The following is a 49,289-nucleotide window of genomic DNA, read 5'->3' as shown; positions in this document are numbered from 1 at the left end:
ATGATTTAATACTAATTTTATATTTGCACTTTTTGGTTCTTTGACGCTGTCCGCCTGTGGCGTGCGGCGGGAAAAAGTTGAATAAAAAAATTGACAAACTTAAAAATTGTTTAGTATATATTTTAAATTGATGTAATGTAATAAATTTAATTATATAAAAATAAAGTGTATCAAAATATAATACAATAAAAAAGCCTGCATCTGCTTCAAGCAAACACAGGCTTAAAATTTAATTATATTAAATTAAAATATATTTTTTAATATTATAGTTTGATCTCTTCCGGCACCTACTGATACTATAGATATTTCTGTATCAACTAATTCGCTTAATCTTTTCAAATACTTTTTAGCATTTTCTGGAAGTTTATCATATTCTCTTATACTGCTTGTATCAGTTTTCCAGCCTTCAAATTCTTCATAAACAGGTTCTACTTTTGAAAGTATATTCAAATTAGCAGGATACCAAGTTAATATTTCATTATTATATTTATATCCCGCACATATTTTTATTTTATCCAACTCATCTAATATATCTAGTCTTGTTATAGCAATAGAGTCAAGACCATTAATATATGAAGCATATCTTAAAACGCATGCATCAAGCCAGCCGCATCTTCTAGGTCTTCCAGTAACTGTACCGTATTCGCCGCCTTTATCTCTTATGAATTGTCCTATATCATCGAATAATTCTGAAGGGAAAGGGCCTTCTCCAACTCTTGTAGAATAAGCTTTTACAACACCTATAACATGATCAATCTTTCTAGGGCCTACACCAGAACCGCTGCAAGCTCCTGCTGCTGAAGGGTAGGAAGAAGTAACGAATGGATAAGTACCATGATCCAAGTCAAGCATAGTAGCCTGAGCACCTTCAAACAATATATTCTTCTTGCTTTTTATTGCATCATTAAGTATTTGTGCTGTATCTGCAACATAAGGTTTTAATCTCTCAGCATATCCTAAATATTCTTCCAACAATTCTTCATAATTAATTTCTTCATGATTATAAAGTTTTTTAAGAAGTTTATTTTTTAATTCTACATTGAATTTTAATTTTCTTGCAAACTCATCTTTATCCATTAAATCGCATATTCTAATACCTAAACGGCTAGCTTTATCCATATAGCAAGGGCCTATTCCGTTTTTAGTAGTTCCGATTTTGTTTTCTCCTAAATCTTCTTCTTGAAGTGCATCGAGTATTTTATGATAAGGCATTAAAACATGTGCTCTGTTAGAGATTTTTAAATTTGATATATTAACTTTTTTAGCAATAAGTTCATCTATCTCACTTAAAAATACTTTAGGTTCTATTACAACTCCGTTTCCTATTACACAAACTTTATCCTTATGCAATATTCCTGAAGGTAGAAGTCTTAATTTATACTTAACATTATCAACTACAACCGTATGTCCTGCGTTACTTCCGCCTTGAGAACGTACTACATATTCGCATTTATCAGCAAGATAGTCTACTATTTTGCCTTTACCTTCATCACCCCATTGTGTACCAACAATAATTACTGAAGCCATTTTTAAACTCCTTATTCTATTATTATAAAAAAGAGATGTTTTTATTTTAAATTTATCAAACACACAATGGCTATTATATTAATTTTTTTCAATAATTTCAATATATTTTGATAATAAATTTCTATGAATAATAATATTATTTATGATGACGGAGGTATTATTTTTCTTACTATGTAAAGATATTTGATAAATCTGTTAATTTTTATGTTTTTTGGGCTTATACTTAAAGCTTGTTTATAATATGATAATGATGTATTAAAATAATCTTGTATTTGTTTATTCATTTTATATTTGAAATAATAACAAATTCCTAAATTAAAATATACTTCATAACCATTCTTTCCATAAAATTTACTTTCTATAGATAAATTATAATTTTCTACAGCTCTATCTAAATATTTCTCTTCCTTTTCATATTTTTTATAAAGAAGAAGGTATATATCTCCAATTAAAGAATAGGCTTCTATATTGCCTAATTTTATTGACTGAATTAAATTTTCAAAAGCATTTTCTATATATTCTATTTTTAGAGTTTTTTCAAATAAATGTTTTAATATTAAAGCTCTATTATAATTGCATTTAGGATAGTTTGGATTAATGTCTAAAACTCTGCTGTAGCAATGAAAAGAATTTATAATATATTCATAATTTCCTGTTTTTAAATAAACTTGGTAATAAAGCATTCCAATATCAAAATAATAATCTATATTGTTTCTGTCTATATTGGATATATATTCCAAATAAAATAATGTGAATAAAGCATATTTTATTTTGTTAGTAATATCAAATAAATATTTGAAAAAGCTAATGCATAATCTAATAGAGAATATATCCATATTTAAACTGCTTAAACATTTTCCTGCTTTTATCAAGTATTTATTATTTTGATGAATTTTAAACATTACATTATTGAATATGAATAAATATTTATTAGCCAAATCTCTATTAATATGTAAAAGACTTATATACTTATCAAAATAATCATCTATAACAATCATATCTCCGTATTCATTGAATAAAATAAAATATATATTTATTAATCTTTCATAAATAGAATCTATTCCTACTCCTAAAGATAAAGCCTTCTCATAATATTCCAAGCATTTAAGAAGATAATCATATTTGCTTAGTTTATCGATATTATTGTTATTTTGTATTTTTAAATTATATAAATCTCCTATTCCTTCCAATGCTATTAATGAAGTTTCATCATTAGTAAGTATATTATTAAAACATGATAAAGAATTATTAAATATTCCATCAACATTATATACACTATAAATTATAGAATATAAAAATCCTAAATTTTCTATAGCTTTAAAATAAGAACTGTCTAAATCAATTGCAGCAAGATAATTTTTTTCTGCTATTTTATAATCTTCAAATTTACTTTCTGTTATTCTGAAATGATGAAGCAAAGCTAAATTATAATATAGAGTTTTATCATATTTATTTAAATTTAATGCATAATCAAAATATTCTAAAGAGCTTTCAAAATATTTCATATCTTTTGTTATTTTGTATCTTTCATAATATATTATTGCTTTTTGCGATAGGTTTCTTGTATCATATCTAAATACATCTATATTCTTATCAACATAGTATAAAGCCAAATCAAAATATTTATTTGTATTATGTTCGTCTATATATTTAAGTCTGTATAAATCACTTATGGCAATAAAAGAATTTGAAGCTTTAAAAAATAATAAGGCTTTATTGAATAGTTCATCTTTTGAATTAACATTTGAACATAATTCTTTTTCTGCTAAACTATTGCAGTATAAATTATAATAGAAGCAGCCTATATTATGATTAATATAATATTCTAAAACTTTATTATTATATAAATGTCCGTCATTAGATAATGTTTCATAATCATTGATAATAAATGTAAAATAATTAGGATCATCAAAATAATGAAAAGCTAATTTATATAATTCAAATCTATTTATATAAGTAAATAAGTAATCTCTGTCTATAGCTAATGCTCTATTATAATAGTATATAGCTTCATCAAAATAATCTTTGTTTTTTGTTATTCTAAATTTTGACTCATATAAATAGGCTATGGAATTTAATATATCAACATCATCTAAATCTAAATGATTGAAGTAAGAAAAAGAAGCATTAAAATATAAATCATCGTTTGTATTATTGTAGCATATCAAATATAAGTAGGCCATAAAGTAATACATATATTTATTATTTTCTAATGCCTTACTATAATAATTCATAGCAGTTTCAAAATCTTCTTTGCTTTTTGTTACATTATATTTTATAGTGTATAGAAGTGCTAAATGATTATGAATTGTATCATCATATATTTTGCTTTCTTCCAACTGACTATAAACTGAAATTGATTCATCATAAAAATGAAAGTCATTACTGAATTTAAACATCAAAGCATGCAAATAGCCTAGATTAAGAAACATATTAATTTCTAATGTTATGTAAGAAATTTCAATATAATAATTTACTGCTTTCAAATAATAATCAGAGTTTTTAGTAGATATAAATTTATCTCTGTATAATTTAGCCAAATCGCATAATGCAAATATATTATCACTATCAACCATATCACTATAAATATCTGAAGCCATATCAAAATAATTTTCAAGGTTTGGAAATTTGGCTTTATACAATAAATAAATATCATAATTCAAATTAATATCATTTCCATATCTTGATAATACTTCTTTATAATTTGATAGAGATTTTTTAAAATATTCATTATCTTTAGTATTAATATATTTGAATTGATATAATACTGCTAAAATAAAATAAGTAATCTCATTAGCATTATTTATGATTTTATTTATATGATCCATTGCTATATCATAATAAATATCATCGTAGTCATAAATATATCTTGTATAATATAGAAATGCTGCTTTATTTCTTGCATATAAATTATTAGTATCTCTTATTAGTACAGAGTTGATGCTTCCTATAACATTTTCAAAACTTTCATTATCTCCATTGTAGGCACATTCGTCTATATAGGAATCAATTATGCTTTGAATTATAGCAACTTTATATCTTAAATTGAGGTAATGATCTTTTTTTAATTTTTCTATATAATCATAAAAGAATAAGTCATTATTTTCAAAGGTTTCAAAATTGAGTTTTTTAAGGAATGAAAAACTGATATCGGCTTTCATGTTATGAATGAAATTATAGTAGTTCATAATATACCTAAATTTTTATAAGCTGTGTAATTATATTGAATAATTTATATACATTTACTACAGCTGAAATATTATTCATAACCTAACCTTTATAAAACATATATGTATATTATACATAAAAAAATATTTATTTGAATATATTACTTATTAAAAAAATAAAAAAAGAGAGGCTAAAAATAGCCTCTCCCATTTTATAAAAATAGAGCTTTAATAGATGTCAATTTTGATTTTTGATTTTTCTATATTCAGATAAAAATTCATTTGCTATAGTTTGTAGTTGTTTATTATATTCTCTGTTTAATTTTATAGAATTATTGATGATACTATTATTAGGATTTTGTTTAGCCATTTCTAAATTTATTTTAGTTTTTTCAAAATGCATTTTTTTCCTTAATTCTGATATTTTTGTTTGATATTTACTTTTTAACTGCATTATTTGTGATAATTGTTCTTGTGTTAATGAATCTTCATTATAAATAAAATAAGTATAAGGTTCTTCAGAGCAATAATATTTATTTTCTTCCGCAAACAATGATACTGATAAAATAACAGTGATAAATGCGGCTATAATAATACGTTTCATAGTTTTATCCTCAAACTAATCTTTCTTATTTTTATTATTAGACGTATAAATATTAATAAAAGTTCCAAACTATAATAATTTTTTTAATGAAATTTTGTTATAATTGAAATTAATTTAACGCACGGTTAATGAAATTTTATATATAATTGAATTTGAATATTGATTATTACATATTGAAAATTTTATTCTGCGTGCGGTGTATTAACTATAAATTTAAAAAAACTTGGGTGGGTGTTAAAATAAGAGTGTAAAATTAAAAAGAAAAATAAAGTAAAAATAAATGAAAGAATTTAAAATAAATAGGGTGGGATTTAGAATAAAGCTTTAAAACTTATTTACATACCCCGCCCTTTAAAATTTATTATTTTTATTTGAAATTATAACTTTTTTATTCTTTAAATCTGAAATAAAAAAAGCATGCCCGCCCAAGTGGTTTTTAAATTTAAAATTTATATTAACGCACGGTGAATGAAATTTAGTTATATGTTTAAATTATAATTTAAAATTTTTTTATATTGTTAATTTTATTCTGCGTGCGGAATTAGATTTATTATATTTATTTATCATGACTACCATGACATTTGAAGTCCAAATCCTATATAAAGATTATTTAAAGTAGGGTAGTTTCCTATTACGCTTTTATCTAAAGTTGTAGGAAGTGTTAAAGCAACTAATATATAAGGCTCTCCAGTAACAATATTTTGATATCCTGATACAGGAATGCTTGCATCAAATCCAACTTTTAAAGCAGCTGAATGCATATACTCCTTTGAATAATAAGTAAATCTGTATGATAGTGAAGCAAAGAAATTATCAAAATATATATGACTCAAATTGAAATGCGAACTTAAATATCCAAGAAGTTCAAAATCTCCAGCTAAAAAGTAATTATCTTTATATTTTTTACTCTGTACATAAGCATAGAATTCTTGAGGAGCACTTACTTCGCTTGATCCAAATACTGTAGATGCACCATCAAATGCAGTATTTGTACCAAAAGCATAAGAACCATAAAAACTAGCTCTGATAGGAACATATCTAGTTTGAAACTTCGTACTGAAATCTATTGCAAATTTATTATATTTAATGGAATATTTAGGTATAACAGTAAGATTTACTAAATCATCTCTATAGGGTTTATCCGTTTGTACTCTAAATATCATTGAAGCTTTTAAAGATACATTAAATGTCCAAGAAGAATATTTCCAAGTAAATGCTGATGATGTGTTAGTTTGAGGATTTACAAACTCAGAAAATAAAGCACCTGATATTGAAGGCTCAAGCATAAAATAAAGTTTATCACTTTCTGTGTTGAGTAAAAACTGCATAGCAAGATAGGTATTCAATCTCCAATAATTATAGGTGGAATAAACAATATCGCTTTTAAATCCGAAGTATAAAGGATAAAGCATTTTATAAGAAGTAACAGTTAATTCAGTTTGAAGAAAATTTGAAGGTATATCATATCCAAGCCAAATCAATGCTAGATTATCAGACGAAGGAGATGCTACTACAGATAATATTCCAAGACCATTCAGAATAAAAGGGAAGGTTTCATTTATTTGAGGCAAAGGTACCCACATGGCCCAAGGCTTAAAATATTTAAAACCATTATAATTTCCAAGTTCCATTTGAGGAGTAAATTCATATTTGTTTATTGTCTTATCAGTGTAGGTAAAATTTTTTGTTATAGATTCATTATCAGAGTATTTCATAAGCCTGTCATATTCTGAAAATCTTCCCTTATAATAAATATTTGCTCCGGCATATACTGGTGATAATACTCCGCCTGAATAGTCTTTTGTATAAAGCTTCATTTGATTATTATTTAAATCAATCTCACCAAGTTTATAGAATCTGTCATTATTATTGTAAGCAAATAATAGTTTTCCTTTTGAATATTTTAAAGTTCTTACATGGTCTAAAGTGTTATCTTTTGTATTAATATATCTTAATGATTTATTATTATAATTGAATATTGCTATATGTTTAATTGCGTTCTCTGTAACTATTAAAGCTATATTATTATCATCTATTACAGCAGGAGCACTATATCCGAAATTATCATTAGCTTGTAATAAAATTTCTTTTTCATTGTTTTCATTTATATAAACTAAAATAGAGTTATGCAAATCTTTTGATATTCCTATAATTCCATTTCTGAAATATCTAGCGTACTGCATATCAAACCATTTTCTTTTAGTTCTAGTTTTTTTATTTAAATCATATTCTTTAACAATATATTTATAAAGTCCTCCATTAAACATTACAGATACTATCAAAGCATTATTCCCATCTTTTGATATATCCAAACTTTCAGAATCTCTGTCTATTAAGAATTCTAATTTTAAATCTTTTTTATTATTTTCATTGTTCCTTTTTTCTTTGTATGAATATAAAGCTCCGATATCTCCATTTATATAATAAACTGTATCATCATAAGAATGAAGATCATTAATAAAAGTTTCTTTATTATTTGCTATTAATTCTTCACTAGGATTAACATTTTCTAAAGCTAATGAATTTTGAAAGTCAGCCCAAGCTTCAGTAAATTTAATTCCATATACCTTTTTGAAGGCTCCATAAACTCCTGAATTATAAACCAAAAATGAGAAATGAAGTTTAGTCTGCATTCTATTCCAAAAAGCATTATACTTTTCCATTCCAAATCTGTCTTGCAAGTATTTAGAAAATAATCCGCCATATTCATAATAAACATTTCCGTAAGGGCTTTTATTCCAAACATAAGAAGCCTGAATAGGAGTTCTGAAATTTCCTTCAAATATATCCTGTCTTAATCTTTGTTTTACTAAAGGGTCATTAGCACGTCCGAAACCAGTTAAACTTTCCATACTAACTGGAGCCCCTTCGATCATAAAAGGCATAGCATTAATATGCACAAATGAAGCCCAGTTTCCCATCACTTTTGTAGCAAGTCCTGTATTTTCTGAGGCCATAGAAAGTAAATGTGTAAGTTCATGTATAAAAACTGTTTCAAAATTATTACTGTAGCTTGTAAGATTTTCGTCCATATTGGTATCATATAATATTAAACTTGAATATGGTATTATCATTGCTGCTGAATTGAATAAATTGAAATCAGGTGTAATTGTTACAGGTATTTTTCCTCTTACAGTGCTATTTAATATTTTTGAATATTTTTCATATATATCATCAGCTACTTTTGCCAAATTTTCTGCTGTCCTTCTGGACTCTATAGGGAATATTATTTCAAATTTTTCTGTCTGTATAGTATGCAGTTTTCTAAACGGCTTAAATGTTTGCGAATAAAGATTTATGCAAGATATAAGTATAATTAACAATGATAAAAATAGTTTTTTCATAAATAATTGATAGTATATTATAGTTTAGCATTTTTGCAATAAATTGTTATATATATCTTAATTATAATTTAAAAAAATTGAAGAAATAAAAAATATCAGATCATATACTTAAGACTGTATAATTCTAAAAAATTATATAATAACAGCAATGTAGCTATCTATTTTTATTTACAATATAAAGTCCAAAACGAATTAATATTAATCCTAAAGCAGTACTGAATATAAAAGAAATACCATGAGAAAAAGGAAGTTTTATATTTTCTGGTTTATCGGGATCATACCATAAAGGCAATTCATCTCCTACTTTTCTAAATGGATAATAGCTTCTTAGAGTAGCGTATAATGTTCCATGATTATCAGCTTCATAGCTTATTACCATTGTCTTTTCATATCTAGTTTCTCCAGATTTATATACCCTTTTTCTTCTATCGCACTCTTCAACTACTCCTACAGTATGAATATAATTTTTTGTATCAATAAAAGAAAATAATCCTGCTACACCATTCAAAGTTAAAACTATTCCTGAAAAATATATTGCTATTATTTTTATAATTGAAAATTTCTTTCTATTCATTATTAAAACTCCAATATTATTTTTTTTAATAGCTTCTCTTATGTTTCATTTACTAATATTTGTTTTATAAATAAATATTAGAAAGTATATTATAATTAAACTTTTTTGCAAATACATACGCACGATAAATATAATATCTATATAATTTATATTAATATGTTTTTTATTATTTAATATATTAAATTTATTTTTACGTGCGGTGAATGCATTTTTGATTTAATAAATTTGGGTGGGTGATTATAAATTCTATTTTTGTAATATAGAAGTTAAAGTTTTAATGTCAAATTTAAATTATAAGGATAGAGGGTGGGCAAATGTAATTAAACTTTAAAGCTTTTATTACATATCCCGCCCTTTAAAATTATTTGTTTTAATTTGAGATTATAATTTCTTATTCTTTAAAGCTTAAATTGTAAAAGCATACCCGCCCAAGTTTTGATTAGATTTAAAATTTAATTAACGCACGGTAAACGAATTGTTATTTATAGATTGGATTGTAATTATAATTAATTTATATTTGTAGTGTTATTCTGCGTGCGGTTAAAATAAAAATGAGCAAGGCTAATTTTTTAAGCCTTACTCATCTTTAATTTAAAGGAATTCTATTTGTAATTTAACCAACTTTCTGATCTTTTTTGAAAATACCTTGAAGCATTAAAGCTAAAGCACCATCACCAGTAACATTACATGCAGTACCAAAACTGTCTTGTAAAGCAAATACGGCAAGTATTAAAGCAGTACCATCATTATTGAAACCTAAAACAGAAATTATTATACCCAAAGAAGCAACTACAGTACCGCCAGGAACACCAGGAGCACCTACAGCAAATATACCAAGTAAGATTATGAATAAAACCATAGTACCAACAGTAGGTAAATGACCGTATAATATTTTAGATATAGTCATAACAAAGAAAGTCTCTGTTAATACTGATCCGCATAAGTGTATAGTTGAACCCATAGGTATAGCAAAGTTAACAACGTCTTTATCTAAAGCATCAGATTTGCTTACACATTTTAAAGCAACAGGCAAAGTAGCAGCAGAAGACATAGTACCTACAGCAGTAAGATAAGCAGGACCATAATGTTTAAATACTCTGGCAGGATTTTTCTTTGATATAATACCAGCTATAGAGTATAACAAAGTAAGCCATATAAAATGTCCTACTATTGCTATGATGATTATTATTAAGAATACGGGTACACTTTTTATAATAGTGCCTTCATAAGATAAAGTAGCAAAAGTAGTGCCAATATAGAATGGCAATATAGGAACTACTACATTATTAACTAAAAATAATATTATATTATTAAGTTCATCTAATAAGTTTTCAAAGTATTTAGATTTAGTCTTAACAACTGCAACACCTCCGCATATAGCCAAGAATAAAGCAGTTATTACAGGGAATACTGGATTAATATCTAATTTAAATATTATTTCAGGGAGTTCCTTTCCGCCTGAAACATTAGAAGCTATATTTAAATTAGGTATTATTATATATCCTGCAATAGTTGCAAATAAAGCAGCCCCAACAGATGAGAAATAAGCAAGTGCAAGCATAACACCTAACATCTTATTAGCTCTGTTTCCCATTCTAGTAATAGCAGGAGCAATAAATCCTAATACTATTAATGGAACCATAAAAGATATTACTTGATTAAGTACATATTTGATAGATTGTATAACGTTAATCACAGCTGCATTAGAAACCATACCTAGTATAATTCCTACAACTATACCTATAAATAGTTTTATTAATAGGTAATCTTTTTTTGGTTTTTGTTCTAGTTCTTCCATAAAAATTCACCTTCAAATTTATTTTTTATTGATACATATAGTATATTCAATTTATATATGTTTGTAAATTGTATTATACTATTTTTTGCATTATGATTTGTAAAAAAATTAGTAAGTACTAAATATAATATTATTTTGTATATATTAAATTTGTTTTATATATTATATATTCATATTATAGAATATATTATTGAATATAATGAAACGATTTTGTTTTTTTATTTGTATGAGCTGCTGTCATATATAGAACCTGCATAATGTTTCCTAATTTATGATATACTGCTGTATGTGGGTGAAGAAATTACCGAGTATTAGTTTTTTTACTTTTCATGACACTAAGAAGAATAAATTAATAAGCAAGCAAATAATAAATCATATTATTAACCCTAAAAGTAAAACAAATATCAAAAGATATAAAATATAAAAATGTAAATCCAGAAAATAAAAAGTATTACATATTTTTACAAAAAAGTAGTTAGTATTTTTTTACGATCTTTTTTGAAAAAATCGAAGAAATATTTTCAAATATAAAAAATAAAGTTAGTACTAGATAGAAAAACAAATATAAATAAAAAGCACCAAAAAACTCATATTTTTAATTTTTTACTAAGCTTTCTACACTCCTCAGCTTCAGAGTATCTTTTTAATAAATCTAAAATTTGAGCCTTTCCTTCATAAAGATCTATACTAGGCTTTAAGTTTATAGCTTCATCATAACATTTTATAGCCGAATTATAATATTTTTCTTTTTCTTCATTCAATTTATTAACCAATTTATCAATTTCTTTTTCACATTTTTCTTTATTTGAACTGATATATTTTTTTACTATAATCAAATTATTATTTTGATCAGCTAATTGTTTTAAGAAGTTTATTTTTTCTTTGTAGCTTTCTATATTATTTGGATTAACTTCTATCATCTTATCATAACATTCTATAACTAAATCATTTTTGCCTGTACTTTTTAAGAAGTCTATTTTTTCTTTGTAGCTTTCTATATTATTTGGATTAACTTCTATCATCTTTCTGCAACTTTCTATAAATAAATTATTATATTTTTCTTTTTCTTCGTTCAATTTATTAACCAATTTATCAATTTCTTTTTTATATTTTCCTTTATTATAATTTTTTATATTCATTTTTTATTTCCATAATTTGATTATTATTTTGATCAGCTAATTTCTTTAATAACTCTATCTTTTCTTTATAGATTTCTACATTTTTATCATCTGATTTTACTATATTATCATAATCTTTTATAACTAAGTTATAATATTTTTTGTTTTCTTTATTTAATTTATTAATTTCTTTTTTATATTTTCTTTTATTATAATTTTTATATTCATTTTTTATTTCCATAATTTGATTATTATTTTGATCAGCTAATTTCTTTAATAACTCTATTTTTTCTTTATAGATTTCTATAATATTAGTATTATTTAATTTTATTAACTCATTATAATATTCTATAACTAAATCATTTTTACCTATACTTTTTAATAACTCTATTGTTTCTTTATAGATTTCTATATTTTTATCATTTGATTTTACTATATTATCATAATCTTCTATAACTAAGTTATAATATTTTTTGTTTTCTTTATTTAATTTATTAATTTCTTTTTTATATTTTCTTTTATTATAATTTTTATATTCATTTTTTATTTCCATAATTTGATTATTATTTTGATCAGCTAATTTCTTGGAGAATTTTATTTTAGCTTTATATATTTTTATATTTGTATCAGTGTATTTTATTATGTTATCATAATATTCTATAGTCAAATCATTTTTCTTATAGTTTTCTATATTCTTTGTATTTGACTTTATGGTTTTGTTATAACATTTTATAGCCAAATTATAATATTTTTTTCTGTCACCATTGTATTTAGAATCATAAGCTAATGTTTTGTATATATAAGCTTTTCCTTTATAAGAATCAGCATAATCAATTTTTAGTTTTATTAATTTATCATAACATTCTATAGCTAAATTATAATATTTTTTTCTGTCACCATTGTATTTAGAATCATAAGCTAATGTTTTGTATATATAAGCTTTTCCTTTATAAGAATCAGCATAATCAATTTTTAGTTTTATTAATTTATCATAACATTCTATAGCTAAATTACAGTATTTTTTTTTATCTATAGATTTATTAACTAATATTTTGTATATATAAGCTTTTCCGATATAAGAGTCTATATCATCAGTTTTTAGTTTTATTAATTCATCATAACATTCTATAGCTAAATTATAATATTTTTCTATGTCATCATTGTATTTAGAATTATAAGCTAATGCTTTGTATATATCAATTTTTCCTCTATAAGAATTTATGTCATTAGGATTTAATTTTATTAACTCATTATAACATTCTATAGCTAAATCATTTCGCCCTATACATTTTAATAAGTATATTTTTTCTTTATAGTTTACTATATCATTAGGTTTTAACTTTATAGTTTCATCATAACATTCTGTAGCTAAATCATTTTTATTTGTACTTTTTAAGAACTCTATTTTTTCTTTATAATATATATCTATATCATTAGGATTTAATTTCATTAACTCATTATAACATTCTATAACTAAGTCATTTTCTCCTATACTTTTTAAGAACTCTATTTTTTCTTTATATATATCTATATTATTAGGATTTAATTTTATTAACTCATTATAACATTCTATAACTAAGTCATTTTCTCCTATACTTTTTAAGAACTCTATTTTTTCTTTATATATATCTATATTATTAGGATTTAATTTTATTAACTCATTGTAACATTCTACAACTAAGTCATTTTTTCCTATACTTTTTAAGAACTCTATTTTTTCTTTATAGCTTTTTTCATTTTTAGGGTTTAATGATATAGCTTTGTCATAACCTTTTACAATATGTTCATCATTTATTTTATTTTTTTCTTTTAATATATTCAAAGCTTTTTTATAAATTTCTGCATCATATAAAACTTCATTATTTTTTTCTACATTGTTATATAGTGACAATGCTTCATCATATCTGTTCAACAAAATCAAGGCCATCATTTTATAGGCATAAAAAACTTTATTATTATTTTCCAGTTTTAAAATATTATTGCAGTAATTCAAAATATCTTCAGTATTGCTATATTTATCTTCAAATATAAATGATAATGCCTTATTGAAATTATCGATAGCATTATCAAAAAGAGATAATTTGTATAATGTCATACCTATTATATAATAGTCTCTTGCATTATTTTTTTCTTTATAATTTTTTAATGCTTTATCATAATATTTAATGGCTTCTTTATAGTTATTTTTTATATCATAAATCTCGCCCATAAAATAATACATGTCATATTTATTAAAATTGTTTGTGCTTTTTAAACTTTCTAATGCTTCCTCATATTTTTTTAATTCAAATAAAGAAAGCCCTTTATAATAATATGAATTATCGCACTGATCAGCAATTTTTAAATACTTATCAAATTCTTCTATAGTTTCCTCATATCTTTTTAAATAGTATAAACTTAATCCTTTATAATAATATGCCTTGCTATACTGGCTATCTATTTTTACAGTATTATCAAATTCTTCTATAGCCTCTTTATATTTTTTTAAATTATATAAACAAAGTCCTTTATAATAATATGCATTACTGTTTTCATCATCAATTTCTAAAGACAGATTAATTACATCTATTGCTTCCTCATATTTTTTTAGTTCAAATAAAATTAAAGCTTTATTATAATAGGAATCAAAATCTTTATTATTAAGTTTTATTGCTTTGTCAAAACATACTATAGCTTCATTGTATTTGTTTTTACCAATATTTTTTAATGAATTGCCTTTAAAATAATATGACTTATAAAATTTGTCATCTAATGAAATAGCTTTATCATTACAATTCAAAGCCTCCTGATGTCTTCCAAGTTCAAAAAACGAGTTTGCTTTATCATAGTAATATTGTATTTCTTTTTTTATGTCAGGCATTATATTTAAATCCTATGTAATATTCTATTATTATATGCTTTTTTAGTGTAAAATCTACTAAATAGTATTAATTAACATAAAGTTATCATAATATTTTTTAAAGTTTGTATATATAAATTTTTTACCATTTATGTTATAATTAACTTATATTATATATAATTTTTTCTGAAATACACTTACATATTGTAAATACATTTTTATTCATAAGGATTTAAAACATGATGAAAAACAAAGAAAGACTTTTATGGATATTTCTTTTAATTTTTGTAGTAGCAATATCTTTTTTCAATTTTAAAAGTCCTTCTCTTGCTATAGCTCAGCAGGGTAAGGCTCAATCTGATAATGATTTTTACTATTACAGCAGATTATTCCAAAAGGTATTTGCAACTTTACAGCAGAATTTCGTTGATACTAATAATGTAACAACAAAAAAACTTATGTACGGTGCAATCAAAGGTATGCTTGAAGCAACAGAAGACCCATTTACATTCCTTCTTGATGAGGAATTGAATCAGGCTTTAAATACAGAGATGTCTGGAAGATACGGCGGAGTAGGGCTTTCAATTTCAAAAAATGCTGATAAAGGTTTAATGGTTGTTTCTCCTATAGAAGACGGTCCGGGTGAAAAGGCTGGAATATTATCAGGCGACATCATTACAGAGATAGACGGAAAAAGCACAAAAGATATGTCAGTTGATAATGCAGCAAACATAATGAGAGGTAAAGAGGGAAGCAAAGTTACTTTAACTATAGTACGTGACGGTGTTGCTGAACCTATTAAATATCCTCTTACAAGAGCAATAATAGAAATAAAGAGTGTTAAATATAAAATGGTTGATAACACTATAGGATATATAAGAATAACTACTTTCGGTGATGATACTGCTAGAGATTTAGAAAATACTTTAATAGATCTTAAAAAACAAGGTATGAAGAAGCTTATTCTTGATTTAAGAAACAATCCTGGCGGAAGACTTGATACTGCTATAAATATAGTAGAAGAATTCTTAACTGAAGGTAAAATAGTTTATACAAGAGGAAGAACTAAAAACGAGAACCAAGATTATTATGCTTCTAAAAAAGGCGATGAATGGCTTGAAGGCGATATGCTTGTATTAGTTAATCAATACAGTGCTTCTGCTTCTGAAATACTTTCAGGTGCTTTACAGGACAGCGGCAGAGCTAAACTTTTAGGTGAGACAACATTCGGTAAATTTAGTGTTCAGTATGTACTTCCTTTAGATACTAGAGATAATACTTCTTTCAAATTTACAGTAGCACATTATTATACACCTAATGGAAGAAGACTTCATGGCAGAGGTTTAACACCAGATTATGTTGTTGTAGAACCTAAATTGAGCAGTACAGATATAACAGCTTTAACAGAGCTTAGAAAAGGCGGACAAATAAGTGCTTATGCTAAGAAGTACCCTAATGAAAGTTCTGATGCTGCTGCTTTGCCAGCATTTAAAGAAGAACTTAGAAATCAAAATATAATGGCTAGCGATTATTTGCTTGAGCGTTTAATATACAATGAACGTAATTTAGATAATTATAAAGAGATATATGATCTTCGTTATGATAAGCAATTAAAAGCAGCTATTGAATATTTACAAACAGGAAAAGAGCCTCCTCAAGATAAAGAAGAACCAAGAGAAAATTGGTCAAATGAAAAAGAGGATCAAGAGTAATTAAAAAATAATAAATTTTAATAATTTGTTTTTAGGTGATGATATGTTTTCATGTCGTCACCTTTTTTATTTTATTTAGAAATCCCACCCTTTAAACTTTTATACTTGTTCTGAAATATAATTTTATTTACCTTCACAGCTCGAAATATCACTTGAAGTCCCCACCCAAGCGATTATTAAATTTAAAATCTGCTTAAACTAAAATGCATTATCCCGAACGTACATTGTACTTTCTGTAAGAAAAAGCTTTACCGTTCGGCAAGCCCGTACGGCTAGTACACCGCCCAAGTTTTTATTAATTTTTGAGTCTGTTCAACGCACGGATAACCGAATTTAATTTATAGATAATTTCAGAATTTTAATGCACTTTATTCTATAGCTTTGTACAGCGTGCGTATAGAAAATACTATAAAACCTTGTTTTAATAAATTGTAAATATGCTATAATAATGATAAAACAACATAAAAGAGAGTATAAAAATATTATGAGAATTGAATTAAAATTAAATAAAGAATATAACGATGAAATAGTATATGAAACAATGCTTAAAATGGGATTTTACTATAATTATAATTATATGTATTATTCTAAGTATAATATAGGGAACGGTTATAATTCTTATTTAAGATATGCTGTAGATGAAAATAGAATAGCTAGATTTGATTCTAGCGTATCATGCTTAAAAATTTTATCAGAATGTTTAGTTGAAAACAATATAATGAAATTAAGCAATACAGAACCTTCAACTTTAATTGATATACACTATAACGATGGTATCAGCGGCAGCTTTTCAAAATTAAATAATATTGAACAGAAACTATGTATTACTTTTATAGAAGAATTTGATAGAATTTATACAAGCATTGAAAAAAATAGTTCAAGCAATTTAGTTCAGTCAGATACTAATACTACCGAAAAAACTATTGAAGAATCATCAGAAAATACTGACAATATTACTTATGAAAATTATTTGAAAATCGCTTTGAATATTAAAGAAATAAAAGAGATGTTTATTAACAAAATAAATATATCCAAAAATGAAGAATTAAAATCATTTGAAGAAGTTTCTAATACATTTAAAGAAGAATATATAAAATTAGAGGCTCAGAACCAAGTAAAACAAATAAATGCTTTCTTTGATAAAACTATTGATGATATAGAAAACACTAAAGATATAAAAGATTATATTAACAAATACAATAAAATCATTATAAAGATAAATGAGGACTTAAACAATATAGTAAAAAAGACAGTGAAAATATCTACTTTAGTTTATGTAATAGATAATATAACAGAAGATGATATGTATGAAAAGAGAGATTATATAAGCCAATTTGATATAAAGTTTTTAGATTAAATTATGTGAATTTAAAATAATGCAAAATAAAAGGCTTGACTAATAATTAATCAAGCCCTAAATAAAAACACGATTGATTATTGCTGTTTAGTTAAAGTGCCGTTGATATTTTGAGGATAAGTTCCGTATGAGTCAGTAATTATATTTTGACCTTTAACATTAGCAGAAGTATCAGTAGTAAATTCTATATTCATAGTACCTTTTACTGTAACTCCAGTGCTAGGATTAAGAGTATAATTTGCTGTATATGAAGTATCAGAATTTTTAGTTATACTTGAAGCAGGCATATCAACACCCTCAGTTTGATTTTTTGCTGAACCGTCTGCATTTATAACAATTGTTTGACCAGCTAAATCTCCGCCTCCTATCCAATTACCTGCATATTTGCTGTCTATACCTGTAGGCTTTGTTTCTCCTGAACCTGTTTTATCTGCATTTGAACAGCTTACAGATAAAATACCTGCTAAAAATAAAGTAAAAAGAATAGATAATAATTTTTTGTTCATATTAGAACTCCTTGTGTAAATGATAATTTTTATAAAGAACATTTTTTAAAATGTTTTTATCATAGTAAAAAAGCATTCTAAAAAAATTTAGAAAATATGTAATAATAAAATTTTGATATTTTTTTATTACTAATGATTGTTTTTTGATTGAATTATATAAATAAAGTTTTAAAATTATTTGCAATGCCAATATTGACTGAAAGGAGTATAAAGGAAAATATATTTTTTTAGAATTGTTATGATATTTATATGATATTGATTTTTTTGAAAGGTTTACATTATTAGTCGAGTGTCGAGTGTCGAGTGTCGAGTGTCGAGTGTCGAGTGTCGAGTGTCGAGTGTCGAGTGTCGAGTGTATTATTTAATAAAGTAAATATTCTTTTCATAAAAATATTATAAAATATTAAATTATAATGTCAATATTTAAAATAAAAAGTTTAACTAATAATCAATATATAATTGCATATCATTTTATATGATACAAATTATCCTTGTATTAGCTATATATTTTTGAATTTCCTATAAAATGATAGTTTTTTCATCTCGTAAAAAACACATTAAAATTAATATTTTATCATAACAAAATTACCATAGTCTTCATATTTACTATGCATTATACCGAAAATAAGCAGGACTAATAACATATAAAAACAAATAAATTTATAGTGTTTTTATATATTGTCTATTTAATAATTGATTATTTTTTAATAGGATTGTATAATTACAAACAGATACTAAGGTAAGACAGGAAAAGAGATGTATATAAAGAATCTTAATTTGCATGGATTCAAATCATTTGCCATAGAGACTAATATTGAGTTCAATGAAGGCGTTACTGTAGTGCTTGGCCCTAATGGAATAGGTAAAAGCAATATAGTAGAGGCTTTTCTATGGGTTATGGGCGAGCAGTCCGCAAGCAGATTAAGAATAGACAGCTCTAAAGGTCTTGAAAGTGTTATATTCCATGGTACAGATACCAGAAAACCATCTTCACTTGCTCAAGTGGCTCTCACTTTGGATAATAAATCAAGATGGATAAAAAAGTACGATATAGACGAAGTTATTGTTACACGTAAATATTATAGAAAAGGTTTATCCGAATATTATATCAATGATGAACAGGTTCGTTTAAAAGATATAGTTGATATGTTTTTGGATACTGGACTCGGAAAAAATGCTTATTCAGTTATTAAGCAGGGTACTGTTTCAGAAATAGCAAAGCAAAAGCCTGAAGAAAGAAGAAGCATTATTGAAAATGCGGCAGGAATCAGTAAATATCTTGAAAGAAGAAGGGAAGCTACTAAAAAGCTTGAAGAATCAGAAAGAAATTTAGATAATGTAAAAATAGAAATAAAAAATGCTGAAAAACATTATAAGTCTTTAAAAGATCAGGCAGCAAGAACAGAAAAATATTATAACCTTAAAGATGAACATAAAAAAATTACTATAAGTTTGAATGTCAATCAAGTAAAAAAATTAAAAATTACATTAGAAGATCAGAATAAAACTCTTGAAGAACATACAAATAAGAAACAAGAATTAGAAAAAGAATTGCAGGATTTAGATAAACAGAAACAGCAGGAACTTTTGAAATTTGAAGAAACTAGAAGTTTGTCTATAGAACTTGATAAGCAAGTATCATTAATTGTTACAGAGCTTACCCATATAGAGAAGATGGGCAATCAATTGAAAAATCAGCTTGATAATGCCAGCAAAGATAAAGAAGAAACTGTAAACAGAAAAAATACTCTTTTAAAAAGAATAGAAGAAGATAAAAAACAAATAGCAGAGCTTGAAGAAGATGTAAAAACTATTGCAGAAAATATAGAAAAGTCTTTAAAAGAACAGGAAGCAGAAGAAAACAATATAGCTAATGAACAAAATAAAATAGCAGCATTGAATGATCAAATATCAAGCATAACACAAGATAATCAAAATGCTACTATAAAAATAGCAGATGCCAGAGAGAGACAATTAGAAGTTATCAATAAAATTATAACTGAAATTGATGAAAAGAAAAAAGATATTATGGGAAACAGCTTTTATCAAAATATCGGAAAGCATGAAACTGACATTGATATAGGATTCAATAATTTGCTTAATGCTATTAACACCAAAATGAAAACTATAAAAGAGTTTGAAGATGAGGGTGTGCTTTCAAATTTAAATGATATTAATTTTACATCATTATCAAGTTTTATTAGAAATTTAGGTGATAGTTTAGATACAGAAAAGAAAGATGCATTATTTTTGCAAGGTATATTTAAAGAGTATACTAAAATAAAAGACCCTTTTGTTGATTTGCTTTTTGATAAAGAGGGTACATATATGCAAAAAGAAGCAATAGATAAAGAAATTGCCGATTTAGAAAATTTAATAAAAACTAATTTAGAAAAGATAGAAGAAATTAATAATGAAATAAAAACATCTACAGAAAATATTAATAAATCCAATTCTATACTTACAACTCTTACTATAGAAAGAGCTAAATACGAAACTAACAGAAAAGCATCTGAAGATAGAAAAGAGATGATAATAAAAAGTATGCAGATTATAGAAGATGAGTTCACCACTCTTAACGAAAAGATCAATAGACTTGAAGAAGATTATAAAAAGCTTAATGAAGAATATAAACAAAACTCTATAAGCTATAAAGAATTAGAAAAGAAGAAATCAAAAACAGAAAGCGAATCAAGACATAAAGCTAATGAAATTAAAAAAGCTGAATCTGCATTATCTAATTTTGAAGTAAATCATGCTAAGCGTGTAAAAAAATTAAATGAGATAAATGAAAACATTACAAGAGTTAGTGAAAGAATAAATCAAAGTAAAGATAAAATTAATGATATATATACTCATTTCTATGAAAACTATGCTCTTAATTTGAAAGAGTTTGAGGAAAATACTCAAAATTTAATAGATGAAGATTCATTTAGAAATAAATTAAATACTATTAATGATAGAATAAAGAATTTAGGTCATATTAATGAAATGGCTTTAGATGAATATCAGGAAGCTAAAACAAGATTCGAGTTTTTAACAAAACAAAGAGATGATTTAGAGAAGTCAAAAGAAGAAATATTAAAAATCATAGTAGATGCCAATAAGAAAGCAGGTGAGGATTTCTTAAAGACATTCAATGAAATAAATAAAAAATTCTCTGAAACTTTCAAAATCTTATTCGGCGGCGGTAATGCTGGTTTAAGAATACAAAATGAAGAAGATTTATTAAATAGTCCTATAGATATATTCGCTCAGCCGCCGGGCAAAAAGATGGAGAACATAGTATCTTATTCAGGCGGTGAGCTTACCATGACAGGGCTTGCTTTAGTGTTTGCTATATTCTTGTATCGTCCTAGTCCTTTCTGTATACTTGATGAGGTTGATGCGGCACTTGATGGAGCGAACATCATAAGATACAAAAACATGGTAAAAAATCTTTCCGATAAAACTCAATTCTTAATCATTACGCATGATGAGGTAGCTGCTACTATTGCTGATGCATATTATGGTATAACTGCAGAAGAAAAAGGTGTATCAAAAATATTTACTGTAAAAGTAGATAAAGACGGCAAGGTTAATGACAGCGAAGAAAAGCTAGTAACTCAGGAATAATTTTTCAATATAAAATTATTTAGAAAATTGTTTGTATAAAATTGGGTATTTTTTATTTATAATGGAAGTATATTTTTTTACGATAATATGGGTATTTAGGATAAATGTTCATGAAATTAAAGATATCTAATTTTGCCAAGATAGAAAAAGCAGATATAAATATAGACGGTATAACTGTAATATGCGGCGATAATGATACAGGTAAAAGTACAATAGGAAAGATTTTATTTTCTATATTTAATTATGATAATTTCAAAAAAGTTCGTATAAGAAATGATTTTAGAAGAAAATTGTATCAATCTTTAATTAGATATATTTTTAAAAATGAAATAGAGCATCATTATTTTGAAATAATGGATAATATATTTAATAATGTAGACTATCTATATAATGAGATAAATAGAGATAAGTTGTATAATATATTGAAAAAAAATATTCCTGATAGAATTATTAATGATATAAGTGATGAAACAATTTATAAAGCTGTAGATGATATATTGAAAGTTATGTCTATATCTGAAGATAAATTAAAATTTCAAATAATGAGTGATTATTTTGGTAATATTTTTGAATATCAAATTAATAATTTATTCAATAAAAATGGAAACGCTGAATTAGAGTTGGAAATAAAAAATCAAAAAATGAATATAGAATTTAAAAATGATGAGTGTGTAAAATTTGAATCTGATTTTAATATTATTCATAATGCATTTTATATTGATAATCCATTTATCATAAATTATATAAATGGTGATATTGATACTGATAATTTTATTTTAGAAAAAACTATACATGATTTTGTATCCGCTGATAATAAAAATGTATTTGATTCAGTAAAGAATAAAGAGATTTTAGAAAAAGTTTATGATGTACTTAACAGTGTTATGAATGCAAAAATAATAAATAAAGATGATGATTTATATTTGCATTACAATGAAAATGATATTGAAATAAAATTGGGAAATCTTTCAGCAGGCTTAAAATCTTTTGTCATCATAAAAAGGCTTTTAGAAAATGGTTCTTTAAATGAAAAAGATGTTCTTATATTAGATGAGCCTGAAATACATCTTCACCCAAAATGGCAGCTTATTTATGCAGAGTTAATAGTTTTATTACAGAAATATTTTAATTTAACAATCACTATAACAACTCATAGTCATTATTTTTTGGAAGCTATTAATAGATTTTCAAAAAGGCATAATATATATGAAAGAGTGAATTTCTATATTACAGAATTATCTGAAAATCAATCTAATGTAATATTCAAAAATGTTAATGATAATTTAAATATAATTTATAAAAAGATGTATGAGCCTTTGGAAATTTTAAAGAATATGAGATATGAAGAAGAGATGAATAAATGACAGAAAATTCTTTAAAATATATAAAATCAGTAATATACGAAAAATTAAATGATATTGATATTGAAGATACATTAAAAAGAACTTCAAGAAGAAAAGATAATGGTATAAAAACATTTATGACAGAATCTTTAAGCATTGTTGTCAATGGTGATAAATTAAAGAATGCCTATAATAAAAAATGTTTTTGTACAAACAGATTAAAAGCCACAGATGCAATTTATAAATTTAATGATGATAAGATATATTTAATAGAATTTAAAAATGGTTCGCCTGAATTAATAAAAAAAGAAGAAGTATATCAAAAAGTTTATGATACATATATACTTTTGAAAGATTTAAATATAATAGAAAGTTTAAAATTTTCATTGGAAAATGTTTATTATATCTTGGTTTATAATAAAATTGAAGAAATAGAAAATGAAGATATTGATCAAAAAAATATTGCTGAACATATAGCAGATATGTGTGATTATACAATATTTAAAAATAAAGATTTTTTGAATATGTATATATTTGAAGGATATTTATTTAAAGAATCTTTTGCATGTACTAAAGATGATTTCAATAAATATATTGTATCTGAATTTGATAATGAAGAAATATAAACTATTATATTTTTTCATTATTGTTTTATTTTCATTTCCCGCCCTTTAGGTTTTATAATTTAATTTGAATTTTTAGTTTCATCATTCTTGATTACTTTATTTTTTTATTGTAGCACCCACCCAAGTTGTTATTAGTTTAAGAATTTGATTAACGCACGGTGAATGTATTTTATTCTATAATTATATTATTAATTAGTTTCTATTTTTAATACAGTTCAGCGTGCGTTGTAATATACTAAAATTATAAATATTAGAAATCTATTTTATCAGGATTAAGTCCAGATCCTCCAAAATATTCCATAGCATTGATAGTTTTCATATCTTCATCGTTTATAACAAAATCGAAAACTTCTGTATTTTCTTTTATGCGTGCAGATGTTACTGATTTAGGTAAAGGTAAAGTATTATTTTGTAAGCACCAACGTATGCAAAGCTGAGCAACAGATTTATTGTATTTTGAAGCTATTTCTTTTAATGTGCTGTTATTAAGCATTCTTCCTGTACCAAGAGGACTCCAAGCTTCCACTAATATATTATTATCTTTACAGTATTTGAATGTTTCTTCCTGCATAAAACCTACATGGAATTCTATTTGATTAACCATAGGTTTAATTTCTGTTTCCATTAATGATTTTAAATGATGAGGCATAAAATTAGAAACACCTATTGCTTTAATTTTACCAGTCTTATAAAGTTCTGTCATAGCTCTCCAAGTTTCTAAATTTATATTATCCCAGTCTTTAAATTGATTTTGAGCAGCAGGCCAGTGAATTAAATATAAATCAAGATAATCAAGCTGTAAATCATTAAGAGTTTTTTCAAAAGCTTTCAATGTAGTTTGATATCCTCTTTCTTTATTCCATACTTTGCTTGTAATAAATAATTCATTTCTGTTTGCATTGCTTTCTTTTATTGCTTTTCCAATACTTATTTCATTTCCATATATGGCAGCAGTATCAATATGTTTGTATCCTAAAGATATTGCATCTTTTACAGATTGTATTGCAACTTCACCGTCAGGAGTTTGCCAAGTACCGAAACCTACACAAGGAATTTTATAGCCGTTATTTAAAGTTAATGTATCACTTAAACTAGAAAAATTGTTCATATATTAAATTCTCCGAATATAAAAATTTGTTTTTGTATAATACATCAAAAGGATATTTATTTAAATAGAAAAATGTATGTTATATTGCTGATACCGCACGTTGAATAAAATTAACAATATAATACAATTTAAAATTATAATTTGAACATATAATTAAAAATTCATTAACCGTGCGTTAAATAGATTTTAAATTTAAAAATCATTTGGGCGGGCGTTAACATTTTTTTTAACAATAAAGAATATAAAATTAAGAATTGCATATAAAATAATAAAGATAGAGGGCGGGCAAATGTAAATAGGTTTTAAAGCTTTATTTTAAATCCCACCCTATATATAAAAAATTTTTTTATGTTATTTTTACTGTATTTTCCTTTTTATTTTTAATTGTTATTTTAATACCCACCAAAGTTTTATTTAAATTTGTTATGCCTATACCGCACGCTGAATAAAATAAACTATATAGAGTAATTGTTAATTGTATTTAATTTATATATAAGGATTTGCTTACCGTGCGGGAAAGTGCTGTAATTTACGGTTGACAAACTTAAAAAAGTTCAGTATATAATAATAGTAAATAAATATTGAAGGAAATTGATTTTATGAGAAATGTGGTTTGTTTGGGAGACAGTACTACTTACGGTTATATGATTAGTAGGAAGAAAGTATGGCCTTCTATTTTGAATAATAAATTTGCGGAAGATAGTAAGGAGATTAATATTATCAATAAAGGTATTAACGGAGATACTACTTCAGGAATGATTGCCAGATTCGAAAGAGATTGCTTGAATGAAAATGCTGATTTATTAATACTTATGGGCGGCGTAAATGATATTTTTATGTTTCAAAATATTGATAAAATAAAAAATAATATAAAATTGATAGTAGACATTTCTAATAAAAATAATGTTGATATAATACTTTTTACTCCTATACCATTTATAAAAGAAATATTCACTTTTTTTGAAGCTGATAATTTAGATGGATTTGAAAATACTTTAAAAGAATATGTATCTTGGATTAATGAATATACGAAAGAAAATAATATAAAAAGCATAGATGTTTATAATATGTTTATGAATAATATTTTCAAATCAAATAAATATGAAGATATATATTTTGACGGAGTTCATTTAAGTGAGAATGGACATAATGTATTTGCATTAGAGCTTTATAAAGAATTAGGAAAATATTTATGATGATTATTAATCTAATAAATCAAAATCATTGAAAATACTTAGAAGATTTGTACGTTTTTGTGAAATTTGATTACTATCAAATTCAAGATATGAATTTATTAAATTCATACAAAAATATGCTTCTATATTATTAGGGTCTTCTTCTACCGATTTTGTATAATATAATAAAGCCTCTTGGTATAGGCCTTGTTCTTCTTTTTCTTTTGCTATATTAAAATATTCTTCTGATTTATTTGCATTTTTCATAATAAAACTCTAAAAAAAATTATATAATATAATTGAATTTTTTGCAAAAATAATATATTACTACTTGTGATTTTTTTTAAGAGTTAGATTATGTCTGAAAATAATAATGAAGTAATTGAAAATAAAGAGGAAAATAAATTATTAGCTATAATATCTCTAGTTCTTCTTAGTTTTGCCCTTGGCACAAGTGAGTTTATAGTAATTGGAGTATTAACAGAAATAGCAGATAGCTTTAATATAACAGAAGTAAAAGCAGGCGGACTTGTATCCATGTTTGCTTTAGCATATTCTATATGTACGCCATTTTCAGCGGCAATAGCAGGTAAATTTAATAGATTTAATTTCATAGTATTTGCTAGTATATTATTTATAATAGCAAATTTCTTATGTTCATTAGCGAATAATTATCTTTTCTTACTTGTTTTAAGAATGATTATAGCCATAATTTCAGGGTCTTTAATATCAGTTTCCATATCATTTAGCCCTTATGTATCAACTAAAGAAAAAAGACCTATGGTTGTAGCATGGATTTATTCAGGATTCAGCATAGCATCTATATTTGGGGTTCCAATAGGCACAACATTAAGTTATTATTTTGGCTGGAGATCTTCATTTGTATTTATATCTATATTCAGTGCTGTAATGCTTATTTTGATGTTTATTACCTTACCAAGAAAGACAGTAACTCATAAGGTAAAATTACTAGGTCAGTTTGTATTATTTAAAGACAGCAGATTCATATTAAGTACATTTACAATACTTTTTGGGGCAGCTTCTTCTTATGTACTTTATACTTATTTGAAGCCTATTTTTCTTGATTATGTGCATATACCAAATAAATATATTAGTATAGCACTTCTTATATTTGGTGTTACAGTTTTATTTAGTAATTTGCTTTCTGGTAAATTGGCAGAACATAATGGAGTATATAGATTAAGATTCATATTTATGCTTCAATTCCTATGTATGATAGTTCTTCCTTTTGCATTATTGAATGCAGTAAGTTCTTCTATAGTAATACTTATAATAGGATTTTTAATGTATTTAATGAATTCACCAGTACAATTGAATATACTAGATTTCACAGAAAGGGATTATCCAGCCTGTTTAACATTGGCATCATCAAATAATTCTTTCTCATTTAATTTCGGCATAGCCTTAGGTTCATTTGTAGGAAGCTGTATATTTGATAATTTTGGTATAAGATGGGTAGGCTTAGGCGGTGCAGTTTTATCAGTATTGGCTTTTCTATGTGTGGTAATGCTTTATAATGATAATTTAAAAAAGATGAAATAATCAAAAGTAATGTATAAAATGTGTGATTTTGATTTATAGTTCTATACCGTTTCTAGGTATTGGTATATTTTATTAATATTATTAATATATTTTCATATTTTTATAATTTTTTCATTTTTCTATACAAAAAATACATATACTAGGTAGATGTAAAAATATCAAAAGTTTAAATTTATTTTATAAAATGAGATTATTTTCTAATTTTAAAATTAATAAAAAAATATTTTTTTTTAGGTAAAGATATATATTTCAGTAATAAAATTTCTATACTGTTAACATAGGATATATTGATTTTAAGGAGGAAAAAAATGGATTTAAAAACATCAAAAACAGCTGAAAATTTAAAAACTGCATTCATGGGAGAAGCTATGGCTAGGTGCAAATATATGTACTATGCTGAAAAAGCTAGAGAAGAAGGAATGGAAAATCTAGCATTAGCCTATGAAAAAGCCTCAAGAAATGAGCAGGAACATGGTAAATTATGGTTTGAAAGATACCATGGAATTTTATCGAAAGATGAAAATTTAAGAGATGCTATCGCAGGCGAAACTTATGAATCTGAAGATATGTATTTAAAATTTGCTAAAATTGCTAAAGATGAAGGATTCACAGATATAGCTATGCTTTTTGAACATGTTGCAAAAATAGAAGAAGGACATAAAAAGATGTTTGAGCAGTACCTAGATGGAAGCAGTACTAATCTTGATAAATGGCAATGTCCAAAATGCGGATATGTTCATAAAGATTCTAAGGCACCTAAAAGATGTCCTGTATGTGAACAATATAGAGTTGGCGGAATTAATTAATTTTTAATATATTTGGTTATAAAAATTAGTTATTATTTATTATTATTTTTTATGTATGGAGGTTAATTTTATGTATAGTAAAAAAGCTGAATTTTTAGCCGAATTAATAGGTTCTTTCTTTCTAATTTTATTGGGATGCGGAGTTGTTGCTTCAGTAGTAGTATGTAATAACGGAGCTCCAGTTAATATTCATATAGCTTGGGGACTTGCTGTTATGTTTGGTGCTTATGTATCAGGAAAAATAAGCGGTGCTCATTTAAATCCTGCACTTACTTTAGCATTAGCTGTTACAGGAAGATTTCCTTGGAATAAAGTATGGTATTATGTTATAGCTCAGATGATAGGATGTTTCCTTGGTGCTGCTGTAACATTTGCTGTTTATTATGCTAAATGGATAGAAGTAGATCCTACATTCGCTACTACAGCCGGAGTATTTACAACTTTCCCAGCTGTTCCAGGATTCTTACCAGGTTTTATAGATCAGGTAGTAGGAACATTTATACTTGTATTCTTAATTCTTGCAACAGGAGATGCTAATAATACACCAGCAGGTTCTAATTTAGGATACTTAATAGTTGGACTTATAATAGTTGTTATAGGTATGTCATTCGGATTTATGCATGGTTATGCTATAAACCCTGCAAGAGATTTAGGACCTAGACTTTTTGCCGTTGTTGCAGGATTTAAAAATAACGGACTTACAGATGGAACTAATGTATGGATAGTTCCTATAATAGGACCTATAGTAGGAGCTGTTTTAGGTGCTGTTTTATATGATTTCACAATAGGAAAGTCATTGGCTAAAGATAAACTTCAATAAATAGTTTATATATTATTATTTTAATTAATTATAAAGGAGTTTTAACTATGTCAAAATATGTAGTTGCAATAGATCAAGGTACAACAAGCAGCAGAGCCATAGTATTTGACTATGATCAAAATATGGTTTCTGTGGCACAAAAAGAATTTACTCAAATTTATCCTCATGATGGCTGGGTAGAACATAATGCTGCTGAAATTTGGGCTACACAATTTGGTGTTTTGCAAGAAGCTATACAAATTGCTGGAGTTAAGCCGGAAGAAATAGCAGCTATTGGTATAACTAATCAAAGAGAAACTACAGTAGTTTGGGATAAAAATACAGGAGAGCCTGTTTATAATGCTATAGTTTGGCAATGTAGAAGGACTGCTCCTATTTGTGATGAATTGAAGCAAAAAGGTCTTGATGTATATATAAGAGAAAATACAGGTTTGGTTGTAGATGCTTATTTCTCAGGTACTAAAATAAAATGGATACTTGATAATGTTCCTGGAGCAAGAGAAAAAGCTGACAAAGGCGACTTATTATTCGGTACAATAGATACTTGGTTAGTATGGAAGCTTACAGGCGGTAAAGTTCATGTTACAGACTATACTAATGCTTCAAGAACTATGATATATAATATCAAAGAATTAAAATGGGACGAAAACATTTTAAGAGAATTAAATATACCTAAAAGCATGCTTCCAGAGGTAAAAGATTCTTCTTGTGTTTATGGATATGCTAATATTAATGGTGTAGAAGTTCCTATAGCAGGTATAGCTGGAGACCAACAGTCAGCATTATTCGGACAGGCTGGATTCAATAAAGGCGATACTAAAAATACTTATGGTACAGGTAGTTTTATATTAATGAACATTGGAGAAAACTTCATTTTAAGTAAAAACGGATTAATTACTACTATAGGTATTGGATATAAAGGAAAGATTGAATATGCTTTGGAAGGTTCTGTATTTATAGCTGGTGCTGTTATACAATGGATACGTGATGAATTAAGACTTCTTCATGATGCTAAAGATACAGAATATTTTGCTACAAAAGTAAAAGATACTAATGGTGTTTATTTAGTACCTGCATTTGTAGGACTTGGTGCTCCTTATTGGGATATGTATGCAAGAGGCTGTTTAGTTGGTATTACTAGAGGCGTTAATAGAAGCCATATAATAAGAGCAGCTGAAGAAGCTATAGCTTATCAAAGTAAAGATGTTATTGATGCTATGGTTGCTGACAGCGGTGTTAAACTTGCTTCATTAAAAGTTGACGGCGGAGCTTGCAGAGATAATTTCTTAATGCAGTTCCAATCTGATATTATTAATACTAAAGTTTTACGTCCTCAAATAACAGAAACTACCGCTTTAGGTGCCGCTTATTTAGCTGGTCTTGCTGTTGGATTCTGGAAAGATAAAGATGAAATTTCTAACAGGTGGAAATTGGAAAGAGAATTTACACCTTCACTTTCTGAAGAAGAGAGTAATAAAAAATATATGGGCTGGAAAAAAGCTGTTGAGAGATCAAGAGGCTGGGCTTTATAATTTTTTCTGAATATTAATGGTTTGCATATTAATACTTATAAAACTAGGTATTAATATGCAAATATAAAAATAAAATAGCTATTACATTTTTTGATGCTTATACTTCAAATGCTTTTTGATTTATAGAATAGTATTACATCTAATATATAAGGATTATGATATGTATGATATATTGATAATAGGTGCTGGTGTATCTGGTGCTTCTTCAGCAAGAGAATTAGCCAGATATAAAGCCAATATATGCGTTGTTGAAAGAGGGGAGGACGTATGTGTTGGTACTTCAAAATCTAACAGCGGTATAGTGCATGCGGGTTTTGATGCGGCAAATGGTTCTCTTATGGCTAAATTAAATGTTTTAGGCAATAAGATGATGACAAAAATAGCAAAAGATCTTGATGTGCCTTTCAAACAGAATGGTTCTTTGGTAGTATGCACTAATGAAGAAGATATGCCTAATTTACAGGCTATATATGATAGAGGAATAAAAAACGGAGTAGAAGGACTTCAAATATTAAACAGAGAAGAAGTTCATAAGAAAGAACCAAATTTAAATGATAATGTATGTGCGGCTTTGTATGCTCCTACTGGAGGTATAGTTGATCCTTTTATTTTGAATATTGCTTATGCTGAGAATGCTTATGCTAATGGAGTGGAGTTTAAATTTAATACTGAAGTTATAAATATAAGAAAACTTGATGACGGAACTTTTGAAGCTGAAACTAATAACGGAACTATAAAGACAAAATATATTGTAAATGCTGCTGGAGTTTATGCAGATAAATTCCATAATATGATGAGTGCAAATAAAATACATATAACTCCTAGAAGGGGAGATTATATTTTACTTGATAAGGAAGTTGATAATCTAGTAACTTCAACAATATTTGCTTTGCCTACAAAATTAGGAAAAGGTATTTTAGTTACTCCTACAGCTCATGGTAATATAATGCTTGGACCTACTGCTATTGATATAGAAGATAAAGAGGGCTTAAATACAACTGCTGACGGACTTGCTCAGATTATAGAGAAATCCAAAATGACAGTGAAAAATATTCCTTATAATAAAGTTATTACTTCATTCTGCGGACTTCGTCCTCATGAAGATAATCATGAATTCATTATAAAAGAACTTGAGGATTGCGAAGGATTTTTTGACTGTGCTGGAATAGAATCTCCTGGACTTGTTTCTTCTCCTGCTGTTGGTCTTATGGTTGCTGATATAGTAAGTAAAAAAGCTAATTTAGAAAAGAAAGAAAACTTTATAGAAAAAAGAAAAGGAATAACACATTTTAATGCTCTTTCTAATGATGAGAAAAATGATCTTATAAAAGAAAATCCTTTATACGGACATATAATTTGCAGATGTGAAAAGGTAACTGAAGGCGAGATAGTAGAGGCTATACAAAGACCTATAGGTGCTAAATCTCTTGACGGAGTAAAAAGGAGAGTGAGAGCAGGACTTGGAAGATGTCAGGGAGGATTCTGTTCTCCTAAGATAATAGAGATATTAGCTAGAGAACTTAATGTTTCACCTATAACTATTACAAAATGCGGCAAAGGTTCAGAAATAGTTATTGGTTATGACAAGGAAACTTTTTAATAATTAGTATTTTGTATAATATATTTTTATATAAAAATATATAGTCTTGCAGTTTCGCCGCGAGGCGTACTTCGTATGGTTCTTGGCGAAGTAACGGGAAAAAGAACAGCAAAAAATTAATAAACTTAAAAATTTTTTGTATATAAAAAATAAATGGAGTAAAAATGGAATCTTATGATGTTGTTGTTATAGGCGGAGGACCTGCCGGACTTGCCGCTGCCATTTCTGCTAAAGAAAATGGAATAGATAATTTACTTATGTTGGAAAGAGATGCCGTACTTGGAGGCATACTCAATCAATGCATACATAATGGTTTTGGACTTCATAGATTTGGAGAGGAGCTTACAGGGCCTGAATATGCTTATAGATTCATAGAAAAAGTTTATGATTTAAATATCAATTATAAGCTTAATACTATGGTTTTGGATATTGTACTCAATAATGATAAAACTAAAAAAATTATTTATATAAATAAAGAAGAAGGTTTAGTTGAGATCAATGCCAAAGCTGTAATTTTAGCTATGGGCTGTCGTGAGCGTTCAAGAGGAGCTTTGAATATACCGGGATTCAGACCTGCTGGAATATTTTCTGCCGGTGCTGCTCAGCATTTAGTTAATATCGAAGGATATATGCCTGGTAAAGAAGTTGTTATACTTGGTTCTGGTGATATAGGACTTATTATGGCTAGGAGAATGACTTTTGAAGGTGCTAAAGTTAAAGTAGTAGCTGAGATACTTCCTTTCTCCGGAGGTCTTAAAAGAAATATAGTTCAATGTTTGGACGATTTCGGAATACCTCTTAAACTTAGTCATACAGTTGTTGATATTAAAGGAAAGGACAGGCTTGAAGGTGTTACAATAGCTAAAGTTGATGAGAATATGAAGCCTATTAAAGGAACTGAAGAATATTATTCTTGCGATACTTTGCTTTTATCTGTTGGTCTTATTCCTGAAAATGAGCTTTCAAAAGAGATTGGTGTTGAGATTAATCCTATTACTTCAGGTGCTATAGTTAATGAAAGTTTAGAAACTAGTATTGATGGAGTATTCTCATGTGGTAATGTACTTCATGTTCATGACTTAGTAGACTTCGTATCTGAAGAAGCTGAAACTGCAGGAAAGAGTGCCGCTTCTTATGTTCTTAAAAACAAAAGAAGAAATGACAGCAACTCTATTTCTTTGAAAGGTTCTAATGGTGTTAGATATACTGTTCCTTCTATGATTAATACTGAAAATGTAGATGATCATGTTATGGTGAGATTCAGAGTAGGTAATATATTTAAAAACAAATTTTTGAATGTTTATTTTGATGGTGAGAGAGTGATACATAAAAAGCATTTGATATTTGCTCCTGGTGAAATGGAAACTGTGAAGCTTGATAAATCTATGCTTTCAAAAGAAGGTTTAAAAAGTATTGAGTTTAAGATAGAAGATAATTAATATAATTATTATATTAATAATGTTTTATTGAGGATTTATTCATTATGGAAAAAAAAGAATTAACTTGTATATGTTGTCCTATGGGCTGTGCTTTATCTGTGGAGTTAGAAGGAACTAATGTTTTAAGTGTAAGCGGAAATACTTGCAAGAGAGGCGACACTTATGCCAGAGATGAAGTTGTACGTCCTGTAAGAATGGTTACTTCTATAGTTAAAGTAAAAAACGGAAAATTAAAAATGCTTCCAGTGAAAACTAAAGAGCCTATAGACAAATCAAAAATCAATGAATGTTTAGAGGCTTTAAAAACTGTAGAGGTTCAAGCTCCTATTCGTATTGGAGATGTTGTTCTTCATAATGTTGTAGGTGTTGATATAGTGGCTGCTAGAAATATAGAAGCTATTTAATTATTTATATACATTATAATACTTTATAGTGCTGTAAATACACTATAAAGTATTATTTATTTTTTAACTATTTTTATATGGTTCATCAGCTTTCTGTATTAGATTATACATCTTTTCTCTTATAATTGCTGTTCTTCTTTTTTGCCACATTATATATATGGCTATTATATAGCATACTGTAGATATTATCATCATAAATAAAAATCCAAAGAAATATGAAAAATGAGAAGCCAAATATCCAACAGCAAAAGGCATTATTAAAGCTGCAACACCAGTCAAAGCTTCATTAACTGCAACATTATTAGGCCCGTTTTCCTGATCTGCCAATGCATAATAAAGTCCGAAGAAATATCCGAATCCGCTTACGAATCCCAAAAACATAAATGCTATTAAAAATATCCAGAAATTTTTAGTGAGAAGTATCAATGTTAAAGCAGCCGGTGTTAATAATCCAACTATAGTAAATACTCTTTTCTTCTCTAAGAATCTTAAATAAAAAGCACTAATCAATGACCCTAATGACATAAATGCTGATAAGCTTCCAACCAATATTGCGGCAGTAGTTTCAGAGAGTCCTGATTCTTTTATTCCGTAATCCAAGAACATGAATCTTAAAGTATGAAGCACTTCAGCACCAACGAATATTATAAGCCAGCCAACATATACTTTATATCTTGGGGCTCTCATAAAAGGTTCTTCCCATTTATGGTGTTTAGGTTTGAAGTGTAAGTGTCTTGACATATAGAAAAAACTGAATATAAGTAAGCTCATCAATATAACTATCATAAAACCTATATTAGGATTTAATTTATATATGAAGCCTGTAATAGTAGGGCCTACAGCGAGTCCTAAAGTCCAGGAGAATATAAATAGTCCGCTGCTTATTCTTATAGGCAAGTCTTTTGAAACTGAATCCAATAATGATTGAAAGCATACAAAGAATATAGTAACGCTTGCTCCAAACAAGAATGAGTACAAAAGAAACATTTCTTTAGGCAAATATATTAAGCATAAAATAGATATTACTATTTGTGAACATGCTTCGGTATATAATAGTTTTGGGTATATTCTTTTTGGTATTTTAAATTTAGAGAATATACTTGCACTTACCATCATTCCTGTACCATAGGAAACGCCTATTAATGATATAAAGAATGGTGTTGCCATTGCTTTTGATGCATTTATAACTAAAACTGTACTAAATATACTAGAGCATAAATAAATTAAAAATGGCATTGAATATACTAATATAATCATATACTACCCTTAATAAAATATTATTCATAAATTCATAGTTTAATAAATATATACACAAATTTAAGTTTACAATTGGGAAAATAATATATATCTTTTAAAAAAATTGATATAGTTATTTTTTACTTTTTTATGTTATTGTTATATTTCTATTGTACTGCTATTAGTATTTTGAACAAATCTTCTATTTTTATTTATATAATAAGTACTAATCAATATCTCAGTTTTTTCAAACGCACGGTAAGTGAAGCCTTATATTTAATTTAAATACAATTAATAATTATTTTTTATAGTTAATTTTATTCACCGTGCGGTATAGGCATAATAAATTTAAAAATAACTTGGGTGGGTGTTAAAATGACAGTATGAAATTAAAAAGAAAATGAAGTAAGAGCAACTGCAAAACATTTAAAAGATATAGGGTGGGATTTAGAATAAAGCTTTAAAATTTAATTACATTTGCCCGCCCTTTATCTTTATTGCTTTTATTTTAAATTTTAGATTTTGTATTTTTTATTGTTTAAAAAGAAAAGTTCACGCCCTCCCAAGCGATTTTTAAATTTAAAATCTGTTTAACGCACGGTTAATGAAATTTAGTTATATGATTATATTATAATTTTAAATTTTATTATATTGTTAATTTTATTTACCGTGCGGTATAGGCATAATAAATTTAAAAATAACTTGGGTGGGTGTAAAAATGAGAGTTTAAAATTAAAAAGAAAATAAAGTAAAAACAACATAGATAAATTTAAAGGAAATAGGGTGGGATTTAAAATAGAGCTTTAAAGTTTAATTACATTTGCCCGCCCTATATCTTTATTGCTTTTATTTGCAATTTTTACTTTTATCTTTTTTATTGTTTAAAAAGAAATGTTAACGCCCGCCCAAATGATTTTTAAATTTAAAATCTATTTAACGCACGTTTAATGAATTTTAATTATGTGATTAAATTATAATTAAAAAGATTGTTATATTGCTAATTTTATTCACCGTGCGGTATAAGCATAACAAATTTAAATAAACTGTGTTGTCAAAATTGCAGTTTAAAATTTAATTTTTTTATTATTTAAAGTTAAAAAAGAAAGAAAAGTTTTATCATAGCTTTATACAAGTTAATATAAAAAAATCCTTGACAATTAATGTTATATAGTTTATGATAAGTATATCATACTGGATAGTGATTGTTTTACCGCAATTTTTTAAGACAAGCTAAACCTATTTATATAAAGACGAAATTCGGAAGTATTGTATATTTTGTTTTTATATAAATAGGTTTTTTTATTTTAGGAGAAGTCCTTATGAAAATAGGAAAGATACTTAATAATAATTTCGTTGTTATTTTTGAAGAAGGCAAAACAGAAAAAATTGTTATGGGCAGAGGTATAGCCTTTGGGAAAAAAGTAGTCGATATAATAGATGACGGAAAAATTGATAAAACTTTTCTATTGGAAAATTCAGATAATAACAGCAAACTTCAGCAATTATTAAAAGATATACCGGCAGAATATTTAAATACCACAGAAAAAATTATTACGTATGCTAAAACTAAAGCAGAAAGAAGTTTAAATGATTTTTTATATATCACTTTAATGGATCATATATATATATGGAAATAGTTAGAACTAAAGAAAATGTCAATATAAAAAATATGATGCTTTGGGATATAAAAAAATTCTATAAAGATGAATACAATATAGGTTTGAAAGCTTTAGATATTATAGAAGAAGATTTCAATATAAGACTTTCAGATTATGAGGCAGGATTTATAGCACTTCATATAGTTAATGCTCAAACTAATGATGATTACGGATGCATAAAAGAAATGGGAGAGATTACAAAGCTTATACAAAAAATAGTTATGATAGTAGAAAGACATTTTAATATAAAGTTCAATGAAGAATCTTTGTATTATAATAGATTTATAACTCATTTAAAATTTTTTGCTTTGAGATTGTTTCAAAAAAATATTTATAATGATAAAGAAGATGAAGATTTGCTTTCAGTAGTGAAGATGAAATATAAAGAAGCTTATGAATGCACTTTAAAAATAGCAGAATATATTTTACTTTCTTATTCGTATGATATAAGCGATGAGGAGAAATTATATTTAACTATACATATAGAGAAGGCAAAGAGGAGAGAATAAAATTATTTGTTTTTTATTAATAGAAAATATTTATAGGATTTAATATATATTTGGATGGTGACATTAAGTTGGCCAAACCTTCATTATTATAAAAATTTATTATATTGGAGGATAAGCTGATGGGAAAATACGAATCATTGGCAAAAGAAATCATTAAAAATGTAGGAGGAAAAGAAAATATTAATTCTCTTACTCACTGTATCACAAGATTAAGATTCAAGTTAAAAGATGAAAGTAAAGCAAATGATGAAATCTTAAAAAATATGTCAGGCGTTGTTACAGTGATGAAAAGCGGCGGACAGTATCAGGTAGTTATAGGAAATCATGTGGCAGAAGTTTATGCCGATGTATGTACTATTGCCGGACTAGAAAGTAAAAGTTCAAGTAATGAAGAAGAAGAAAAGGCTAAAGGAAATTTATTTAATAGGGCTATAGATATAGTGTCTGGAATATTTCAGCCTATATTGGGAGTTATGTCTGCATGCGGAATGCTTAAAGGATTCAATGCTTTATTTCTTGCCTTGGGCTTATATAAAGATAATTCAGGAGTTTCAATACTTTTAAATGGAATAGGCGATGCATTATTTATGTTTCTTCCTTTATTTTTAGGTTTTACTTCAGCTAAGAAATTTAATTTAAAACCTATGTTGGGTTTAGCAATTGGTGCTGCTATGTGTTATCCTGCTTTACAGTTAAGCACATTATCAAATAATGCTGAACCTTTATATACATTGTTTAAGGGTACAATTTTTGCTTCTGATGTTTATATAAATATTTTAGGAATACCTATAATATCAATGGATTATACATCAACAGTAATACCTGTTATATTTATAGTTTATTTTGCTTCTAAATGTGAAAAATTCTTTAATAAGATAATACCAGATTTAGTAAAATTCTTTATAGTACCTATGCTTGTACTTTTAGTTTCATTGCCTATAGGATTTTTAATTATAGGGCCTATAACAATGTTCGGCTCTATGATTATTTCTCAAACTGTATTTGCAATTAGAGGATTTAGTCCATTAATAGCAGGTATAATAGTTGGAGGCACTTGGCAGATACTTGTAATATTCGGTATGCATTGGGGATTCATACCTGTGTATATTAATAATATGGTAACATTAGGCTATGATAATATAATGATGCCTTTCTTTGGCTGTACTTTTGCAACTGCCGGAGTTTTACTTGCTATATTTGTAAAAACTAAAGATAAGAAGTTGAAAGAAATGGCATTACCTAACTTTATATCAAGTATATTCGGAGTTACTGAACCAGCAATTTATGGTATTACACTTCCTATGAAAAAGCCTTTTATAATAAGCTGTATTGTTGGAGCTTTAGTTGGAGGATTTTATGGTCATTTAAATTTAAGAGAATTTATTATTGGAGGACTTGGAATATTTGAATTTACTGCAATGATTAATCCAGACGGTACAAGCGGCAATATAATAGTTGCAGTATCAGGTGCAGTTCTAGCTATATTATTAGGATTTGTAATAACTTTCTTTACTTATAAAGATAAAGAAAAAAATATAGCAAATACAGAAGTTACAGAAAACAAAGAAAATGTAAATGATAAAAATAAATCTTCTTTGCTTAATAAAGAAATAATATCTAGTCCTTTTAAAGGAAAATTATTAAAATTAAAAGATTCAAAAGATGAGGCTTTCGGATCTGAAAGTTTAGGCAAAGGTGCTTTAATAATACCAGAAGAAGGAAAAGCAGTATCACCTATAAATGGAACTGTTACTACTGTTACTCCAACACTTCATGCTATAGGTTTAACATCTGACAGCGGAATAGAAATATTGATACATATAGGAATCAATACTGTGGAATTAGAAGGCAAGTATTTTAAAAGCGATTTAAAAGAAGGAGATAAAGTTTCTATTGGGGATACTTTACTAGAATTTGATATTGATTCTATTGTAAAAGAAGGCTATTTAATAGAAAGCCCTGTTATAGTAGTAAATACTGATGAATATTTAGATGTATTAGAAACAGAAAGCGATGTTAATATAAATTATAAAGATTCAATATTAACAGTGATAAAATAATTATTTAAAAAATAAATTTAAATAATATAGGAGGTAGAAAATATGGCTTTTCCTAAAAACTTTTTATGGGGCGGTGCCACTGCTGCCAATCAATGCGAAGGCGGTTTTGATAAAGACGGCAGAGGACTAGCTAATGTTGATGTTTGTCCAAGCGGTGAAGATAGATTGAAAGTGATATCAGGCAAAATGAAAATGTTTGATTTTGATGATAAGCATTATTATCCTGCAAAACTTGGCATTGATATGTATAATCATTATAAAGAAGATATTAAACTTTTTGGAGAGATGGGTTTTAAAGTTTATCGTTTATCCATTGCTTGGAGCAGAATATTTCCGAATGGTGATGAGAAAACACCTAATGAAAAAGGTTTATTATTCTATGAAAATATTTTTAAAGAATGCCATAAATATGGAATAGAGCCTTTAGTTACTATTACGCATTTTGACTGTCCTATGCATTTAATAAAAGAATACGGCGGTTGGAGAAACAGAAAATTAATTGACTTTTATGAAAATCTTTGCATAACTTTATTTAATAGATATAAAGGTCTTGTAAAATATTGGATAACTTTCAATGAAATAAATATGATACTTCATCTTCCTTTTATGGGAGCAGGACTTTATTTTGAAGATGGAGAAGATGAAAACAAAATAAAATATCAGGCTGCACATAATGAATTAGTTGCTAGTGCATTAGCTACAAAAATAGCTCATGAAGTTGATCATAATAATAAAGTAGGCTGTATGTTTGCTGCTGGAAGTACATATCCTTTTAACTGCAAGCCGGAAAATATTTGGGAAGCATTATGCCGAGATAGAGAAGAATACTTTTTTGTAGATGTTCAGGCACAGGGAAAATATCCTAATTATGCTTTGAAAATGCTTGAAAGAAATAATTGTATGCCGGAAATATGGGAAGGAGATTTAAAACTATTAGAGAAAAATACTGTGGATTTTGTTTCTTTCTCTTATTACAATACTAATTGTATAAATGTTGATGAACAAGTAGAAGTTACTTCAGGCAATTTATTTGCTTCAGTGAAAAATCCTTATCTTAAATATACAGATTGGGGTTGGTCTATAGATCCTCTTGGACTTCGTATAACTTTGAATGAAGTTTATGATAGATATAGAAAGCCTTTATTTATAGTAGAAAATGGAATAGGAGCCATTGATACTATAAATGAAAATGGTGAGATTATAGATGATTATAGAATAAACTTTCACAGAGATCATATAAAAGCAATGAAAGATGCTATTGAAATAGACGGTGTTGATTTGATGGGCTATACTACTTGGGGCTGTATTGATTTGGTTTCTGCTAGTTCCGGAGAAATGAAAAAGAGATACGGTTTTATTTATGTAGACTTAGACAATGAAGGCAAAGGAAGTTTAAAGCGAACAAAGAAAAAGTCTTTTGATTGGTATAAAAAAGTTATAGCCTCTAATGGTGAGGACTTATACTGATTATTATTTATGGGGTGGAAAATTAAGCGATAAACGAGCAGCTGATAACTGCCGAAGGAAGTTGTCGGCTATTTAGAATTCATAAATAAAAAAATCGAGTGCCTATCAGCTTTAGCTGATAGGGATATTAAAACGAGATTTTTTTATATATAAATAATAAGTTTATCGCTAGCAATAATAATGAGGACTTATACTTATTATTATATATGGTGTGGAAAATTCAGCGATAAACGAGCAGCTGATAACTGCCGAAGGAAGTTGTCAGCTAGTTAGAATTCATAAATAAAAAAATCGAGTGCCTATCAGCTTTAGCTGATAGGGATATTAAAACGAGATTTTTTTATATATAAATAATAAGTTTATCGCTAGCAATAATAATGAGGACTTATACTTATTATTATATATGGTGTGGAAAATTCAGCGATAAACGAGCAGCTGATAACTGCCGAAGGAAGTTGTCAGCTAGTTAGAATTCATAAATAAAAAAATCGAGTGCCTATCAGCTTTAGCTGATAGGGATATTAAAACGAGATTTTTTTATATATAAATAATAAGTTTATCGCTAGCAATAATAAGAAAAATCTTTAATTAAATAATATATGTTCCATAAAAACGGTATTGGTAATTTATTTTATCAATACCTTTTTTATAATATCTAAACTCTAATGGAAATTATTTATTTTTTATTATTAAACTTACATTACATTTGCCCGCCCTCTATCTTTATTGTATTCATCTGCAATTTTTAATTTAATTTTTTTTATTGTTTAAAAAGAAATGTTCACGCCCGCCCAAATGATTTTGAGATTTAAAATCTATTTAACGCACGGTTAATTAAATTTAATTATATGATTATATTATAATTAAAGATTGTGTTATATTGTTAATTTTATTCAGCGTGCGGTATAAGCATCATAAATTTAAAAATAACTAGGGTGGGTGGTTAAAATATCAGTATGAAATTAAAAGGAAAATATAGTAAAAGCAACTGAAAACATTTAAAAGATATAGGGTGGGATTTAGAATAAAGCTAAAAAACAAATAAAGCCTATAGAATATAATTAAAATATAATTCCATAGGCTTTAATTTATCAACAATCTTATTTCTGTAAATGTCTTATTTTTTTATACTTTTGTTTCCAACTTCTTTGCTGTTCATTAATGCTTCTTCTGCTTTCATCATACCAGCAGTTTTATCTGTTTTATTTAAGCTGGCATTATCTACTTCAGAAACTTCGCTTTTAGTAGCAGCATTGATTTCAGCTTCTATAGCAGCTCTCATATCACCGAACTCATTATTAACTTGCTCACCGCTTTCATCATTAGCAGAAGGTCTTCTAATAACTTGAGCTTTATCAACTAAAGAAGATTGGAACATCTTTGTTGCTTCATCTTCGCTTTGAGCTTGTCTAACTTGAGAAACAGCAGCAGCTTCTGAAGCCATTAAATCACCGCTTGAATGTACTATCATAACATCTTCAGGACGTACAGTAATAAGTCCGTTTTCTGTTCTAACAGCAAGTGCCACTCCAGTATCATTTTCCATAACCATTTCAACAGGGCCTAAGAATCTGTTTCCAGCTTCGTCCATAACTTCAACACTCTTTCCAAGCATAGAATATCCTGTTTGGCTTGAGTAGAAAGTTTTCATAGAATCAAGATTTTTATTAACTTCTGTCATCTGTTCAACTGATGAGAATTGTGCTAATTGTGCAATCATATCTCTGTTGTCCATTGGTGACAAAGGATCCTGATGGCTCATTTGTACAGTAAGTAATTTCAAGAAGGCATCTTTACCCAAAGAATTTTGAGTAGGATCTCTCTGGAAATTATGCTGTAAATTGAAAGCACCAACTTCCTGTTTTAAGATTTTTATTTCTTTATCTGACATTTTTAATGCATCTGCTGAAATCATTTATTTATCTCCTTAAAGTTGTTTTCTCTGCTGCTTCGAGAATTACTTATATAAGTAAATTTAATTTTCTTTCTGGTACTATGTAGGTTTTTATATCTGCTTTTACTTCTTCAACATTGTTATCATTTTCAAAAGCAAGTCTGTTTCCTGCATTTTCTAATTCTTCACCAAATCCGCCGTCATTAGTCATATCTTGTCTAAGCATTACATCAAAGCCTTCTATGTTAATACCTATTTCATTTAATGAAGATATTACAGTATCTAAATTCTTAGTAAATATATCTTTAACATCGGCATTATCTACAAATATCTTTCCAATTAAATTATCTCCGTCCATACTTATTTTTAATCTTACTTTTCCTAAGTATTCAGGATTAAGACTCATTAATACTTCGCTTTTACCATTGCTTACAGCTACTTGTGCTTTTTCTACAAGCTTACCCATTAAGTCTTGGAATTTTATCATATTATCTGTAAGATTAGTGCTGTTATGAGTTTTTGATACATTGTTATTATAATGATTGTATCCTTTCAAATTAGCACCTTCAGCAGAATCTTTCATATTGATAATTGTTAATTCTGCACCTTTGTCATCTGATATTGTATTGTTTACAGCATTGTTATTATTGTTGTTTTTTACATCTGTATCTTTATCAGCATATTTGTTTTCAACATTATTCATATCAATATTAGCATCTGCCATAATTGTATTATCAGTTTGTACAGCAGTTTCTTCAACATTGATATCTTTTGTTTCTATATTTTTTTCATTGTCTTTATTAGAAACTATTTTTATTTCTTTATTATCTACAGAATCAGTTTCTTTAACTTCAACATCATCTTTAATATCTTCAATAGAAACTTCTTTTTCTTCTTCGATGTTATTGTCACCATCTATCATAGCTTTTAAAGTTTCTAATGATTCTATTAAATCTTCTAATTCTTTTTTATCTTCTTCATCTAATTCATCTAAATTCAAAGATTCTATTTGTTTTTTAATTTTTTCTATTTCTTCAGAATTTTTAGTATTTTCTTTTTTATCTGTTCTAGTTACTGAAGCTTCTTTATTATTCAATTCTTTTACTTCAGATGTTTTTTCATTATTAGCAGAAGCATTTTGTAAAACAAGTTTAGCTTTTTCTTTTGTTAAAGCTAATTTTTCTTCGTTATTACCATTTAATTTATCAGATTTTTCTTCTGCCTTTTTTTCATCATTCTCGGAAGCAACTTTAGTTTCATCTTTTACAGCTTTTTCTTCTTCTTCTGAATCATTAACAGCGTTTTTTTCTTCAGCATTATTTGAATTACTATCAGTCTTTTTTACTTCATTTTCTTTTGATGATAATTTTTCTTCTATTGTAGAATTAGAAGCATCATATTCATTATAATCATCATAATTGTTGTACTCGTTGTAATTAGTTTCTATTTGATTATTATTATCTGAAGAGGTATGTCTTTCTATTTTGTTTGAAACACTTGAAGGAGCTGAATAAATTTCTTCAGATTGTGTTTTATTTAACATATTAGCGAAAGAATCATCATAACTATAATTGTTTAAGTTGTAAGCATTATTGTTAGATGAAACATTAGTATCAACAAAAGATAATAAATTACCTAATCCATTTACCATAATTTACTTCCTAATTTTATTTATTACTATTATGTTAATTTTCGGAAGGATAAAAAATTCCTTTATAAAAAATATATCCTATTTTTATAAATTCTATTAAAAAATATTGTATTTTTATATAGATGTGTTTTCTATGATATTGTTAATAATGATATTAATTTTTACAGAATATGTTGTTTATATAACAAATTAAATACTAAATATGCTTATGATAATTTTTAAATAAAAATTCAGAATCAAAAAATGTATGTATAAAAAGCAGCTAAAAACTGGAACCATATAAAAACATATATGTACTTTTTATATTGAATAAGTATAGTATTGCATATATTTTATATAATACTGTTTTTTATAAAATAAAAGGAATATATATTTTGCAATACATATTCCTTTTGTATTTATCAAATTATTTATTATTGTCATCAGTTTTCAATACACTTATGAATGCATCTTGTGGTATTTCTACGCTTCCAATGGCTTTCATTCTTTTTTTACCTTCTTTCTGCTTCTCTAATAATTTTCTTTTTCTTGTGATATCACCGCCGTAACATTTAGCTGTAACATTCTTCCTTAATGCACTAATATTTTCACGGGCTATGATACGTCCGCCTATTGCAGCCTGTAAAGGTATTTGGAACATATGTTTTGGAATAAGATATTTTAATTTTTCTATTATTTGTCTTCCTCTAGTTTCTGCATTACTTCTATGTGCCATAAATGATAAAGCATCTACAACTTCGCCATGTACGAGTATATCTATTTTTTCTATTTGGCTTTCTCTGAAATCTGAAAAGTCATAGTCGAATGAAGCATATCCTCTTGAAATGGATTTTAATTTATCATAGAAATCATATACTACTTCAATCAAAGGCAAATCAAATTTGATTTCGGCTCTTTTATCATCTAGATAATTTAAAGAAGTTTGTGTTCCTCTTCTGTCAATACAAAGTGAAATGATGTTTCCTAAATAGTCAGTAGGTACAATTATCAAAGCATTAATAAAAGGTTCATAACATTTTTCTATATACTGAGCAGTAGGGAAGTCTGCCGGGTTATCAATTATTTTTTCTTCGCCGTTTGTGAGTTTTAATTTTACTTCTACTGAAGGGCTTGTTATTACAAGGTTAAGATTGAATTCTCTTTCAAGTCTTTCCTGTACAATTTCCAAATGCAAAAGTCCCAAGAATCCGCATCTGTAACCAAAACCTAATGCTATAGAGCGTTCTGGTTCATAAACTAAAGAAGCATCATTAAGTTTTAATTTTTCTAATGCCTTTTGTAAATTAGTGTAATCTTCATCTTCGGCAGGGAAAATACCAGCAAATACCATTGGAAGAACTTCTTTATAACCTATTAAAGGTTCATCAGAAGGATCATCTTCAAGTGTAATAGTATCGCCTATTTTTATATCAGATATATTTTTAATACCAGCTATGATATATCCTACCTCACCGCTTTTTAATTCATTTGCAGATTTAAGCCCAAGTAAAAGAGTTCCGCATTCTTCGACTTCGTACTCTGCCTTTGTTTCCATTAAAAGTAATTTATCATTTTTCTTTATAGATCCGTCAAATATTCTCACTATCATAACAGCACCGCGGAAAGGATCATAGTAAGAGTCAAATATTAAAGCTCTTGTTTTTTTGTTTGTATTATCTTTTGGGGCAGGTATCATTTTTACAACTGCTTCTAATATTTCATCTATACCTATGTCGTTTTTAGCACTGGCAAGTACTACATCATCTTTATTTACCCCAAATTCTTTTTCCATTTGTTCTTTACAAAGTTCTATATTTGCAGCAGGTAAGTCTATTTTATTTATAACAGGTACAATTTCCAAATTATTCTCAAAAGCTAAATAAAAGTTAGAAATAGTTTGAGCTTCTACTCCTTGAGCGGCATCAACCACAAGTATAGCTCCTTCACATGCAGCAAGAGAACGTGATACTTCATAATTAAAGTCAACGTGTCCAGGAGTGTCTATTAAGTTAAGAGTATAAACTTCTCCATCTTTAGCTTTATATGTTAATTTTACAGCCTGACTTTTAATAGTAATTCCTCTTTCCCTTTCTATATCCATAGAATCTAATATTTGATCTTTCATTTCTCTGCTTGATACAGCTTTGGTATGTTCTATAATTCTGTCGGCTAAAGTACTTTTTCCATGGTCAACATGTGCTATGATACAAAAATTTCTAATTTTTTCAGAGTATGACATTGATAAAAATATATCCTTATATAAAAAATTTAAAAATTAATTGATAATAAAATCATATTTAAATATTGATGATATATTATAATATAGTGAGTGTGTTTTTGCAAATAGCTTATCAATAAAAATATTTTATAGTAAAGTATAAAATATTGACTTTTTTAATAATATATATATGATATAACTAATATTCACTTAATTCATGATTTTTAGTACTTATTTTAGAAGAAAATGAAATTATTACACCTAATAACTATATTAATAATATTACTGTTCATAGCCTGTAAAAGTTCATATAATGATGATTCTGAAAAATCGGAAGAAATAAAATATACTGAAACAAATACAATACTAACAAATAATCAAATAAAAGTCGGCATTTATGTTTATGATTATCCTTTTAGTTATTTAAGTAATAATACTATTAATGGATTCGATTATGATTTAATAAGTGAAGTAGCAAGACTGTCTGACTTAACAATAAAATTTATGCCTATGCAGTTTGAGAATCTTATTCCTTTATTACAGGAAAATCAAATAGATGCGGCAATAGCAGGAATGACAATTACTGAAGATAGGAAAAAAGTAATTGATTTCTCAGAAAAATATTATACTTCAACACAAGCAATATTAATAAAAAAAAGCAGCAATTTAAAAACATTTAATGACCTTAAAGGGAAAACCCTTGGAGTTATAAGAGGCACTATTTCAGATACAATTATTTCAACTAATAAGGATATTATAGTAAAAAGATTTGATAATTGCGGCAGTGCTTTGCTTTCATTAAAAGTTGATAAATTAGATGCCACTATGTTTGATAAAGTTACCTGCGATTATTATCTTAAATATGATGATAATATTAGACTGTTAGATGGTCTTGATTATCCTCAAGAAGATTATGGTATAGCTGTTTCAAAGGGAAATTATGCTTTACTGAATACAATTAATGAGTCATTAAATCAGATTATGACTAATGGTTTTTATGATGGTCTTCTTAGCAAATATTTTGATACAAATTTATTTTAATTTTATTCTAAAATAATTGCTTGCTTTTTTTTAGATATTTATTATTATTTTTTATATATATTAAAAGTAAGATATGCATTTTTACACAGATGAAAAAAATTATTGTTTTTATACTATTTGCTTTTATATATTTTACTTCCTGCGGTAATACTTCTAATAACGATAATAAAGAACAAGAATCTCCAGAAACAAATATACCAAATAATGATGATTCCAATGAAAAAGAAACTGTCACTGTAGGAGGATATGTTTATGATTATCCTTTTCTATACCATATGCCTAACGGTGATATAGGCGGATTTGACTATGATATGTTAAATGAAATAGCTAGAATATCAGATTTAAAATTGGAATTTGTACAAAAGGACTTTATAGACCTTATACCTGGTTTATTAGATAAACAATTAGATATCATATCAGCTGGAATAAGCATTACGGAGGAAAGAAAAAAACTTTTTAATTTCTCAAAAAAGTATTATAGTTCAGGTCAGACTCTTATGGTGAATAAAGATAATACAGACATTGCAGCAATAGAAGATTTAAAAGGAAAAAATATAGGAGTAATATCAGGAACAATTTCAGATGATCTTGTATCAGCAATTGAAGGAGTAAATGTTGTTGGATTTGATTCCACAGGAAGTGTATTATTATCATTAAAAGTAGAAAAAATAGATGGTGCTGTACTAGATGAAAGTACAATCATTAATTATCTTAAACTTGATGATACATTGAAATCAATACCGGGAGTAACTTTTCCTAAAACTGATTACGGCTATGGTATAAGAAAAGAAGATACTAAGCTGCTGGAAAAAATCAATTATGGATTAGATGTGATTATGACAAATGGTTTCTATGACCAATTAATAAAAAAATATTTTTAAATATAAATACATTTCTATAAATTTATTTAACATTTAACTTATATATACCAAAAATTTTTAACTTTGTCATTTTTTTAGTCAACTTTTTCCCGCCGCACACGCTCTGCGGACTTCGTCA

At 26.6% G+C, this 49,289-nt stretch carries 34 protein-coding genes; 19 read left to right on the top strand and 15 right to left on the bottom strand.

Annotated elements, in window-relative coordinates; translation table 11 throughout:
* Positions 1-243: 243 nt before the first annotated feature.
* The 8 genes from Q0K52_RS06350 to Q0K52_RS06315 form a co-directional block, all read right to left on the bottom strand.
* Positions 244-1,527, bottom strand: a complete 1,284-nt coding sequence (locus Q0K52_RS06350) for an adenylosuccinate synthase (RefSeq protein ID WP_297297635.1) — start codon at positions 1,525-1,527, stop codon at positions 244-246.
* A gap of 140 nt (positions 1,528-1,667) precedes the next feature.
* Positions 1,668-4,715 (bottom strand): hypothetical protein, encoded by a 3,048-nt coding sequence (locus Q0K52_RS06345; RefSeq protein ID WP_297297633.1) that lies wholly within the window; start codon positions 4,713-4,715, stop codon positions 1,668-1,670.
* Positions 4,716-4,932: 217 nt separating this feature from the next.
* Positions 4,933-5,298, bottom strand: coding sequence for a hypothetical protein (locus tag Q0K52_RS06340; protein ID WP_297297631.1), 366 nt, complete (start codon positions 5,296-5,298; stop codon positions 4,933-4,935).
* A gap of 569 nt (positions 5,299-5,867) precedes the next feature.
* The gene (locus Q0K52_RS06335; protein ID WP_297297630.1) at positions 5,868-8,642 is read right to left on the bottom strand and encodes a TreP protein; all 2,775 of its coding nucleotides are present in this window, start codon (positions 8,640-8,642) and stop codon (positions 5,868-5,870) included.
* A gap of 154 nt (positions 8,643-8,796) precedes the next feature.
* Complete coding sequence (locus tag Q0K52_RS06330) at positions 8,797-9,216, bottom strand: DUF3592 domain-containing protein (RefSeq protein WP_297297628.1); 420 nt, start codon at positions 9,214-9,216, stop codon at positions 8,797-8,799.
* 613 nt (positions 9,217-9,829) lie between these two features.
* Entirely contained in the window at positions 9,830-11,014 is a 1,185-nt protein-coding gene (locus Q0K52_RS06325) for a dicarboxylate/amino acid:cation symporter (RefSeq protein ID WP_297297626.1), read from the bottom strand.
* A gap of 587 nt (positions 11,015-11,601) precedes the next feature.
* Positions 11,602-12,153 (bottom strand): hypothetical protein, encoded by a 552-nt coding sequence (locus Q0K52_RS06320; protein ID WP_297297624.1) that lies wholly within the window; start codon positions 12,151-12,153, stop codon positions 11,602-11,604.
* The gene (locus tag Q0K52_RS06315) at positions 12,134-14,992 is read right to left on the bottom strand and encodes a tetratricopeptide repeat protein (protein WP_297297623.1); all 2,859 of its coding nucleotides are present in this window, start codon (positions 14,990-14,992) and stop codon (positions 12,134-12,136) included. Before Q0K52_RS06315 ends, Q0K52_RS06320 begins: the two co-directional genes overlap by 20 nt.
* A gap of 218 nt (positions 14,993-15,210) precedes the next feature.
* Between Q0K52_RS06315 and Q0K52_RS06310 the strand changes: the two genes are divergently transcribed.
* Entirely contained in the window at positions 15,211-16,683 is a 1,473-nt protein-coding gene (locus Q0K52_RS06310; RefSeq protein WP_297297621.1) for a S41 family peptidase, read from the top strand.
* A 484-nt stretch (positions 16,684-17,167) separates the two neighbouring features.
* Positions 17,168-18,040 carry a hypothetical protein gene (locus Q0K52_RS06305; protein ID WP_297297619.1) on the top strand — a complete coding sequence of 291 codons (873 nt, stop codon included), beginning with the start codon at positions 17,168-17,170 and terminating at the stop codon, positions 18,038-18,040.
* A 77-nt stretch (positions 18,041-18,117) separates the two neighbouring features.
* Here Q0K52_RS06305 and Q0K52_RS06300 read toward each other — a convergent pair whose 3' ends face one another.
* The gene (locus Q0K52_RS06300) at positions 18,118-18,546 is read right to left on the bottom strand and encodes a hypothetical protein (RefSeq protein WP_297297617.1); all 429 of its coding nucleotides are present in this window, start codon (positions 18,544-18,546) and stop codon (positions 18,118-18,120) included.
* A gap of 756 nt (positions 18,547-19,302) precedes the next feature.
* Between Q0K52_RS06300 and Q0K52_RS06295 the strand changes: the two genes are divergently transcribed.
* The 3 genes from Q0K52_RS06295 (at position 19,303) to Q0K52_RS06285 (ending at position 24,130) form a co-directional block, all read left to right on the top strand.
* Positions 19,303-22,161: an AAA family ATPase gene (locus tag Q0K52_RS06295; RefSeq protein ID WP_297297615.1), complete on the top strand. Its 2,859-nt coding sequence runs from the start codon at positions 19,303-19,305 to the stop codon at positions 22,159-22,161.
* Between the two features lie 110 nt (positions 22,162-22,271).
* Positions 22,272-23,525 (top strand): AAA family ATPase, encoded by a 1,254-nt coding sequence (locus Q0K52_RS06290; protein ID WP_297297613.1) that lies wholly within the window; start codon positions 22,272-22,274, stop codon positions 23,523-23,525.
* The gene (locus Q0K52_RS06285) at positions 23,522-24,130 is read left to right on the top strand and encodes a hypothetical protein (protein ID WP_297297611.1); all 609 of its coding nucleotides are present in this window, start codon (positions 23,522-23,524) and stop codon (positions 24,128-24,130) included. The genes Q0K52_RS06290 and Q0K52_RS06285 overlap by 4 nt, the downstream gene beginning before the upstream one ends.
* A 250-nt stretch (positions 24,131-24,380) precedes the next feature.
* Here the strand turns inward: Q0K52_RS06285 and Q0K52_RS06280 are convergent, their stop codons facing one another.
* The gene (locus tag Q0K52_RS06280) at positions 24,381-25,238 is read right to left on the bottom strand and encodes an aldo/keto reductase (RefSeq protein WP_297297609.1); all 858 of its coding nucleotides are present in this window, start codon (positions 25,236-25,238) and stop codon (positions 24,381-24,383) included.
* Between the two features lie 599 nt (positions 25,239-25,837).
* On the opposite strand from Q0K52_RS06280, the gene Q0K52_RS06275 reads away from it, so the two are divergent.
* Positions 25,838-26,434 carry a GDSL-type esterase/lipase family protein gene (locus tag Q0K52_RS06275; protein ID WP_297297607.1) on the top strand — a complete coding sequence of 199 codons (597 nt, stop codon included), beginning with the start codon at positions 25,838-25,840 and terminating at the stop codon, positions 26,432-26,434.
* 6 nt (positions 26,435-26,440) lie between these two features.
* On the opposite strand, the gene Q0K52_RS06270 is transcribed toward Q0K52_RS06275, so the two are convergent.
* Positions 26,441-26,680 carry a hypothetical protein gene (locus Q0K52_RS06270; protein ID WP_297297605.1) on the bottom strand — a complete coding sequence of 80 codons (240 nt, stop codon included), beginning with the start codon at positions 26,678-26,680 and terminating at the stop codon, positions 26,441-26,443.
* 90 nt (positions 26,681-26,770) lie between these two features.
* Here Q0K52_RS06270 and Q0K52_RS06265 point away from each other — a divergent pair, with 90 nt between their 5' ends.
* The 7 genes from Q0K52_RS06265 (at position 26,771) to Q0K52_RS06235 (ending at position 34,577) form a co-directional block, all read left to right on the top strand.
* Entirely contained in the window at positions 26,771-27,976 is a 1,206-nt protein-coding gene (locus Q0K52_RS06265; protein ID WP_297297603.1) for an MFS transporter, read from the top strand.
* A 308-nt stretch (positions 27,977-28,284) separates the two neighbouring features.
* The gene (locus tag Q0K52_RS06260) at positions 28,285-28,782 is read left to right on the top strand and encodes a ferritin family protein (protein WP_297297601.1); all 498 of its coding nucleotides are present in this window, start codon (positions 28,285-28,287) and stop codon (positions 28,780-28,782) included.
* Positions 28,783-28,852: 70 nt separating this feature from the next.
* Positions 28,853-29,602, top strand: a complete 750-nt coding sequence (locus Q0K52_RS06255) for an MIP/aquaporin family protein (RefSeq protein WP_297297599.1) — start codon at positions 28,853-28,855, stop codon at positions 29,600-29,602.
* Between the two features lie 47 nt (positions 29,603-29,649).
* On the top strand, positions 29,650-31,134 hold the full coding sequence (glpK, locus tag Q0K52_RS06250; RefSeq protein WP_297297597.1) for a glycerol kinase GlpK: 1,485 nt from the start codon (positions 29,650-29,652) through the stop codon (positions 31,132-31,134).
* 160 nt (positions 31,135-31,294) lie between these two features.
* Complete coding sequence (locus tag Q0K52_RS06245) at positions 31,295-32,734, top strand: NAD(P)/FAD-dependent oxidoreductase (RefSeq protein WP_297297595.1); 1,440 nt, start codon at positions 31,295-31,297, stop codon at positions 32,732-32,734.
* A 164-nt stretch (positions 32,735-32,898) separates the two neighbouring features.
* Positions 32,899-34,173: an FAD-dependent oxidoreductase gene (locus Q0K52_RS06240; protein WP_297297593.1), complete on the top strand. Its 1,275-nt coding sequence runs from the start codon at positions 32,899-32,901 to the stop codon at positions 34,171-34,173.
* Positions 34,174-34,217: 44 nt separating this feature from the next.
* Positions 34,218-34,577: a DUF1667 domain-containing protein gene (locus tag Q0K52_RS06235; RefSeq protein WP_297297591.1), complete on the top strand. Its 360-nt coding sequence runs from the start codon at positions 34,218-34,220 to the stop codon at positions 34,575-34,577.
* A 63-nt stretch (positions 34,578-34,640) separates the two neighbouring features.
* Here the strand turns inward: Q0K52_RS06235 and Q0K52_RS06230 are convergent, their stop codons facing one another.
* Positions 34,641-35,834 carry a sugar MFS transporter gene (locus Q0K52_RS06230; RefSeq protein WP_297297589.1) on the bottom strand — a complete coding sequence of 398 codons (1,194 nt, stop codon included), beginning with the start codon at positions 35,832-35,834 and terminating at the stop codon, positions 34,641-34,643.
* Positions 35,835-37,132: 1,298 nt separating this feature from the next.
* Here Q0K52_RS06230 and Q0K52_RS06225 point away from each other — a divergent pair.
* From Q0K52_RS06225 to Q0K52_RS06210, 4 genes are all read left to right on the top strand, one after another.
* Positions 37,133-37,450, top strand: coding sequence for a CAT RNA binding domain-containing protein (locus Q0K52_RS06225; RefSeq protein ID WP_297297587.1), 318 nt, complete (start codon positions 37,133-37,135; stop codon positions 37,448-37,450).
* Positions 37,441-37,980, top strand: a complete 540-nt coding sequence (locus Q0K52_RS06220; RefSeq protein ID WP_297297585.1) for a PRD domain-containing protein — start codon at positions 37,441-37,443, stop codon at positions 37,978-37,980. Before Q0K52_RS06225 ends, Q0K52_RS06220 begins: the two co-directional genes overlap by 10 nt.
* A 119-nt stretch (positions 37,981-38,099) precedes the next feature.
* On the top strand, positions 38,100-40,040 hold the full coding sequence (locus tag Q0K52_RS06215) for a beta-glucoside-specific PTS transporter subunit IIABC (RefSeq protein ID WP_297297583.1): 1,941 nt from the start codon (positions 38,100-38,102) through the stop codon (positions 40,038-40,040).
* 42 nt (positions 40,041-40,082) lie between these two features.
* Positions 40,083-41,507: a 6-phospho-beta-glucosidase gene (locus Q0K52_RS06210; protein ID WP_297297580.1), complete on the top strand. Its 1,425-nt coding sequence runs from the start codon at positions 40,083-40,085 to the stop codon at positions 41,505-41,507.
* Positions 41,508-42,624: 1,117 nt separating this feature from the next.
* On the opposite strand, the gene Q0K52_RS06205 is transcribed toward Q0K52_RS06210, so the two are convergent.
* The 3 genes from Q0K52_RS06205 to lepA all read right to left on the bottom strand — a co-directional run bounded on the left by Q0K52_RS06205 (position 42,625) and on the right by lepA (position 47,270).
* Positions 42,625-43,422 carry a flagellar hook capping FlgD N-terminal domain-containing protein gene (locus Q0K52_RS06205; protein WP_297297578.1) on the bottom strand — a complete coding sequence of 266 codons (798 nt, stop codon included), beginning with the start codon at positions 43,420-43,422 and terminating at the stop codon, positions 42,625-42,627.
* A 46-nt stretch (positions 43,423-43,468) separates the two neighbouring features.
* Positions 43,469-45,052 (bottom strand): flagellar hook-length control protein FliK, encoded by a 1,584-nt coding sequence (locus Q0K52_RS06200; RefSeq protein WP_297297576.1) that lies wholly within the window; start codon positions 45,050-45,052, stop codon positions 43,469-43,471.
* 406 nt (positions 45,053-45,458) lie between these two features.
* The gene (lepA, locus tag Q0K52_RS06195; RefSeq protein ID WP_297297574.1) at positions 45,459-47,270 is read right to left on the bottom strand and encodes a translation elongation factor 4; all 1,812 of its coding nucleotides are present in this window, start codon (positions 47,268-47,270) and stop codon (positions 45,459-45,461) included.
* A gap of 225 nt (positions 47,271-47,495) precedes the next feature.
* On the opposite strand from lepA, the gene Q0K52_RS06190 reads away from it, so the two are divergent.
* Positions 47,496-48,290 (top strand): transporter substrate-binding domain-containing protein, encoded by a 795-nt coding sequence (locus tag Q0K52_RS06190; protein WP_297297572.1) that lies wholly within the window; start codon positions 47,496-47,498, stop codon positions 48,288-48,290.
* Positions 48,291-48,379: 89 nt separating this feature from the next.
* Positions 48,380-49,171: a transporter substrate-binding domain-containing protein gene (locus Q0K52_RS06185; RefSeq protein WP_297297570.1), complete on the top strand. Its 792-nt coding sequence runs from the start codon at positions 48,380-48,382 to the stop codon at positions 49,169-49,171.
* Positions 49,172-49,289: the final 118 nt, after the last annotated feature.

Source organism: uncultured Brachyspira sp., assembly GCF_944390845.1.
In the GTDB taxonomy this organism is placed as follows: Bacteria; Spirochaetota; Brachyspiria; order Brachyspirales; family Brachyspiraceae; genus Brachyspira; species Brachyspira pulli.
This window is presented reverse-complemented; position numbering and strand designations above follow the sequence as displayed.

Bases quoted from the DNA above. Each gene is read 5' to 3' on its own strand.
- Q0K52_RS06255 (WP_297297599.1), top strand. From the start codon at position 28,853: ATGTATAGTAAAAAAGCTGAATTTTTAGCCGAATTAATAGGTTCTTTC.
- Q0K52_RS06350 (WP_297297635.1), bottom strand. From the start codon at position 1,527: ATGGCTTCAGTAATTATTGTTGGTACACAATGGGGTGATGAAGGTAAA.
- Q0K52_RS06305 (WP_297297619.1), top strand. From the start codon at position 17,168: ATGAGAATTGAATTAAAATTAAATAAAGAATATAACGATGAAATAGTA.
- lepA (WP_297297574.1), bottom strand. From the start codon at position 47,270: ATGTCATACTCTGAAAAAATTAGAAATTTTTGTATCATAGCACATGTT.
- Q0K52_RS06190 (WP_297297572.1), top strand. From the start codon at position 47,496: ATGAAATTATTACACCTAATAACTATATTAATAATATTACTGTTCATA.
- Q0K52_RS06295 (WP_297297615.1), top strand. From the start codon at position 19,303: ATGTATATAAAGAATCTTAATTTGCATGGATTCAAATCATTTGCCATA.
- Q0K52_RS06215 (WP_297297583.1), top strand. From the start codon at position 38,100: ATGGGAAAATACGAATCATTGGCAAAAGAAATCATTAAAAATGTAGGA.
- Q0K52_RS06225 (WP_297297587.1), top strand. From the start codon at position 37,133: ATGAAAATAGGAAAGATACTTAATAATAATTTCGTTGTTATTTTTGAA.
- Q0K52_RS06300 (WP_297297617.1), bottom strand. From the start codon at position 18,546: ATGAACAAAAAATTATTATCTATTCTTTTTACTTTATTTTTAGCAGGT.
- Q0K52_RS06310 (WP_297297621.1), top strand. From the start codon at position 15,211: ATGATGAAAAACAAAGAAAGACTTTTATGGATATTTCTTTTAATTTTT.
- Q0K52_RS06245 (WP_297297595.1), top strand. From the start codon at position 31,295: ATGTATGATATATTGATAATAGGTGCTGGTGTATCTGGTGCTTCTTCA.
- Q0K52_RS06320 (WP_297297624.1), bottom strand. From the start codon at position 12,153: ATGAATATAAAAAATTATAATAAAGGAAAATATAAAAAAGAAATTGAT.
- Q0K52_RS06345 (WP_297297633.1), bottom strand. From the start codon at position 4,715: ATGAACTACTATAATTTCATTCATAACATGAAAGCCGATATCAGTTTT.
- Q0K52_RS06210 (WP_297297580.1), top strand. From the start codon at position 40,083: ATGGCTTTTCCTAAAAACTTTTTATGGGGCGGTGCCACTGCTGCCAAT.
- Q0K52_RS06240 (WP_297297593.1), top strand. From the start codon at position 32,899: ATGGAATCTTATGATGTTGTTGTTATAGGCGGAGGACCTGCCGGACTT.
- Q0K52_RS06275 (WP_297297607.1), top strand. From the start codon at position 25,838: ATGAGAAATGTGGTTTGTTTGGGAGACAGTACTACTTACGGTTATATG.
- Q0K52_RS06285 (WP_297297611.1), top strand. From the start codon at position 23,522: ATGACAGAAAATTCTTTAAAATATATAAAATCAGTAATATACGAAAAA.
- Q0K52_RS06185 (WP_297297570.1), top strand. From the start codon at position 48,380: ATGAAAAAAATTATTGTTTTTATACTATTTGCTTTTATATATTTTACT.
- Q0K52_RS06200 (WP_297297576.1), bottom strand. From the start codon at position 45,052: ATGGTAAATGGATTAGGTAATTTATTATCTTTTGTTGATACTAATGTT.
- Q0K52_RS06220 (WP_297297585.1), top strand. From the start codon at position 37,441: ATGGAAATAGTTAGAACTAAAGAAAATGTCAATATAAAAAATATGATG.
- Q0K52_RS06280 (WP_297297609.1), bottom strand. From the start codon at position 25,238: ATGAACAATTTTTCTAGTTTAAGTGATACATTAACTTTAAATAACGGC.
- Q0K52_RS06265 (WP_297297603.1), top strand. From the start codon at position 26,771: ATGTCTGAAAATAATAATGAAGTAATTGAAAATAAAGAGGAAAATAAA.
- Q0K52_RS06205 (WP_297297578.1), bottom strand. From the start codon at position 43,422: ATGATTTCAGCAGATGCATTAAAAATGTCAGATAAAGAAATAAAAATC.
- Q0K52_RS06235 (WP_297297591.1), top strand. From the start codon at position 34,218: ATGGAAAAAAAAGAATTAACTTGTATATGTTGTCCTATGGGCTGTGCT.
- Q0K52_RS06340 (WP_297297631.1), bottom strand. From the start codon at position 5,298: ATGAAACGTATTATTATAGCCGCATTTATCACTGTTATTTTATCAGTA.
- Q0K52_RS06315 (WP_297297623.1), bottom strand. From the start codon at position 14,992: ATGCCTGACATAAAAAAAGAAATACAATATTACTATGATAAAGCAAAC.
- Q0K52_RS06325 (WP_297297626.1), bottom strand. From the start codon at position 11,014: ATGGAAGAACTAGAACAAAAACCAAAAAAAGATTACCTATTAATAAAA.
- Q0K52_RS06335 (WP_297297630.1), bottom strand. From the start codon at position 8,642: ATGAAAAAACTATTTTTATCATTGTTAATTATACTTATATCTTGCATA.
- Q0K52_RS06260 (WP_297297601.1), top strand. From the start codon at position 28,285: ATGGATTTAAAAACATCAAAAACAGCTGAAAATTTAAAAACTGCATTC.
- Q0K52_RS06330 (WP_297297628.1), bottom strand. From the start codon at position 9,216: ATGAATAGAAAGAAATTTTCAATTATAAAAATAATAGCAATATATTTT.
- glpK (WP_297297597.1), top strand. From the start codon at position 29,650: ATGTCAAAATATGTAGTTGCAATAGATCAAGGTACAACAAGCAGCAGA.
- Q0K52_RS06270 (WP_297297605.1), bottom strand. From the start codon at position 26,680: ATGAAAAATGCAAATAAATCAGAAGAATATTTTAATATAGCAAAAGAA.
- Q0K52_RS06290 (WP_297297613.1), top strand. From the start codon at position 22,272: ATGAAATTAAAGATATCTAATTTTGCCAAGATAGAAAAAGCAGATATA.
- Q0K52_RS06230 (WP_297297589.1), bottom strand. From the start codon at position 35,834: ATGATTATATTAGTATATTCAATGCCATTTTTAATTTATTTATGCTCT.